The sequence below is a fragment of the Flavobacterium sp. W21_SRS_FM6 genome (assembly GCF_052119645.1).
GTDB lineage: Bacteria > Pseudomonadota > Gammaproteobacteria > Enterobacterales > Alteromonadaceae > Paraglaciecola.
In genome coordinates this window covers 1-51,735 of sequence record NZ_JBGQOM010000017.1, presented here as the reverse complement: position 1 = coordinate 51,735, position 51,735 = coordinate 1, and the positions used below count along the sequence as shown (strand labels likewise).

General features: G+C 42.9%; 40 protein-coding genes, 5 tRNA genes and 2 pseudogenes. 23 read left to right on the top strand and 24 right to left on the bottom strand.

The features are described 5' to 3' along the window. Window positions 1-2: 2 nt before the first annotated feature. The 5 genes from ACEN2L_RS19890 to alaS all read right to left on the bottom strand — a co-directional run bounded on the left by ACEN2L_RS19890 (window position 3) and on the right by alaS (window position 3,673). Window positions 3-76, bottom strand: a tRNA-Arg gene (locus ACEN2L_RS19890). Window positions 77-164: 88 nt separating this feature from the next. Further along, a tRNA-Arg gene (locus tag ACEN2L_RS19885) sits at window positions 165-241 on the bottom strand. 27 nt (window positions 242-268) lie between these two features. Next, window positions 269-359: transfer RNA gene (locus ACEN2L_RS19880), tRNA-Ser, on the bottom strand. Window positions 360-715: 356 nt separating this feature from the next. Then, entirely contained in the window at window positions 716-931 is a 216-nt protein-coding gene (gene csrA, locus ACEN2L_RS19875) for a carbon storage regulator CsrA (RefSeq protein WP_441745841.1), read from the bottom strand. A 144-nt stretch (window positions 932-1,075) separates the two neighbouring features. Beyond that, window positions 1,076-3,673, bottom strand: coding sequence for an alanine--tRNA ligase (alaS, locus tag ACEN2L_RS19870; protein ID WP_441745840.1), 2,598 nt, complete (start codon window positions 3,671-3,673; stop codon window positions 1,076-1,078). Between the two features lie 452 nt (window positions 3,674-4,125). Between alaS and ACEN2L_RS19865 the strand changes: the two genes are divergently transcribed. Continuing rightward, complete coding sequence (locus ACEN2L_RS19865) at window positions 4,126-5,277, top strand: GNAT family N-acetyltransferase (RefSeq protein WP_441745839.1); 1,152 nt, start codon at window positions 4,126-4,128, stop codon at window positions 5,275-5,277. 18 nt (window positions 5,278-5,295) lie between these two features. Here ACEN2L_RS19865 and ACEN2L_RS19860 read toward each other — a convergent pair whose 3' ends face one another. From ACEN2L_RS19860 to metA, 4 genes are read right to left on the bottom strand one after another with little or no spacing between them, the layout of a single operon-like run. Beyond that, on the bottom strand, window positions 5,296-5,880 hold the full coding sequence (locus ACEN2L_RS19860; RefSeq protein ID WP_441745838.1) for a DUF938 domain-containing protein: 585 nt from the start codon (window positions 5,878-5,880) through the stop codon (window positions 5,296-5,298). A gap of 16 nt (window positions 5,881-5,896) precedes the next feature. Beyond that, on the bottom strand, window positions 5,897-8,551 hold the full coding sequence (gene metH, locus ACEN2L_RS19855; protein WP_441745837.1) for a methionine synthase: 2,655 nt from the start codon (window positions 8,549-8,551) through the stop codon (window positions 5,897-5,899). 9 nt (window positions 8,552-8,560) lie between these two features. Beyond that, window positions 8,561-9,619 carry a homocysteine S-methyltransferase family protein gene (locus ACEN2L_RS19850; protein WP_441745836.1) on the bottom strand — a complete coding sequence of 353 codons (1,059 nt, stop codon included), beginning with the start codon at window positions 9,617-9,619 and terminating at the stop codon, window positions 8,561-8,563. 47 nt (window positions 9,620-9,666) lie between these two features. Then, on the bottom strand, window positions 9,667-10,587 hold the full coding sequence (gene metA, locus ACEN2L_RS19845; RefSeq protein WP_306023047.1) for a homoserine O-acetyltransferase MetA: 921 nt from the start codon (window positions 10,585-10,587) through the stop codon (window positions 9,667-9,669). Window positions 10,588-10,929: 342 nt separating this feature from the next. Between metA and ACEN2L_RS19840 the strand changes: the two genes are divergently transcribed. The 3 genes from ACEN2L_RS19840 to ACEN2L_RS19830 all read left to right on the top strand — a co-directional run bounded on the left by ACEN2L_RS19840 (window position 10,930) and on the right by ACEN2L_RS19830 (window position 16,330). Then, entirely contained in the window at window positions 10,930-11,811 is an 882-nt protein-coding gene (locus tag ACEN2L_RS19840; RefSeq protein ID WP_306022478.1) for an ABC transporter ATP-binding protein, read from the top strand. Window positions 11,812-11,821: 10 nt separating this feature from the next. Then, the gene (locus ACEN2L_RS19835; protein WP_441745835.1) at window positions 11,822-15,379 is read left to right on the top strand and encodes an ABC transporter permease/M1 family aminopeptidase; all 3,558 of its coding nucleotides are present in this window, start codon (window positions 11,822-11,824) and stop codon (window positions 15,377-15,379) included. 66 nt (window positions 15,380-15,445) lie between these two features. Next, window positions 15,446-16,330 (top strand): DUF72 domain-containing protein, encoded by an 885-nt coding sequence (locus ACEN2L_RS19830; protein ID WP_441745834.1) that lies wholly within the window; start codon window positions 15,446-15,448, stop codon window positions 16,328-16,330. A gap of 113 nt (window positions 16,331-16,443) precedes the next feature. On the opposite strand, the gene ACEN2L_RS19825 is transcribed toward ACEN2L_RS19830, so the two are convergent. Both ACEN2L_RS19825 and ACEN2L_RS19820 read right to left on the bottom strand, forming a co-directional pair. After that, window positions 16,444-17,637, bottom strand: coding sequence for an ABC transporter permease (locus ACEN2L_RS19825; RefSeq protein WP_441745833.1), 1,194 nt, complete (start codon window positions 17,635-17,637; stop codon window positions 16,444-16,446). A gap of 10 nt (window positions 17,638-17,647) precedes the next feature. After that, window positions 17,648-18,436, bottom strand: a complete 789-nt coding sequence (locus tag ACEN2L_RS19820; protein ID WP_306022474.1) for an ABC transporter ATP-binding protein — start codon at window positions 18,434-18,436, stop codon at window positions 17,648-17,650. Window positions 18,437-18,606: 170 nt separating this feature from the next. On the opposite strand from ACEN2L_RS19820, the gene ACEN2L_RS19815 reads away from it, so the two are divergent. Continuing rightward, complete coding sequence (locus tag ACEN2L_RS19815; protein WP_441745832.1) at window positions 18,607-19,311, top strand: YIP1 family protein; 705 nt, start codon at window positions 18,607-18,609, stop codon at window positions 19,309-19,311. Here ACEN2L_RS19815 and ACEN2L_RS19810 read toward each other — a convergent pair. After that, a complete protein-coding gene (locus tag ACEN2L_RS19810; protein WP_441745831.1) occupies window positions 19,291-20,127 on the bottom strand; it encodes a DUF3025 domain-containing protein in 837 nt (278 codons plus the stop codon). The genes ACEN2L_RS19815 and ACEN2L_RS19810 overlap by 21 nt on opposite strands. A 75-nt stretch (window positions 20,128-20,202) precedes the next feature. On the opposite strand from ACEN2L_RS19810, the gene ACEN2L_RS19805 reads away from it, so the two are divergent. The 3 genes and pseudogenes from ACEN2L_RS19805 to ACEN2L_RS19795 all read left to right on the top strand — a co-directional run. Continuing rightward, complete coding sequence (locus tag ACEN2L_RS19805; RefSeq protein WP_441745830.1) at window positions 20,203-21,849, top strand: M28 family metallopeptidase; 1,647 nt, start codon at window positions 20,203-20,205, stop codon at window positions 21,847-21,849. A gap of 285 nt (window positions 21,850-22,134) precedes the next feature. Continuing rightward, window positions 22,135-23,808: an asparagine synthase B gene (gene asnB, locus ACEN2L_RS19800; RefSeq protein WP_306022470.1), complete on the top strand. Its 1,674-nt coding sequence runs from the start codon at window positions 22,135-22,137 to the stop codon at window positions 23,806-23,808. Between the two features lie 648 nt (window positions 23,809-24,456). Further along, window positions 24,457-24,651, top strand: a pseudogene (locus tag ACEN2L_RS19795) (hypothetical protein); the annotation flags it as partial. Window positions 24,652-25,083: 432 nt separating this feature from the next. Here the strand turns inward: ACEN2L_RS19795 and ACEN2L_RS19790 are convergent. From ACEN2L_RS19790 to queE, 3 genes are all read right to left on the bottom strand, one after another. After that, window positions 25,084-25,977 carry a hypothetical protein gene (locus ACEN2L_RS19790; protein ID WP_441745829.1) on the bottom strand — a complete coding sequence of 298 codons (894 nt, stop codon included), beginning with the start codon at window positions 25,975-25,977 and terminating at the stop codon, window positions 25,084-25,086. Further along, window positions 25,974-26,276 (bottom strand): hypothetical protein, encoded by a 303-nt coding sequence (locus ACEN2L_RS19785; protein ID WP_441745828.1) that lies wholly within the window; start codon window positions 26,274-26,276, stop codon window positions 25,974-25,976. The genes ACEN2L_RS19790 and ACEN2L_RS19785 overlap by 4 nt, the downstream gene beginning before the upstream one ends. 139 nt (window positions 26,277-26,415) lie before the next feature. Further along, the gene (gene queE, locus ACEN2L_RS19780; protein ID WP_306023468.1) at window positions 26,416-27,090 is read right to left on the bottom strand and encodes a 7-carboxy-7-deazaguanine synthase QueE; all 675 of its coding nucleotides are present in this window, start codon (window positions 27,088-27,090) and stop codon (window positions 26,416-26,418) included. A gap of 103 nt (window positions 27,091-27,193) precedes the next feature. Between queE and queC the strand changes: the two genes are divergently transcribed. Then, window positions 27,194-27,856 (top strand): 7-cyano-7-deazaguanine synthase QueC, encoded by a 663-nt coding sequence (gene queC, locus ACEN2L_RS19775; protein WP_441745827.1) that lies wholly within the window; start codon window positions 27,194-27,196, stop codon window positions 27,854-27,856. 139 nt (window positions 27,857-27,995) lie between these two features. On the opposite strand, the gene ACEN2L_RS19770 is transcribed toward queC, so the two are convergent. From ACEN2L_RS19770 to ACEN2L_RS19760, 3 genes are all read right to left on the bottom strand, one after another. Beyond that, window positions 27,996-28,919, bottom strand: coding sequence for a LysR family transcriptional regulator (locus tag ACEN2L_RS19770; RefSeq protein WP_306023466.1), 924 nt, complete (start codon window positions 28,917-28,919; stop codon window positions 27,996-27,998). A gap of 116 nt (window positions 28,920-29,035) precedes the next feature. Beyond that, entirely contained in the window at window positions 29,036-31,042 is a 2,007-nt protein-coding gene (gene uvrB, locus ACEN2L_RS19765) for an excinuclease ABC subunit UvrB (RefSeq protein WP_306023465.1), read from the bottom strand. Window positions 31,043-31,060: 18 nt separating this feature from the next. Further along, window positions 31,061-32,425: an MATE family efflux transporter gene (locus tag ACEN2L_RS19760; protein ID WP_441745826.1), complete on the bottom strand. Its 1,365-nt coding sequence runs from the start codon at window positions 32,423-32,425 to the stop codon at window positions 31,061-31,063. Window positions 32,426-33,463: 1,038 nt separating this feature from the next. Here ACEN2L_RS19760 and ACEN2L_RS19755 point away from each other — a divergent pair. The 9 genes from ACEN2L_RS19755 to nth all read left to right on the top strand — a co-directional run bounded on the left by ACEN2L_RS19755 (window position 33,464) and on the right by nth (window position 40,566). Further along, a tRNA-Asn gene (locus ACEN2L_RS19755) sits at window positions 33,464-33,540 on the top strand. Window positions 33,541-33,605: 65 nt separating this feature from the next. Further along, window positions 33,606-33,682: transfer RNA gene (locus ACEN2L_RS19750), tRNA-Asn, on the top strand. A gap of 184 nt (window positions 33,683-33,866) precedes the next feature. Further along, window positions 33,867-34,448, top strand: a complete 582-nt coding sequence (gene rsxA, locus ACEN2L_RS19745) for an electron transport complex subunit RsxA (protein WP_306020046.1) — start codon at window positions 33,867-33,869, stop codon at window positions 34,446-34,448. Further along, window positions 34,448-35,014 carry an electron transport complex subunit RsxB gene (gene rsxB / locus ACEN2L_RS19740; protein WP_306020045.1) on the top strand — a complete coding sequence of 189 codons (567 nt, stop codon included), beginning with the start codon at window positions 34,448-34,450 and terminating at the stop codon, window positions 35,012-35,014. The genes rsxA and rsxB overlap by 1 nt, the downstream gene beginning before the upstream one ends. 10 nt (window positions 35,015-35,024) lie before the next feature. Further along, on the top strand, window positions 35,025-37,448 hold the full coding sequence (gene rsxC / locus ACEN2L_RS19735) for an electron transport complex subunit RsxC (protein ID WP_441745842.1): 2,424 nt from the start codon (window positions 35,025-35,027) through the stop codon (window positions 37,446-37,448). Continuing rightward, complete coding sequence (gene rsxD, locus ACEN2L_RS19730; protein WP_441745825.1) at window positions 37,435-38,532, top strand: electron transport complex subunit RsxD; 1,098 nt, start codon at window positions 37,435-37,437, stop codon at window positions 38,530-38,532. The genes rsxC and rsxD overlap by 14 nt, the downstream gene beginning before the upstream one ends. Beyond that, window positions 38,529-39,197: an electron transport complex subunit RsxG gene (gene rsxG, locus ACEN2L_RS19725; protein ID WP_441745824.1), complete on the top strand. Its 669-nt coding sequence runs from the start codon at window positions 38,529-38,531 to the stop codon at window positions 39,195-39,197. Before rsxD ends, rsxG begins: the two co-directional genes overlap by 4 nt. Before the next feature lies 1 nt (window position 39,198). Then, window positions 39,199-39,897 (top strand): electron transport complex subunit E, encoded by a 699-nt coding sequence (locus tag ACEN2L_RS19720; protein WP_441745823.1) that lies wholly within the window; start codon window positions 39,199-39,201, stop codon window positions 39,895-39,897. A 30-nt stretch (window positions 39,898-39,927) separates the two neighbouring features. Next, window positions 39,928-40,566 carry an endonuclease III gene (gene nth, locus ACEN2L_RS19715; protein WP_441745822.1) on the top strand — a complete coding sequence of 213 codons (639 nt, stop codon included), beginning with the start codon at window positions 39,928-39,930 and terminating at the stop codon, window positions 40,564-40,566. A 110-nt stretch (window positions 40,567-40,676) separates the two neighbouring features. Here the strand turns inward: nth and ACEN2L_RS19710 are convergent, their stop codons facing one another. After that, window positions 40,677-41,609, bottom strand: coding sequence for a diguanylate cyclase (locus ACEN2L_RS19710; RefSeq protein ID WP_441745821.1), 933 nt, complete (start codon window positions 41,607-41,609; stop codon window positions 40,677-40,679). 314 nt (window positions 41,610-41,923) lie between these two features. Between ACEN2L_RS19710 and ACEN2L_RS19705 the strand changes: the two genes are divergently transcribed. After that, entirely contained in the window at window positions 41,924-42,685 is a 762-nt protein-coding gene (locus ACEN2L_RS19705) for a hypothetical protein (RefSeq protein ID WP_441745820.1), read from the top strand. Between the two features lie 59 nt (window positions 42,686-42,744). Here ACEN2L_RS19705 and ACEN2L_RS19700 read toward each other — a convergent pair whose 3' ends face one another. Next, window positions 42,745-43,083, bottom strand: a complete 339-nt coding sequence (locus ACEN2L_RS19700) for a Grx4 family monothiol glutaredoxin (RefSeq protein ID WP_306023108.1) — start codon at window positions 43,081-43,083, stop codon at window positions 42,745-42,747. 279 nt (window positions 43,084-43,362) lie between these two features. On the opposite strand from ACEN2L_RS19700, the gene sodB reads away from it, so the two are divergent. Both sodB and ACEN2L_RS19690 read left to right on the top strand, forming a co-directional pair. Then, a complete protein-coding gene (gene sodB / locus ACEN2L_RS19695; protein WP_306023107.1) occupies window positions 43,363-43,941 on the top strand; it encodes a superoxide dismutase [Fe] in 579 nt (192 codons plus the stop codon). 112 nt (window positions 43,942-44,053) lie between these two features. After that, a complete protein-coding gene (locus ACEN2L_RS19690) occupies window positions 44,054-44,368 on the top strand; it encodes a VF530 family DNA-binding protein (RefSeq protein ID WP_441745819.1) in 315 nt (104 codons plus the stop codon). Between the two features lie 143 nt (window positions 44,369-44,511). Here ACEN2L_RS19690 and ACEN2L_RS19685 read toward each other — a convergent pair whose 3' ends face one another. From ACEN2L_RS19685 to ACEN2L_RS19675, 3 genes are all read right to left on the bottom strand, one after another. Further along, window positions 44,512-44,760 (bottom strand): DUF3297 family protein, encoded by a 249-nt coding sequence (locus ACEN2L_RS19685; protein WP_441745818.1) that lies wholly within the window; start codon window positions 44,758-44,760, stop codon window positions 44,512-44,514. Between the two features lie 203 nt (window positions 44,761-44,963). After that, window positions 44,964-47,015: an oxidoreductase gene (locus ACEN2L_RS19680; protein ID WP_441745817.1), complete on the bottom strand. Its 2,052-nt coding sequence runs from the start codon at window positions 47,013-47,015 to the stop codon at window positions 44,964-44,966. 53 nt (window positions 47,016-47,068) lie between these two features. Then, window positions 47,069-47,920 carry a crotonase/enoyl-CoA hydratase family protein gene (locus ACEN2L_RS19675; RefSeq protein WP_441745816.1) on the bottom strand — a complete coding sequence of 284 codons (852 nt, stop codon included), beginning with the start codon at window positions 47,918-47,920 and terminating at the stop codon, window positions 47,069-47,071. 159 nt (window positions 47,921-48,079) lie between these two features. On the opposite strand from ACEN2L_RS19675, the gene ACEN2L_RS19670 reads away from it, so the two are divergent. Further along, entirely contained in the window at window positions 48,080-48,712 is a 633-nt protein-coding gene (locus tag ACEN2L_RS19670) for a TetR/AcrR family transcriptional regulator (protein WP_441745815.1), read from the top strand. Here the strand turns inward: ACEN2L_RS19670 and ACEN2L_RS19665 are convergent. Continuing rightward, complete coding sequence (locus tag ACEN2L_RS19665) at window positions 48,709-50,331, bottom strand: GMC family oxidoreductase (RefSeq protein ID WP_441745814.1); 1,623 nt, start codon at window positions 50,329-50,331, stop codon at window positions 48,709-48,711. The two genes, ACEN2L_RS19670 and ACEN2L_RS19665, sit on opposite strands and share 4 nt — an antisense overlap. 314 nt (window positions 50,332-50,645) lie before the next feature. Between ACEN2L_RS19665 and ACEN2L_RS19660 the strand changes: the two are divergent. Continuing rightward, window positions 50,646-51,605, top strand: a pseudogene (locus ACEN2L_RS19660) (IS630 family transposase). Window positions 51,606-51,735: the final 130 nt, after the last annotated feature.

Sequence of the window (51,735 nt, the reverse complement as noted above, 5' to 3'; positions counted from 1 at the left end):
GGCGCGTGTGGAAGGATTCGAACCTCCGACCGCCTGGTTCGTAGCCAGGTACTCTATCCAGCTGAGCTACACACGCACAGCACTATTTCAACTTGTAATACACTTAGTGAGGACACTAAGCTTAAACTGCCACTCAAATAAGCTTTAATAAAGCGATAAAGAAGTGGCGCGTGTGGAAGGATTCGAACCTCCGACCGCCTGGTTCGTAGCCAGGTACTCTATCCAGCTGAGCTACACACGCATTGACAACGTAGCTAAGTATATATAATGGCGGAGAGGGAGGGATTCGAACCCTCGATACCAGTAATAGGTATGGTTCCTTAGCAGGGAACTGGTTTCAGCCACTCACCCACCTCTCCGGAACACGATATACACTTTTCTCATTCAGATTCTAACATAATGTTTTGTAAAAAAAACACTCTGACGATACAACTTAAGAGCTCTTTTATGCTTACTCTTTCTTGTCGAAAGCGTGAGAAGCTGTCTTGCCGTCTCTCCTAAATGAGGACGCGAAGTTTACTGATCCTAAAACGTAAGTCAAACAATTTTTCTCAACTTATTTACTGCTTGCTTGCATTTTGAACGATAAGCCATGCTTTGCTGTTTTTATGGGCAAATAGGCGGGTAATTTTTGTCTAACACATTAAAAATAAGCCCATTTCACCCATAAAAAAAGCCGGTAGACACCAGCTTTTTTTATGTGCTTTAAAAATACTCAATCATCATCATGAGAGGACGATTGTTCGCCGGTCGCTGCTTGACCGTTTTTTTCAGCTTGAATACGCATGTAAATCTCTTCACGATGCACAGACACTTCTTTAGGTGCATTCACACCAATTCTTACCTGATTTCCCTTCACACCCAGCACGGTGACCGTTACATCATCACCGACCATCAAGGTTTCACCTACACGACGAGTTAAAATTAGCATTCTCTTGCTCCTTTTCCGTTAAATAGAATTTATAGTCCTTAGGTAACACTAGCGGAAAAATTCTGAACGACCAGAAAATCCCGCACTCAGTTGCTCCATATTTTTGTTGTCACCTCAAAAATTAACTGATAATTCTCGTACAATTTACAACACCTTTATTAACCAAGGCTTAACTGATTCGATTGCATTAGCAAGATTTTCAGGTTGATTGCCGCCTGCTTGTGCCATATCAGGACGACCACCACCTTTACCACCCACTTGCTGCGCGATGTAATTTACCAACTCACCGGCTTTAACTTTCGACGTTAGATCTTGCGTTACACCAACGATTAAACTGACTTTAGATTGCTCCGCCACACCCAAGACAATAACAGCAGAGCCTAATTGATTCTTGAATTCATCAACCATACCTCGTAAGGCTTTTGACTCTACTTCATGTAAGTGAGCAACGAGTACTTTTACACCATTAATCTCTGCCACATTGGTCAGTAAATCGCTGCCCTTAGAACTTGCTAGTTGCTGTTTTAACTTAGCCAGTTCTTTCTCAAAACTTTTGTTTTGTTCTAATAATTGAGTGATACGTGAGACAAGGCTAGTAGGTTCAGTTTTTAACATCGCAGCCAAACCGGACAACTCATTCGCTTGTTTCTGCATCAGCTCCAGCGCTGCCGACCCCGTCACAGCTTCTATACGTCGAACACCTGCGGCGATGCCACTCTCAGAGAGGATTTTAAACAAACCAATGTCTCCAGTACTCATCACGTGAGTACCACCACACAGTTCCATTGAAAACTCCCCCATGCTGACAACACGAACATCGTCGTCGTATTTTTCACCGAACAAAGCCATCGCGCCGGCGGCCTTTGCTTCGTCCAAGTTCATTAACTTCGTTTGCAAAGCATGATTAGCTCTTATTTGCTCGTTGACTAAGGCTTCAACTTGGCTAATTTGCTCTTTAGTCATCCCCTCAAAATGAGAAAAATCGAAACGTAAACGTTCCTCTGTAACCAATGATCCCTTCTGATTAACGTGGGTACCCAATACCGTTTTAAGAGCCGCATGCATCAAGTGAGTAGCGCTGTGATTAAGTTTAACGGCTTCTCTGCGCTTTACATTATATTGTGCTTCAACGTGCTCACCGACTGCCAAGCCACCTTGCACAGAACCTTTGTGCGCAATTGCCTGACCAATTTTTATAGTATCGCTGACGACAAAAGACCCCTTAGCACTTTGAAGCGTACCGGTGTCGCCTATTTGTCCACCTGATTCAGCATAAAAAGGTGTTTGATCAAGTATCACGTAGGCTGTTTGCCCTTCTTGCAAGGTACTAACAGACTCACCGCCCACCAAAATTTCTAGCACCGTAGAACGGGTACTTGAAAGCTCGTAGCCATCGAATTTAGAGATATTATCGCTTTTAAGTTGCTCATTGTAATCAGTATCAAATTGGCTAGCTTGCTGAGCGCGCTTACGTTGCTCGGCCATTGCCGCATTAAAACCTTCTTCATCAATACGTAAGCCACGCTCTCTGGCCACATCGTTGGTCAAATCAGCTGGAAAGCCATAGGTATCGTATAGCTTAAAGACCAAAGCACCGGGCACAACATCCCCCGTAAGTGCTGATAGTTCATCATTCAGAATGGTCATGCCTCGCTCTAGTGTCCGCGAGAATTGCTCTTCTTCGGTCTTAAGTACTTTTTCGACAAAATGTTGCTGTGCTTTTAATTCAGGATAAGCCGCTCCCATTTGCTCGACTAAAGCCGCAACCAAACGATAAAAGAATACGTCTTTCGCCCCTAATTTGTTACCGTGTCTTACAGCACGACGAATAATACGACGTAGCACGTACCCTCTACCTTCGTTAGAAGGCACCACCCCGTCACAGATTAAAAAGCTACAAGAGCGAATATGGTCTGCAATTACCCGTAAAGACTTATCTTCGAGGTCGGTACAAGCAATAATCTGAGCGGTTTGACTGATAAGATTGGTAAAGATATCAATTTCGTAGTTGCTATGTACATGTTGCAAAATAGCAGAAATACGCTCCAAGCCCATACCAGTGTCAATGGAGGGTTTGGGTAGTGGCTCCATCGTACCGTCGCTTTGACGGTTAAATTGCATAAATACTAAGTTCCAGATCTCAATAAATCTGTCGCCGTCTTCTTCTGGTGAACCTGGAGGTCCTCCCCAAATATGCTCACCATGATCATAAAAAATTTCAGAACATGGGCCGCAAGGACCTGTATCACCCATTGACCAAAAGTTATCTGAGGTAGCAATACGAATAATTTTATCTTCAGGTACACCGATTTCTTTCGCCCAAATATCGAAGGCTTCATCGTCTTCGGCATAAACGGTAACTAATAATTTTTCTTTCGGTAACTTGAGCTCTTCAGTCAGAAAATTCCACGCAAACTTAATCGCGTCAATTTTAAAATAATCACCAAAACTAAAATTACCCAGCATTTCAAAAAAAGTATGATGTCTGGCGGTATAACCCACATTTTCTAAATCATTATGCTTACCACCAGCTCGAACACAGCGCTGCGACGAGACAGCTCTCACATAATTGCGTTTTTCAGCACCAAGAAATACATCTTTGAATTGGTTCATCCCCGCATTAGTAAATAACAACGTCGGGTCATTGTTAGGTACTAATGAAGAACTAGAAACGATTTGATGTCCGTTTTTTGCGAAATAGTCTAGAAAGGCGCCGCGAATTTCGGCGGTTGTCATACTCATTTACAGTCCTGAAAATATAAAATTTAGTTGGGTTAAAAGACAGACTAAGCAGCGAGGTAACTCTGCTTGTATCGCCCTACAGTAACATGTTTGCGAGGGTCTTGTTAAGGGCTTAATTTATGACTTTAAGCCCCCCATTGCATAGTGTATTAGTTCAGCAGAAAAGCCCCGTTGCAGCATAAAAACGGTAGTACTTTTGATAGTCCTGAGGATCACTTAATTGATTCAGCCCTTTTTTCTTCGCTAAGACCATTACGGCATGTTCGAACCAATCAACATCCAAACCTGACAATACGCGATTAACAATGCCCTGTTCAATTTGATGACTAACTCATGACGACTGTGTTCTCTTCTGGCTAAGAGCCGAGTAATGGTATACTTTATTTCCTTATACTCTTCATTCTTGTTCATGAAAGTAAACCAACTTTTGACCGAGATTTGGGATTTCTAATTTGAAAAACAAATTAAGCTATACCTTTGTTAATAGTATCGAACAAATTGGTCCAGTGTTGTGGCAAGAGTTTACCTTAACCACTAACCCCTTTTGCCAGTATGAATTTCTCCACGCCTTAGAAACCTCAGAATCAGTAGGAGCAGATACTGGCTGGTCACCCTTGCATTTAGTTATTTATCAAAACAACCACGTTATTTGTCTGGTGCCACTATACAAAAAATTCCACAGCTATGGAGAGTATGTGTTTGATTTTGCATGGGCGAATACCTACAAGCAATACGGCTTAACGTACTATCCCAAATTAGTCAGCGCCATTCCGTTTACCCCTGTTACTGGCCCCAGAATAATGCATAAACCAGACTGCGAACTAGCTGAAGTGACAAAACTGGTGTGCCGCGTCATCAATGAAAAAATGCAGCTGGATGGCTTATCCTCGATGCATTGGCTGTTTGTGGATCTCATGACCAACAAGGCCTTGCAAACCCAAAAACAGATGGCTAGATATACGGTTCAGTTTCAGTGGTTTAATCGCAGTTATCTAGATTTTGACAGTTTCTTAGCGACAATGAACTCTAGAAAACGCAAGAGCATCCGCGCAGAACGCAATAAAGTAGCGCAAGCTGGGATCACAATTGAGCGCCTGACAGGAGACAAATTAAACGCAGAAAATATGGACTTTTTCTATCATTGTTATCAACAAACCTATTTAAAACGTAGCGGCCACACGGGGTATCTCACCCAAGCTTTTTTTAGCACTTTGTTTACTACAATGCATTCTAACTTAATGCTAGTTGAGGCTAGACGGGGCGATGAGCCTATTGCGAGTACCTTATTTTTTTATGATGACAATCAATTGTATGGTCGCTACTGGGGCGCCATCGAAGAGGTATCGCAACTGCATTTTGAATGTTGTTATTATCAAGGTATTGAATTTTGCATTGAACGAGGTTTAGCTGAATTTAATCCTGGAACACAGGGAGAGCATAAAATTTTACGTGGTTTTGAACCCATCTATTGTTATTCAAACCATCAATTAAAAGAACAGGCTTTTCATGATGCTGTTGGCCGTTTTATCGAAGAAGAGACCACTCGAATCGAACAATACAAACTAAATGCCACAGCACTGCTACCGTTCAAGAAGCGTGAATAAACATTATTTAGGCAAGCTTTAATGTTTTTGCCACACCAAGCATAGGTTATTGGCAGGCATGTCAATTAACTCCACTAAGCGCAATCCTTGCCCCCAGTAGCGTAATTCACTGATATCACGGATCCCGCCATAACCGTTAGACTTTAACTGCAAGTCAAAATCGGCATTGCTTTGCGCGTTAAACTGCCCGTCTTGAGTAAAGGGCCCGTACTGACAAAATATGCCGCCCGAGGGCAAATTCTTCGCAATTAGGCCCATCATTAACTTACATTCATGCTTTTGCATGATATGTGCAGTATTCGCACTAAACACACTTTGAACACCTATCCCAGGCCAAGGGTCTTGACCGACTACAAAGGATATAGGCGCATGAATGTTCGCTTGGGGATAAGCAGCTATCCATTGATTAATCCCCTTGTGATTATTTAAAGCGTCACTCATTTGCCAACTAAGATGAGGGAGATGTGCAGCAAAGTGCACACCGTGCTGGCCTGTTCCAGAACCAATTTCTAAGATCTTAGTCGAGTGTGTAAAATAGCGTTTAAGCACCTCTAGTATGGGGCCTTTGTTATTTTCACACGCTTGACTAAAAGGCTTACTCATTCGTTCTTCCTTGTTATTAAAGTTGCAAATTCGGTGCGAGCCATTTGTGCGCTTCTTCGACAGACCAGCCTTTGCGGCTTGCGTAATCGTGTAACTGATCATTTTGAATTTGCGCGACTGCAAAATAGCGACTTTCAGGATGCGAGAAATAAAACCCAGAAACCGACGCGCCTGGCCACATAGCGTAACTTTCTGTCAGCTTCATGCCGGTGTGTTTTTCGACATCAAGCAAATCCCAAATAAGCTGTTTCTCAGTATGTTCAGGGCAAGCGGCATATCCTGGAGCAGGACGAATACCTTGATATTTTTCTCGAATCAGTTCGTCATTACTCAACTGCTCGTGCGGCGTAAATCCCCATATTTCTTTACGCACCTGCTCATGCAAATATTCAGCAAAAGCCTCTGCTAAACGGTCAGCAAGGGCTTTGACCATGATACCGTTATAGTCATCACCATCATCAATATAATGCTGAGCCAATTCATCTTCGCCCACACCTGCTGTCACCGCAAACGCCCCTAAGTAGTCCGCTTTAGCAGTGCTTTTTGGCGCAATAAAATCACTCAAACAGTAATTTGGACCGTTCGGCTTTTGGGTTTGTTGGCGCAAATGATGGGCGATAAATTGCGGGCTGACGCGCTGCTCATTTTGATACACCTCGATATCGTCACCAACACTATTGGCTGGGAAAATCCCCATCACGCCCTTCGCTTGTAACAGTTTATTGGCACACAGTTCGTTGAGCATGGCCTGGGCATCAGCAAATAATGCCTTTGCTTCTGTGCCCACCACTTCATCTTCTAAAATGCGTGGGTACTTACCGGCTAATGACCACGTTAAGAAAAAGGGCGTCCAATCGATATAATCTCGTAATATATCAAGCCCAACCGATACAGTTTTAACACCAAGCTCATTTGGCTTAGGCGGCTGATAACTAGCCCAGTCAAAAGTGAAGGCATTGGCTCTTGCTTGCTCTAACGTTACCGGCTTAGTGCGTGGCTTTTTCTTGGCGTGCTGTTCTCTGACATTTTCATATTCAGCGCTGAGCTGTGCGGCAAATATGGCACGATTATCTGCCGCAATTAATCGCTGACACACGCCAACTGCACGACTCGCGTTAGGTACGTATACAACGGGATGTTGATAATGCTGTTCGATTTTAACCGCAGTATGGGCTTTAGAGGTGGTTGCCCCGCCAATCAACAAGGGTAAATCAAAATTGAGCCGCTGCATTTCTTTTGCGACATGCACCATTTCATCTAGGGAAGGCGTGATCAAACCAGACAAGCCTATCATGTCGACGTTTTCGTCTTTGGCCACTTGGAGTATTTTGGCGCAAGGCACCATGACGCCTAAATCAATAATTTCAAAGTTATTACACTGCAGGACCACACCAACAATGTTCTTGCCAATATCGTGTACATCGCCTTTCACGGTAGCTAAAAGTATTTTACCGTTACTGCTGCCTTGGTCTTTTTCAAGTTCAATATAGGGGTTAAGGTAAGCAACCGCTTTTTTCATTACCCGAGCAGATTTTACCACCTGCGGTAAAAACATCTTACCTTCACCAAATAAATCGCCGACTACATTCATACCGTCCATTAACGGCCCTTCAATGACATGCAAGGGTTTTTCGGCTTCAAGTCTGGCGGCTTCAGTATCTTCTTCAATAAAGTCCATGATGCCGCGCACTAACGCATATTCGAGACGTTTATTAACCGGCAACTGGCGCCATTCTAGATTTTCTTTTTCTTGGACTTTGCCGCCACCTTGGTATTTGGGCGCTAATTCTAATAGACGATCTGTCGCATCAGGGTGACGATTTAAAATAACGTCTTCGACAGCATCTCTGAGCTCAAGTGGAATTTGGTCATACACCTCCAGTTGCCCAGCATTAACAATGCCCATGTCCATTCCCGCTTTAATCGCATGAAACAGAAAGACCGAATGCATGGCCTCACGCACTGGATTATTGCCACGAAATGAAAACGATACGTTCGACAAACCACCAGAAATATGAGCATGGGGCAAGTGCTGACGAATGCGGCGCGTAGCGTTGATAAAATCTAAGGCATAGTTATTGTGCTCTTCAATGCCCGTGGCCACCGCAAAAATATTGGGGTCAAAAATAATGTCCTGAGGCGGAAAACCGATTTTTTCAGTCAGTAACTTGTAACTACGTTCACAGATCTCAAACTTGCGATCCTCGGTGTCAGCCTGGCCGACTTCATCAAAAGCCATAACAACAGTGGCGGCACCGTAGCGCTTTATCAATTTAGCTTGGTGTAAAAAGTTTTCTTCACCTTCTTTTAAGCTGATGGAGTTAACAATCGACTTGCCTTGCACACATTTTAAACCTGCTTCGATAATCGACCATTTTGACGAGTCAATCATGATCGGCACCCGAGAAATATCAGGCTCAGAAGCGATTAAATTGAGAAAGCGCACCATAGCAGCTTCAGAATCAAGCATGGCTTCATCCATGTTGATATCAATGATTTGAGCCCCATTTTCAACTTGCTGGCGAGCAACATCTAGGGCCTTCTCATAGTCGCCCTCAAGTATGAGGCGTTTAAACATGGCTGAGCCGGTAACGTTAGTACGTTCACCTACATTAATAAATACGCTAGCTGAGCTTTTTTCTAGGTTTATTTCTTTTTCAATATCTTTCATTTATACGGCCTAATGGACAAAGGGTTCGAGGCCAGATAAACGCATTTTAACTGGATGTTTAATCATTTTTCTCGGCGCTTTACCGGCAGTCACTGCCACCATGGCGGCAATATGCTCGGGGGTACTGCCACAGCAGCCACCAACAATATTCAGTAACCCTGCCTCAGCCCACTCTTTGATATGTGTCGCCATTTCGTCACTTTCCATATCGTATTCACCAAACTCATTCGGCAAACCAGCATTGGGGTGAGCAGACACTAAACAGTCAGAAATGGTGGCGATTTCATCCACGTATTGACGCAACAAATCTGGCCCTAATGCACAATTTAAGCCCATAGAAAAAGGATTAACATGGCACATCGAATAATAAAAGGCTTCGGCAGTCTGGCCTGACAAAGTACGGCCTGAGGCATCAGTAATGGTGCCTGAAATCATGATCGGCAAACGTTGCTCACGTTGTTCAAACACGGTTTCAACTGCAAATGCTGCCGCTTTCGCATTCAGCGTATCGAAAATAGTTTCGATCAAAATCAAATCACAGCCCCCATCCATCAAGGCATGAGTCGCTTCAACGTAGGCTTCGACTAATTCATCAAAGGTCACATTACGCTTACCAGGATCGTTCACATCAGGAGAAATAGAGGCAGTTCGACTTGTTGGACCCAGTACCCCAGCCACAAAACGGGGTTTTTCAGGGGTTCGCTGCGTATATTCATCAGCCGCTTTACGGGCTAATTTAGCCGACTCATAGTTAATCTCTTTGGCTAAGGATTCCATGTGATAATCAGCCATCGAGATAGTGGTAGAGTTGAAAGTATTGGTTTCAATAATGTCAGCGCCAGCCGCCAAATAAGCACAATGAATATCATAGATAATATGCGGCTGAGTGATGCTCAACAAATCGTTATTACCTTTTATATCAGACTGCCAATCAGCAAATCGCTCTCCGCGATAATCCGCCTCTTCTAATTTATGTTTTTGGATCATGGTACCCATGGCGCCATCCAAAATCAGAATACGCTGTTTTGCAGCATCCTGTAAAAGTTGTTCTTTGTTAGATTGACTCAACACGTTTCCTCAATAACTCTTTATTAACTAGGTACTTAACGATAATTTTAACGGGACAAACTGTCTAAATCGTAGGGCGTAGTTTGATAGACATAGTAGTTTAACCAATTTGTGAACAATAAGCTGCCATGAGCGCGCCATTTCACCATAGGTGGTTTTGACGGATCATCGTCTGGAAAATAGTTTACTGGTATTTTAGGCGCTAAATTCGCAGCAAGGTCTCGATGATACTCTTGGCTTAAACTCTCAGGATCATATTCGGGATGTCCCGTAACAAACACCAAACGCTTGTCTTGCGATGCCACAATATGGGCTCCGGTTTTAGCAGAACTTGCTAACACACTGAGCTCTGGAATACTTTGATACACCTCAATTGGAATTTCTCCATAACGAGATTGTGGCGCATAAAACACCGGATCGAAACCGCGCAGTAATTCGTCATGTTCATTTTGCACTTCAATAGGATAAACCCCACTGAGCTTTTCATCTTTGAGTACGCGATTTTTGCCAAAATAATGATAAATGGCTGCGTGTGCCGCCCAACAAGAAAATAAGGTTGATTGCACATGTCTGCGTGCCCAGTCCATGACTACGGTCATTTTTTCCCAATATTTTACGTCTTGATAAGCAAGATGGGCCAGCGGCGCACCAGTAACGATTAAACCGTCGTATTTTTTATTAGCTATCTCGTCAAACTCACGATAAAAAGCATCCATGTGGGCCTTAGGCGTATTTTTAGGCGCCTGATTATCGATGCGGATCAAGTCCACATTAACTTGTAAGGGGGTGTTGGATAGCAAACGCAAAAACTGCTCTTCGGTTTCCATTTTATTGGGCATCAGATTTAAAATACCCACTTCCATCGGTCGTATATCTTGGGTCGCTGCACGCTCAGAATCCATCACAAAGATATTTTCACGACTCAACACGTTTTGTGCAGGCAAATTACTCGGGATACGAATAGGCATAAAGACTCCAAGGAAGCAAAAGAGGGTAGCAAATCTCGCTCAATCTAGGCAAAAAGTCAACATCTTTACGTCTAGACGTCTAAACATCTTGAACTAAAAATCACGCTTTGCTTATTTTGGCAACGTTGTTGCTGACTGTGGCATGCGATTAAAATGAATAAACGAGTTCTTAGCTTTGTTATTTGTTTTGGTAAGTAAATATTACCTCACTGAGTTTGGGTGGTTTATTATTAATCATTTCAATAACTTAACCAGAACCACCACGTTTTTAAGGGCTATTTACCCCATCCCGTCCTCCTGTTACTCTGAGCATTAAAACGAAAAGCAAACAGGGATTTTACGATGCTCAATATTGTCAACATTACTAAAACCTATGCCAATGGTGTGAAAGCGCTTAATGGTGTCAACCTCGCTATTCCTAAAGGCATGTTTGGCTTGTTAGGGCCAAATGGCGCAGGCAAGTCTAGCCTGATGCGCACAATAGCAACACTACAACAACCAGATAGCGGAGCGTTGACCTTCGACAATATTGATGTATTAACTCAGCCAAATGAGCTACGGCAACGCCTTGGCTATTTGCCTCAGGACTTCGGTGTTTACCCGCGTATTAGTGCTTATGATTTACTTGACCATTTAGCCATATTAAAAGGCATGAGTAACAGCGCGCTGCGCCGAGAAGCAGTAGATGGTTTGCTTGCTCACGTTAATTTATTTCAACATCGCAAAAAAGCCGTAAGTGGTTTTTCAGGTGGTATGCGTCAGCGCTTTGGAATTGCCCAAGCGTTGTTAGGCGACCCCGATTTGTTAATTGTAGATGAACCCACCGCTGGGCTTGATCCTGAGGAGCGAAACCGTTTTCACAATCTACTGGTGAGTTTGGGTGAACAAAAAGTGGTGATCTTATCCACTCATATTGTTGATGATGTATCAGAGCTTTGCCCAAGGATGGCAGTTTTAGGTAATGGCCAAATATTATTAGAAGGCAATCCATTAGACGTCACTGCGAAGCTCAACGGACAGATTTGGCGTAAGGTGGTATCCCTTGACGAAGCCACTGAACTTGAAAGCCAGTTGCCGGTGATATCAAAACGCTTATTTGCCGGAAAAACCGTACTAAATGTAGTGGCTAATGAGGCTCCCGAGGGTTTTGAAAGTACACCTGCCACCTTAGAAGATGTGTACTTTTCCACCTTACATCGCTCTCGTTCTGCCAACGTCGCATAGGGAGCCACTCATGTTATTTTCAATGCTTAAATTTGAGTGGCGGTACTTTGTACGTCAACCTTCGTTTATCGTCACCTGTTTGGTGTTCTTTTTATTGCCCTTTTTAGCCATGGTGGTTGATCAGGTCCAAATCGGCTCTGGCGGTAATGTGCTGTTTAACAGCCCCTATGCTGTTACCCAAAGTATCTTGATCTTAGGGGTATTTGGGATGTTTATGGTGGTTAATTTTGTTTCCAATACTGCCACTCGCAATGACATCACCTTGATGTCTGAAATTATATCCACTAAACCGATCAAGCCCTTGCCTTATAACTTAGGGCGGTTTTTAGGGGCTTATTTAATCTGTTTAGCAGTGTTTGCCATGGTGCCACTTGGCCTATTTTTTGGCAGTATCATGCCCTGGTTAGATGCTGAACGATTGGGCTCAAATAGCGTTGGCCTTTATTTAGCACCGTTTGCGATATTTTCAGCCACCACACTTTTTGTATTGGCAAGTTTGTTTTATGCCGTTGCCCAACAAACCAAAAGCACCATGTCAGTTTATTTAGCTGCCCTGGGTTTATTTATCGCTTATGTGATTGCCGGTCAAGTGTTTGACGAACCTGACCAGCGCTCTATTCGTGCTCTTATAGACCCCTTTGGTTTAAACACCTTCGGTGAATATTCCCGCTATTGGACGGCTTTCGAGAAGAATAGCTTACTGCCAGCGTTTGACGGCTTTGTCTTGCAAAACCGTTTACTGTGGATAGGTATTGGTGCGACACTATTAATAGTGGGCGGCGGACTATTCAAACCTTTCAAACTCCCACAAACTAAAACCAAAAAAGCCGGCAAAGTCAGCGCAACAGAAATTGCAGTACTTAACCAAAACTTTCGCCACAAAAGCGTGGGGGGCAATAACCTAGGACAGTTTTTAACGCGTACTGTTTTTGAAATAAAACAGGTGTTTTTCAGCCCTGCATTTCTTATCCTGTTGTTGTTTTCAGGCTTTCAACTTATCGCTAACTTTTTCCAAATATCAGGCATGTATGGCACCCCCAACTGGCCTCTGACTCAAACGTTAGTGAGTTTAATTACCGGCTCGTTTTCTTTGATGCTGATTATTGTGATCACCTATTACAGTGCCGAAATTGTATGGCGCGAGCGAACCGTAGGAATGGGTGATATTGTCGACAGCATGCCTGTCAATAACCTCACGTTTTGGTTATCAAAATTAATCGCGGTTATTTTAGTGATTTTGTCGTTGTTTTTGTTTGGCGCGGTCTGCGCGATTGCCAATCAAATTCTGCATGGCTACGGTCATATTGAGCTGGGGCAATATATCGTAAGCTTACTGTATTTTAATGCCCTGCCCTTTTGTTTATTAGCGGTATTGGCTTTTTTCTTTCAAGCTCTAAGTCCCAATAAATACGTAGGCATGTTGCTATTTGTCGGCTATTTCTTTGTCACCTTGGCCTTTAGCCAATTAGGCATAGAACACAACATGTTTAATTTTGGTGAAGCCCCCTTACTGCAGTACTCAGATTTAAATGGCTATGGCTGGTTTTTACAAACTCAGCAGTGGTTCATGCTGTACTGGACTGCTTTGGCAGTTGTGCTTGGTGTACTGAGCTTTGGACTATGGCAACGGGGACCAAGCAATAGTCTGAAACAACGCTTTAGCCAATTAAGCTATCAACTGGGCAAACCAGGCCGAGCCGTTGGGATCAGTGCTTTGTTCATATTCATCGCATGTGGTGGGTGGATACACTACAACACCAAGGTTGTTAATCACTTCGTCACCAGTGATGATAGCTTAGACATACGGGCTGATTATGAAAAAACCTACGGCAAATATGAACTAGCTGCTATTCCAAGCATAACTACCGTAGATGCAAGCGTGGATATCTTTCCAGAGCTGCGCCGCATTGAGGCCAAAGCAGCGATTAAACTTAGCAACCACAGTGACGAAGCAATATCACGCTTTTTGGTTAACTTACCTGAGCATAGCCGAGATGAAAAAGTCATTATCGACGGTGGCACGCTGCAAGAAGTTAACGAAAAATTCAACACCGCGTGGTTTGAATTTACTCAGCCCTTGCAACCAGGTGAAGAACGCGCCGGAGAATTAAGTGTGGTGCGTGAACATCATGGCTTTAAGAATTCATCAGAAGACCCTACTCTGGTAAAAAACGGAACCTTTATTGATAATTTTGCTTTGTTTCCTAGCTTTGGCTTTCGCTCAGACGCCCGGATCAACGATCGACACGAAAGGCGTAAGCGGGATCTCGAGCCCCTAAAACGTGCCTACGACTTAGAAGACAGCAGCCACTACCAAGAAAGCTTTTTTGGTCCTGGCGTCGAGTTTATTGATTTCAGTGCAACCCTATCCACCAGCGCCGATCAATTTGCTATTGCGCCTGGGTATTTGAAAAAAGAGTGGCAAGATAAGGGCCGCAACTATTTTCGCTATGAAATGGATGCGCCAATGGTTAACTTTTTTAGCATTATGTCAGCTAAGCTAGAAAGTAAAAAAGAGCGATACAAAGGCGTTGATATCGAAGTTTACTACCATGCAAGTCATGCTTGGAACATCGATAGAATGATTGAATCCAGTAAAGATTCGCTCGATTATTTCCAGGCGGCGTTTGGCCCTTATCAACACAAGCAATTACGTATTATCGAGTTTCCAGGTTATCGCGGTTTCGCGCAAAGTTTTGCTAACACCGTTCCCTATTCTGAGGACATTGGCTTTACCAGCGACTTGCGGGATCCAAAAGACATTGATCCGGTTTATTATGTGACTGCCCATGAAGTGGCACATCAATGGTGGGGCCATCAACTCAATGCTGCTAATGTGCAAGGTAGTGCGATTTTGTCAGAGACTTTGTCGCAATACAGTGCATTGATGGTGATGAAGCAGAAATACGGTGAAACCCGCTTACGCCAGTTTTTAACCTACGAGCTCGATCGATATTTACGTGGCCGTGCCACTGAACCACTAGAAGAAATGCCTTTAATGCGCTCAGAAAATCAACAGTACATCCACTATCAAAAGGGCTCTATTGTAATGATGGCGCTGGAGCATAAATTGGGCGAAGCATACATCAATTCAGCCCTGAGTCAGTTACTTGCTGAGTTTAAATTCAGAACTGATCTTTATCCCACTACCCTAGATTTACTGCGTTATTTAAATGCCGACGCAAGTGCTGAGCAACAAAGTGTGATTCAGGAACTATTTGCGCAAATCACTATTTATGATCTGCGGGCCAATCAAGTAGCCGTTGAAACCTTGGCTGACGGAAGATTCAAGGTCACACTGACGGTTTCAGCTACGCAGTTTAGCGCTGACGGCAAAGGTCAAGAGACTGAGCAAGACTTTGATCAAGAAGTGGAGATTGCTCTTTTTAGTCATAATCCCAATGATTATAGTGTTGAGAATGAAGTAATTCATGCACACACTCAGCGTATAAAAAGTGGCGAAACCATCATTGAAATGACCGTCGATACCTTACCGACCTACGCGGGGATTGATCCTTTTGTTCGGTTTATTGATCGCGATACAGGCAATAATATTATTAAACTTTAACCACCTAATATTACCCCTCACTTTGTAATAACGTGAGGGGTAATAGCTCAAACAAGTAAAGTACCAATGAATCACTGTTATATTGGCTGCCCTATTTGGACCCACCCATCTTGGTTTGGCCATATTTACCCCACAAAATCAGCACAAGCCAATTCATTAGTCGCGTACAGTCAGTACTTTAACAGTGTAGAAGGGAATAGTAGTTTTTATCATTTACCGGATGTCGTCACCTTAGCAAGATGGGCAAAGTCAGTACCCCAAAATTTTAAGTTTACCTTAAAATTTCCAAGTACTATTAGCCATCAAGGAAACTTAAGCCAGAGTCATAAGTTAGTCGAGCAGGCCTTGATTCACTTTAGCGTGTTAAAAGATAAACTTGGCTCACTGATGTTGCAATTACCTGCAAGTTTTAACCCTGCGTCGCTTGATGCCCTTGCGTCTTTTTTGGCTGTGATCCCAACACAATTTAAGATTGCTGTTGAAGTCAGACATCCGGATTTTTTTGCCAAAGGTGACAGTGAACGCCATCTAAACCAGCTATTACAAGGCTTTAATGCTGACCGGATCATTATGGACACCCGGGCACTTTTTGCCTGTAATACTCACGCTCTCAACGCCAAGCAAGCTAGTTTAATCCGTGAGGTACAAGAAAAAAAACCGCGTCTACCCACCCATGTTGTGGCGACAGGTCAGCGGCCGATTGTGCGCTTTGTTGGCGGGGTAGATATTGAACAGTCTAAACCTTTCTATCAACCTTGGTTACACAAACTCAAACAATGGCTAGACGAAGGCAAATCTCCGAGCTTATTTTTTCATATGCCCGATAACCAAGATGCCCCCTGGTTAGCTGAAGCATTTATCCACGATTTTAATAGGCTCTTTCCTCAGCAGCCCTTAAAGCGTTTTTCTTTGCCTCCGAGGTTTCGACAGCAACAAGGCATGTTTGACTGAATAGCGGTCTAGGCTTAACAAAAAAGCCGATGTGGTAGCACCACAGCGGCTTTATTTTTTCATTAGCATTTTGCGACGTTCAACACACCTCGCTTGATATTTGGTGTCTACTATTATCTAAACAGGACTTTTTCCTGTTTAAACCAGTACACACAAAATGCTATCAAAGCGCCGGCAATAAGTACCGTCGAGCCAAAAATAGCGATTAATTGAAAATAGTCCATGGTGCCTTTTACTAACTCTTTCATCGCAAGTGCAACATTAGTTAAAGGCACCCATGCCCATCCACCCTTGAGTTCTACTCCAGGTAGCAAGGCTAAAATAACCGGAATAATCACAAAGATGACTAACGGCCCCATATAACTTTGTGCTTCTTTAAAACTTTTGGCGTAAATCGAAATACTTAACAGTACCGCCGCAAAAATAGCGACGACAGGTACTAACATTAAAAAGATTAAAATAAAGTCCAGTACACCAATTTGGCCCATAAAATCAGCGACAAACTTAACGGCCATGCCTTGACTCAGGACCAAGCCCCAGCCTGCCATACTCACCACGGTTATCAGCGCTGTCATGGTACCGGCAAAGGCAATAGTGAAAAATTTACCAAAGACTATTTTGTTACGATCAATTGGCGAAATTAACAAGGTTTCTAAGGTGCCGCGTTCTTTTTCACCCGCGCCGATATCGGTAGCAGGAAACATCGCACCTTGCAGACACAAAATAAATAATAAATACGGCAACATACCGCCAATCTTTTCGCCCCAATTTTCTCTGTCATCTGCCGTATTGACTTTTTCTAAAACGATGGGTTCAAGTAAGGCTTGTTGTTGACTCGCTTCAAGACCAAGAGTCGAAAACGCTTCAAGCTGGAAACGATCAGATTGCTCTTTTACAATTTCATTGACTCGCTTATATACCAAATTCAACCCTGCATCATTTAAATACAGTTGAATCGTAGATTGGCCTGCTGACAACACATCAGAATTATAGGAATTGGGAATAATCAGCACAAAATCGATAGTTTCATTGCGAATTAAAGTGGCGTAGTCGGTTTCTGCGCCAATATCAACCAACTCAAATTTATCAGGTTGCTGCAGGTGCTCAACAATAACCGGGGCATATTCAGCGCCTACCATGGCATATTTAAGTACCTTGGTTTCTGCTTTTTCGATGGCTTGTTTGGTTACAAAGGCCACACCACCAAAAATCAGCGGAAAAATTAACAGAGGCAAGGCAATCATAAAAAACAAGGTTTTCTTATCTCGTAACAACTCTTTTAGCTCTTTTAAAAATACTAACCACATAATTCTCTCCTTAAACCTGTGCGGTGCTTTGGCTGATGCTTGCCATAAATGCCTGATGTAATGATCCGTCTGCCAATGCTCTAAACGCTGCGGTTTCACCATCAAACATCGTGCGACCTTTGTCGATAACCACCACTTTGTCACACAGTTCATCAACTTCATCTAAATGATGGGTTGAAAAAATAACAGGGGTACCTTGCGCTTTTAATCGTCTTATAAATTCAAGTACCGTCTGCGTTGCCATAATGTCGAGCCCAGTAGTGGGCTCATCAAGAATTACCACTTCAGGTTCATGCACCACCGCTCTAGCAATCGCCGTTTTTTGTTTCATCCCGGTAGAAAAGTTTTCGCACCGTCTGTCTAAAAAGCTATGTAAATCGAGTAAATCCGCTAATTCTTCAATACGCTGTGCTGTTTTACTGGCTGACAGACCGTGCAACTGCCCAAAATATTCGATGTTTTCACGACCAGTCAATCGACCATATAAGCCCGTTGAACCCGATAAAAAACCAATTTTTTGTCGAGCCAATAAGGGGGTAGTTAAGACATTGATGCCATTAATAGCCAAACTTCCTGAGTCGGGTTTCAATGCAGTCGATAGCATGCGTAAGGTCGTGGTTTTACCGGCACCATTAGGCCCAAGCAAGCCCAGTACTTGGCCTTTTTCACATTTAAACGATACATCAAGTACCGAATGGAAAAAGCGACCAACGAGACGGGGATCTTTCTTTTCTTGTTCACTGAGCTTTTTGGGATTTTCTATTTTGAATTTTTTAGCCAAATTTTTTATTTCTATCATTCCATTTTCCCTGTTGAGGTAATCGACTTTCTATAGTCAGCGACAGATTGAATTTATTACTCACGAAAGTAAAATAATCTATGTAACAATAATCCTATCCTAATGACTAGCTGTGTTTAAGTAGTAAATAAACGTCAATACGATGTTTTTAATAACAATGAGAATAACAAATGGAATCTGTGAATAATCCTTTTCAAGCTTGCTTTAATATTTTGCTGAAACCCAATGGCGTATTTGCCAAGGTACGTATGACCCATAACTGGTCATGGATCCCATTTTTACTGATAATGAGCGTTGCGGTTTTACCCGAGCTTTATTATTTCTCGACCGTTGATATCGATTGGTATCGTGAGTTGATGGTACAAACTACCGCGGCCAATATCAGCCCTAGCGAACAAAATGTCATTAGGCAGAGTTTAAACAAAGAAGTCTTATTGTGGAGCGGGACGTTTGGCGCGGCGTTATCCCTGATTATTGCTAACGTGATATTGGCCTTGTACCTCAATTTTTGTGCGAAAGCGGATGAAGAATGTGTAGAAGGATTTACCGACTGGTATGGCTTTTGTTGGTGGGTAAGTTTGCCCACCATATTTGTGAGCATATTGGGCTTATTGGCAATAGCACTAAGTGAGAGTAATCAGATTTTGCCAACTGCGGTGCACCCCACTTCCATCGCTTATTTTCTATCAATTGAGATGAGCTCTGCGTGGTACGGTTTATGTCAGTCAATTCGCATAGAGCATTTCTGGTATATGTATTTAACCACGGTAGGTTTAGCGCAGTGGACACAACTATCAAAGCAGCGCATCACCGTGATAGCAATCGCCCCTTACGCCATTATTTGGGGGATTTGGTTACTTACCATGATATTTTAAGCGCGGCCTAAAATAGTCGTTGTTGTCATAGTAGCGTGGATCTTCGCTTGCCTCTGTCACGTCAGGAATACCTAAAAGTGGCAGAGGAAACAAACCATTTTTCTGAGCAAATACATTCTCATCTGTGATTTTTTTACACAATAGCTGGTCTGTTAGAGCCAGCTGTTCAAATCCTGACAAATCACCAAAACCAGACGGCACTTCAACACTCAACCATTTTCCGGTAAGACCAATAAAAGGTTGCAATAGCATTTCTAAATTGGCGTGCCCAAACATAAAGCTATGAATAGTAGCGCCCCACTGCCGGCGATTATCAACAAACACCTGCCGCCATTCGTGTTGCCGCAATAGCTCAGGCATGCGTCCTTGTATTGCGTTTTCATGCTGACCGCACTCAATCGCTAAGACAACACCACATTCATCAAAATGCGTTAACTTATTGCGTCTGTGGCTACGCGGATGCAAACCAAATTGGGTGATATCCTCCATGTGCAACTGATTAAGCAAGCATTTAGTCTGAGGAAACTGAAGCCAAATCAGGCCATTAAAAAAGTCATGCCAGTTGTCGGGCCGAGTGGGTATGCGGTGGTGGTTGAAAATGTATTGCTCGTAATAGTCTTCGTTATTACCCAATTGTGACTGGCAGATAAAATCAGGGCTATGATTAACATCAGCCTTTGATTGCCGTTTCAGTCGATTGAGTCCTGCAGCGTTTGGCCATGTAGTAAATTGGGCAAAATCAAACAACTCGCTTAATTTTTTAAAGGGTAAAGATGATTGGTGGGAAGAAAAAGGCGCCAGCCAGTTTGAATTCATAGCGTAAATAAACTGTTTAAGTCATTAGATAGAAGGCTTTATAATGAGATGTCATTATAACTACAAGAGTAAACTATGAAACTTTACGACAAAACGCCTCTTTTGGGCATAGTAGCGGTGCTACTTGCTGCAGGGTGTTCAAAGCAAGCGACGACCGTCACTGAACAAACCGACAACTTCATCGCGGTATACGAAAGCATCAACAGCGACGATATCAAAACCCACATAAAAACCTTAGCTTCTGATGAGTTTGAAGGGCGCTCCCCCACCAGCAAAGGTGAAAAATTAACCTTAGACTATTTAAGCGCTGAACTGAAAGCTATGGGTTTACAACCCGGTAACGGCGACAGCTACTTACAAGCCGTTGAATTAGTCGAAATCACCGCTAAACCTGACATGAACTTACACATTGGCGACAAGCAATTTGCTTATAAACAAGATATGGTGGTGTCCTCTAAACGTGAAAAAAACACGGTTGAGCTGAAAGACTCTGAATTGGTCTTTGTCGGATATGGGGTTAACGCACCAGAATATGGATGGAATGACTACGAAGGTATTGATGTAAGCGGTAAAACCGTTGTGATCCTCGTGAATGACCCCGGCTTTGAAAATCCAGAGAGTGGTAAATTCCAAGGTCTTACCATGACCTATTATGGTCGCTGGACTTATAAATATGAAGAAGCCAGTCGTCAAGGCGCCGCAGCAGCACTTATCGTTCATGAATCAGCACCCGCGTCCTACGGATGGTCGGTGGTCGCAAACAGTTGGAGCGGCGCGCAATACGGACTTGTTACTCAAGATGCCAATGCAAGCCGAGTGGCCGTCGAGGGCTGGCTGAGCGTTGAGGCGGCGCAGAAAGTGTTTGCTGACGCAGGGCTTGATTTTAGCCAACAAAAAGCCTTGGCCATCCAAGGCCCTTACCATAAAGCGCTGGCACTTAACGCCTCGGTGACCATCGAAAACACTTTAAAAAAATCCACCAGTTATAACGTACTGGCCACATTACCTGGCTCAGTCAGCCCAGAAGAACATATTATTTATAGTGCTCACTGGGATCATTTGGGCAAAGACAGCAGTAAAGAAGGTGATCAAATCTATAACGGTGCCCACGATAATGCCACCGGTGTAGCGGCAAACTTAGCACTAGCCAAGGCTTACTCCTCTTTGTCGATTAAACCCAAACGCTCTATTAGCTTTTTGTTTGTCACTGCTGAAGAACAAGGATTATTGGGCTCAAAATATTATGCTGAACACCCCATTATCCCGCTGAATAAGACGGTTGCTAACCTGAACATGGACGCCCTAAGCGTATTAGGTCGTACCAAAGACGTGGCCGTAGTAGGAATGGGAAAATCAGAACTTGAAAATTATTTGTCTAAAGCTGCCCTGCGTCAGAATCGAAGGTTAGTGGAAGAAAGTCGACCTGAAGCGGGCGCGTATTTTCGCTCAGACCATTTCAGTTTTGCTCAGCAAGGTGTGCCTGCTCTTTACGCCAAGGGCGGCAACGAACCTATTGACGAAGCAACCGCTAAGTATCGCAAACGTACTAATGTCATCGTGACTGGCTGTTATCACCAAGTGTGCGATCAATACCGAGAAAATTGGGATCTCAGTGGCATCGTTGAAGACAGCCAACTGCTATTTGAAGTGGGTTACTTGATTGGAAATTCTACTGACTGGCCAAAGTGGAGTCCTAGTAGTGAATTTCAACGCAATAAATAATCAGGCATGGTAAGTCACTAACAAGGTAAGGCTAGTAACCTTGCCTTGTTAGGCGCAAAATCGTTGATAAAAGCAGCAATTCACTGGCGTTATACTTTGCAATAATTAGCTAGTGTAAAAAAATTACAGTTTCCACTTGCTTTTTTCGCTCAGGCTGGCAAATTCAATGACGCGCAAGCAAGAGCAACAGCAAACTACTTCACGCGAACCGAGGGGTTCATTCAGCGTTATCCGCCAATGTAACCAGCTATATCTTCTAACCCGCAACTCAAGAGAAACTTTTTTATGTGTGGTATTTTCGGCATTCTGGGCATCAAAACTGATGTAGCAGATCTTAGAACACAAGCGTTAGAGCTTTCCAAATTGCTGCGTCATCGCGGCCCTGATTGGTCAGGTATCTGGAATAATAATAATGCCATTTTGTGTCACGAACGTTTGGCCATCGTCGACGTCGATACAGGTGCTCAACCTTTAATCAGCCGAAATAATAACCAAGTACTTGCGGTAAATGGTGAAATTTATAATCACAAAACCCTCGAGAAAAACTTAGCGACACCTTATGAGTTCAGAACCAAATCTGACTGTGAGGTTATTTTGCCTTTGTATCAGCAAAAAGGTGTCGATTTTATTGACGAACTTGAAGGTATGTTTGCCTTTGTTTTATATGATGAAGAGCAAGATGCCTACTTAATTGCCCGTGACCATATGGGAATTATTCCGCTGTATACCGGTTATGATGAACACGGTAACTTGTATGTCGCCTCTGAAATGAAAGCCCTTGTACCGGTGTGTAAAACAGTACAAGAGTTTCCACCTGGGCATTATCTGTGGAGCAAAAACGGGCAGTTAACCGAATACTACAAACGTGATTGGATGGATTACGAAAACGTTAAGAATAACCCAACTAATCTGGATGATTTAAAAGTGGCTTTTGAAAAAGCCGTTAAATCACATTTAATGTCTGATGTGCCTTACGGTGTATTATTGTCTGGTGGTTTAGATTCGTCATTGGTATCCGCCGTAGCGGCTAAATACGTCGCTAAACGGGTTGAAGACGAAGACAAGTCTGATGCTTGGTGGCCACGATTGCACTCTTTTGCTGTGGGCCTTGAAGGCGCGCCTGATCTTATCGCGGCACAAAAAGTGGCCAACATGATAGGGACTGTCCACCACGAAGTACACTTCACGGTACAAGAAGGTCTTGATGCAATTCGTGATGTCATCTATCACATTGAAACTTATGACACGACCACCATCCGAGCTTCTACGCCAATGTATTTGATGAGTCGTAAGATCAAAGCCATGGGTATTAAAATGGTACTTTCCGGTGAAGGTGCTGACGAAATCTTTGGTGGATATTTGTATTTCCACAAAGCGCCCAATGCTAAAGAATTCCATGAAGAAACGATTCGTAAACTGAAACGTTTGCATATGTTTGACTGTGCTCGTGCCAACAAATCAACCTCAGCTTGGGGTGTTGAGGGCCGTGTACCGTTTTTAGATAAAGAATTTATGGACGTGGCAATGCGCCTTAACCCGCAAGATAAGATGTGTCTTGATGGCAAAATGGAAAAATGGGTCTTACGTAAAGCCTTCGATAATAACGAATATTTACCTGCAGAAATTTTGTGGCGTCAAAAAGAGCAGTTCAGTGACGGCGTTGGTTATTCTTGGATTGATTCTTTAAAAGAATTTGTTGAAACCCAAGTGAGCGATCAACAAATGGCCTCTGCTGCTTTTCGTTTCCCGGTAAACACACCTGATACTAAAGAAGGGTATTACTATCGCACCATTTTTGAAGGTTTCTTCCCGCAAGAAACTGCAGCAAAATGCGTTCCCAGCGGCAAGTCAATTGCTTGTAGTACAGTTGAAGCCTTAGAGTGGGACGCAAGCTTTAAAGGCAATGCTGACCCTTCAGGACGCGCCATGCGTAATGTTCACTTACAAGCAAATAAATAGCTTAAACTTTAGTAGACAAAAGCCAGCGATTAAGCTGGCTTTTTTGTAGAAGCAAAAGCGGGTTTTATCTCTACGCTTACCATACATGGCCTACGGCCACGGAAATTATGCACTTTGTGCACATGGCATGCGCTGCGCCCACCGCAATCCATTGCGTTTTTCTAATGGCATCCCTGCCATCCGACCATACTTTTTCCAAACAGCCGGAAAAAGTAGGCAAAAATGGCCGCTCTCCAGCATTGCCCCTAATCCTGCGTTCCTCAATTAAAACAGGTCGTGAATACGCGTTCCCGGCGCGGAGTCACTCAAAATATATCCATATATTTTGCCCAGTTTTAATTTCCGGTACTCGGGGTGCAATGAGTCGAGAACAACACCACTTTCTTCGAAATTCTTTTGTAGGAGGTGCTTTAGTTCCGAAGCTTTTTATTCGCGGCTAAAGCCGACACCTACACAGGACTGTTCTATTTTCTTTCGAGAATCATGTGCAAGAGTTTATAAGGCAAACATTATCTGAAAATGAAGGTGTGGATTGATAAACTGCCACAAAAAGTAAAACAACATGCTGAAACTAGGCTACAAACAGCTAATCAAGACTCATAGCCAGAAGGTGAAAAAACTGATCTCCTTGGCTTTTTAGATTTTGGCCATCTTGCTCAGGTAATTTTAAACAAGTTGGAGCATTTTGAGTCCATTATTCCTTCACAACACTGGCTTAAACAGAGAATGGATGAACTTAAAAAATCGCGTAATTTCATTGCTCACAATAGAATGTTATTGTCTAGTGAATTTCAACGAATGTACATATACATTGCAGATTGGAACAGAGTTGTTGGCTTGTAATCACATAATCGGGTAGCCGTTACACTAAACGGGCATCCACCATAACTTTTTGTCGGCGAAGCCGATGCCTTTTATTTACCTCTCGACTCCAACTTACCCAATTTTGTTAGTGCCTTGTCAAATGTCCAAACAGGACGTTTCGACAAGGCGAGGCTTACATGGAAGTTACATCTCGCCGTTTTGACATCAAAGCCGGGACTTGTAGCGGATCAGAAAGTTGGTTGGAGAGCGGCCCTTTTTGCTTACTTTTTACGGCTGTTGGTAAAAAGCGAGTCAAGCCTCGGGACGAGGCTTGAAATAAGGCATGGATGCCAGTTCGCGTAGCGAATGCTTTGTGCACGAAGTGCATGCCTTAGTGGGCGCAGCACATAATCTTAAAGGCGAAGCGGCGTTGTCAGTGAAACCCAAGCCTGTAGCCGTAGTAGTTCAGTTTTATGGTCCAGCGCCGTCAGTATCGATGATCAACGTAGGTTGTTTATTTTCAAACCACAACTCTTTGCGATGTAGAGGTGTTTTAATGGGCAAATAAGTATTTTGCAACTGATGAAATGTACGCTTATTCATATTAGCTTGGTCAAAATCAGCCTGATGTTCTTCATAAAACAATTCATCAAACTTCCCGCTTTTAATCGCTTTTTCTAAACCTGTTTCAATTAATTTTGCCAACGGCACGCTATTTTTATTAACGAAATAATACATTGCCGCCGGGTAACGTAGACCGAGCTTTGGCTCTATTTCAAATTCATTGTCAGGATTATAGGTTTTTATTTCTTCAAAAATTTCAACCACTGAACGCGGGAAAAAATCACCTTGAGCGTTACCTAACATTGTAAACAAGGCGTCGTGTTCATTCGCAGTTAATACATCAAAACCGTTAGCTTGCAGTATTTTAGTATCTGGCCAATCACTGCCTTGTATGGGGTAAAGCTTCAATAAATGTTCAAAGCTCTGTATATATTTGAAACGCGAATCCATGTCTTTGCGGATTAAAAATATCCGCCAGCCAATCAAGCCTTTATAAATAGGAATACGAATGGGTAACAACTGCTCTTCTCGTTGTTCATCCGTCATACTCCACACAACATTCACTTCCCGATTATCCATCAGTCTTTTAAGCGCTTTACTTTGCGGCATGATGCGATCTGAAGCGACCAATTTAAAATTGACGCCCGTTTCCTCTAACGCTAGGGCTAATAATTTAAGGGGATAATCCGCACGCCTATCATTTTCTGACATTGGACGAGGGTAGTTAATACGCCACGATGCGGCTAAGGAGTTCGCACTAAACGCGATCAATACCAAGAAACTCAAGATTACTTTAATCATTCATTTTTCAACTCAGTGGGTAAACATGCTTCCAACTGTTTATTCTCATCATCGACAACCGTAACGATAATCTTCAATTGATCATCATCCATTTTTTGTAGGGTATAGGAGGACGACCAGCTCATAATTAGCTCATTATTGTGATTCAGCAGTTGCCAGCGCATCGTGGTAAAAAATAGGGCGTCCGATAAACGTAAGGTTTGATGAATTATAGGCTCACACTGCTCAATGCTTAAACCACTTAACTTACGCTGAAAGGACATAAAAAACTGAGTTAATTCGTCTTCTGTGTTCAGCACTCTTTTGCTGTTATCCCTTATAATAATATTGGGGATAACACAGTAACTGGCTGCGACCTCATGTTTCCCCCTGATTATAGACTCAGCAAAATTATGAAAAAACTGGGTAAGGTGGTTAAGGTCTAACACGGTTCGCTGACTACTCTATTCCAATGAATTTATGGGTCTGCAGTGATAAACGCCAATTACGTTCGATACAGATTTTTATGGCTAAGTCTGTCGCGCGCTTTTGTTGGCTAATCGGTTGTAAATAAATCAGCGGCTTAGCGTCAGTATCAAGTAAAGTTAATACTTGGTCTAGCTCTTCAACATGTTTTTCCATGGCAATGGGGTGTTTGATTTCATTAGCTCTTTGCATCGCACTGGCAAGCACCGCCCTGCCCCCTGGCATATTCACCTTAGGTGACACGGTAACCCAGGTATCTTCATGTGTTGAAATTTCATAGGTACCGCTAGTTTCAATTTGCACGGAATAACCAGCGGCAATTAAACGACTGGATAAAGGCACAAGATCATACATGCAAGGCTCCCCACCGGTAATGACCACATGTTTAGCACGATAGTGATGCTGGGCAAATAACGCCAATAATTGTTCCACCGTTTGATTAAACCAGTGCTCTGATTCGCCATTCTCGGCCATAACCGCTGAACTACTGCGCTCTAATTGTGAATCTAAGGTCCAAGTATGTTTGGTATCACACCAAGGGCAACCCACTGGACAGCCTTGTAGACGCACAAAAATTGAAGGTACACCTGTAAAGCTACCTTCACCTTGAATTGATTCAAACACTTCATTTATTTTGTACTGACTCAATGCCCTTCCTCATTTGTGCCATGTTTTCGACTTAGGTGTCTGGGAATTACCTATCGGATGACATAAGATCTTAACCAATTGTAGTTAGATAAAGAAGCTAAACATGACAGCAAGTAAAGTAGTAGTTATTTTTTCGGGAGGAATGGATTCTTTCACTGTGCTCAATATGGCCGTGAAAGAGGGAGCTGAAGTCTATGCTTTGTCGTTCGACTATGGGCAACGGCACAAAAAGGAACTCGTTTATGCAGCAAATGCCTGCAAAAGCCTGGGTGTTAAACATAAGATCATCGATATTTCAGCTATCAATGAGCTAATTGGCGGTTCTTCGTTAACCTCTGATATTGCCGTGGCAGAAGGCCACTACGAACAAGAAAGTATGCGTACCACGGTGGTGCCTAATCGAAATATGATCTTGCTCTCGATGGCTGTAGGTTATGCGGTTTCATTGGGCGCAAATAAGGTGTATTACGGCGCGCACTCAGGCGATCACGCTATCTATCCTGATTGCCGACCAGAGTTTGTCGAGCGCATGAACGATGTATGCGCCATCGCCAATTACGAAGCGGTTGAAATCGTTACGCCATTTTTACATCAAAGTAAGATTGCGATCTTAACTGCCGGTCTTGAAATGGGCTTAGATTATGCTCAAACCTGGACCTGCTACAACGGACGTGAACATGCTTGTGGAAAATGTGGTGCCTGCCAAGAACGCTTAGAAGCATTTGCCAAAAATGGGAAGAAGGATCCTTTGGAATATGAAGCGTAAACTTCGAGTCTATGTCGAGTGTTAAGTGTTAAGTGTTAAGTGTTAAAGCATAATACCCTTGATATGACAGTGCACAAAAAGCCTTGATGAGAAGGCTTTTTGTGCACTATTTAAGTACAACACTAAGTTCGTGGTTTTATTATTTCTTTTCTACTTGCTGAATAAAATAACTCACTTCTTTAATAAGATGACGTAATACTGGATTCAAACGAGTATTTTTACCATTCATTAAGAATAATTCATGTTTAAACTCAAACATGCTCCCCCCCACAGGCACAAGGCCCAGTCCAGAGCCTTGGTTTAGCAATACGTAGTCAGGCAACAACCCCACATATTCGCCGGTCATGATGGCCGATAAACACGCGTCAAACGAATCAGAAAATGTCTGTATGGCCATACGGCTATCGTCAGAAATATAGTTGGCCGATGATAGGCCCGAAATCCCAATCGCCGGATAATCTTCAATGCGCACGCCTTTGGGCAGCTCTTCTTTATATTTTGCTAGGGCGTGAGAAGGTGAACAATACAATCGCCCTCGACAGGTTACATTGGTCGAGTGAAAGGTCACCGATTCAGGTTTTAACATGTCATACGTTGATAATACCAAGTGACATTCGCCCGATAAGGCAACATGCTCAACTTCGTTGTACAAACGAGTTTGAATGTTGACATGGATATCAACAAACTTTTTCATGGTGCTTTTAACGGCCTTACTCACGGCTAAATGGTAAGAAAGAGGCAGACCAGCCATCATTACAAGAGTGATATGCCCTGAATAATCATCATGCAGACTTTTAAGGTTGAAAACGAAGTTATCAAAAGCGTTAAAAATGCGCTTAGTTTCTTGAAAAACCACTTCCCCTTCTTTGGTCATTTGAAAACCGCCTCGGCCGCGATGACAGAGAACTAAATCCAGTCGCTCTTCTAACTTCTTAATGGCGGCACTGATGTTTGGCCTTTGCATACGTAGAACGGGCTCCGCAGCAGTAAAACCGTTGCAAGACGCAACGGCATAGAAAACCCGTAAAAGTTTTATATCGGATTCTTGTAGACGGTTTAACATGTAAAGCACCACTTTTAGGTATAATTATTGATACTAAACTACATCTTAGAAAAGTGGCAACGATATTACAATGGAAATTTAACGTTCAGTGAAAGTTATCAACACAAATTTCAGGACTATGAGAGTTTAACCAACTGCTGTCGAGCCAACTCAATTTCATCACGCAAACTGGCGGCCTTTTCAAATTCCAGCTCTTTGGCAAATTTAAACATCTGTTTTTCAAGCTCGCTCACCTTTTGCATTAATTGCGTTGTAGTTAGCGCCTTATAGCTACTGCCAGATTCAGCGACCTTGCGCAATTTAACCTTGCCGTCATCATGGCCATCACCCACGTCCATTATATCGGTGACGGGCTTATACAATTGAGTAGGCGTTATGCCGTGCTCAAGGTTATAGGCGGTTTGCTTTTCTCTACGTCGATTCGTTTCATCAATGGCTCGTTGCATCGAACCTGTCATCCGGTCCGCATACAAAATCGCTCGACCTTTAAGATGTCGTGCTGCTCGTCCAATGGTTTGAATTAAGGAGCGGTCAGAGCGCAAAAAGCCTTCTTTGTCCGCATCTAAAATTGCCACCAACGAGACTTCTGGCATATCTAAACCTTCTCGGAGCAAGTTAATGCCCACCAGCACATCAAACTTACCAATGCGCAAATCACGAATAATTTCAATGCGCTCTACCGTATCAATATCAGAATGCAGGTAACGCACTTTGACGCCGTGCTCGTCTAAATAATCACTGAGATCTTCAGACATGCGTTTGGTTAGTGTGGTCACTAACACTCTTTCGTTAAGCGCCACACATTTATGGATCTCTGAGAGTAAATCATCAACCTGAGTGCCAACCGGCCTTATTTCGATTTCAGGGTCCACTAAGCCTGTGGGGCGCACTACCTGCTCGACAATGTCTGGCACATGTTCTAATTCAAATTTACCAGGTGTAGCAGATACATAAACGGTTTGCGGAGAAATTCGCTCAAACTCTTCGAATTTTAAGGGCCGGTTATCTAGCGCTGAAGGCAAGCGAAAACCGAACTCGACTAAGGTTTCTTTACGCGAACGATCCCCTTTATACATCGCGCCAATCTGCGATACTGTTACGTGACTTTCATCAATAAACATCAGCCCGTCGGCAGGAAAATAATCGATTAAGGTAGGGGGAGGATCGCCTGGCGTTCTACCTGACAAATAACGCGAATAGTTTTCGATCCCTGAGCAATACCCCAGCTCCTGCATCATCTCGATATCAAATTGGCAGCGCTGACTAATACGTTGCTCTTCCACTAATTTGTTTACTGACCTGAGCTGTTCACGGCGTTCATTGAGCTCAACTTTAATGTTTTCAATTGCGGATAGAATTTTTTCTCTGGGCGTCACGTAGTGGGTTTTAGGAAATACCGTTGTACGAGTAACGGTTTTTTCCACCGCCCCAGTTAATGGGTCGAAAATACTGATGCGCTCTATTTCTTGGTCAAACAATTCAACGCGGATACCGTGTCGCTCGGAGTCTGCAGGAAACACATCAATCACATCACCTCTAACCCGAAATGTGCCGCGCTCAAATGCCACATCATTACGTTTGTATTGTATTTCCACTAAGCGTCGTAAGATATCGCGCTGGTCCATAGTGTCGCCTACACGAAAATGCACTAACATTTTCATGTAAGACTCGGGATCACCTAGTCCATAGATGGCAGACACACTTGACACAATAATAACATCGCGCCTCTCCATTAATGACTTGGTCGCCGATAAACGCATTTGCTCAATATGGGCGTTGATTGAGGCATCTTTTTCGATAAATGTATCACTGGAAGGAACATAGGCTTCAGGCTGATAATAATCGTAATAGGAGACAAAATACTCAACAGCATTATTTGGGAAAAACTCTTTCATCTCACCATATAGCTGCGCCGCTAAGGTCTTGTTGTGCGCTAAAATTAAAGTAGGACGCTGCACTTCGGCAATAACGTTGGCCATGGTAAAGGTCTTACCAGAACCTGTTACGCCGAGTAATATTTGGCGTGCCAAACCATCTTCTAAGCCCTCTACCAAGGCTTTAATAGCTTTGGGCTGATCACCAGCTGGGGAATATTTTGAACTTAATTCAAAGGGTCGACTCATGTTTAAAAACTCTTTTTATTACAGTGGTAACTTAGATACTTGGGCTTTCATTACTTGTTTAAACCAAATAAAGGCCACAACTGCCACTATTAAATTTGACAATACAATGCCTACAAAAATGCCAGTTAATCCAAAAAAGTGGCTACCAATAAAGGCAAAAGGAATGTAGGCCACGAATAAACGAACGAGGTTAAGGACTAAAGCAGACATGGGTAAATGCATGGCATTAAAAGATGAATTAGCTAAAATTATCACTCCTTGACAACCATACCCCAAGGGCACAATCCATAAAAATAATGTAATTAACTCGGCGACCTCGTGATCATCTGTAAAGATGTTGGCCATTAAACCAGCACATAGAACGACCACCGCATAAATTACTAACTGCCAAACTACCACAAACTTGACACTGAGAAGAAACGCCTGTTGTACTCGCTCTAATTTATTGGCCCCTAAATTTTGACTAATAAAAGGGGGAAGTGACATCGAAAGCGACAAAATAACGATACATGCGATGGATTCAAGACGCCCCCCTACTCCCCATGCAGCAACCGCGACCTGACCGTAACTTGCTATGAATGATGTCACGACACCTGCCGCGATAGGCGTTAACATGTTTGCCCCCGCTGCGGGTAAACCAATCTTTAAAATGCCACCACTACTGCGCTTTAGCTCTTGTAAGTTAAGCAGTCTTGCTTGCATTAATTGACGTTTAATCGCCAAAAGATACAGAATATAAAATAAGCCTACAGCCCAAGCGATGAGAGTTGCAATAGCAGCCCCTTTTATACCAAGCGCAGGGACAGGCCCCCAACCAAAAATAAGCAGCGGGTCGAGTATGGCATTAATCAAACCTCCAAACGCCATGACATAGCTAGGTGTCTTGGTATCTCCAGAAGCGCGTAATACACTATTACCCACCATCGGCATTGCCAAAAATACCCCGGCGGCGTACCACACATACATATAATCTTTGATGTGAACTAACTCAGCAGCCGTGGCGCCCATTGCGCTGAAAATGGGGTCAACAGTTACCACGCCAATTAAGGCTAAAAAAACCGCAAGAATGAAAGACAACATCAACGCACCGGTGGCCGTTTCTTTAGCCTGCTCGTGCAATTTCGCGCCAAGTAAACGCGCAATCACGGCGGAAGTGCCGATCCCTAAGCCAATGGTTAAACTGATCACGGTGAAGGTCACCGGAAAGGTAAAACTGATCGCCGCTAACTCATCAGTACCAAGTAAACTAATAAAAAAAGTGTCGACCAGACCGAAGGTCATCAACATAATCATGCCAATAATCATCGGTATGGTCATCGATTTTAATGTTGTTGCTACGTCCTGCTGCAACAAGTCAGGACTCGATTTAGATGCTTTTCTCAACTTATCTCTCACTTGACTGCATAGAATATAAAAAAGCGGATGTAGCCATCCCAGTGACCTATGATGACAACAGCGAATGAGTTCTTACACTTTACTCTTTAGCTTTAGCAAAATTTGGCTAAAACCGACACGTAATGTAATTGTAGTGCGAGTAATCGCGGCAGATATGATACGCGATATCCCGTATTCAACTATTACTATTTATAAGAATGTCGACGAGTGTCGACACTTATGCTAAAAAATAAATACCTGTTGCATAAAAGTAACACGTCAATCTTTATTTAAACGTTTACACCGTCTTACTCCTTAAGAAAACACTGATTAAAAGCCATTTTAGATCTTGACTTTAATTAAATTATTCGAGTTTTAACTCTTAAAATAAGTGTTTTTAAATTTTTCCTTATAAAACAACACACAAGCAAATTACGTTTAAAATCTAAGCGAAGCCTGCTGAAAAAAAAATCTATTAAAACCAATAAAAAAACTATCTCATTGTTTTTACTAATAAAAAACATAATTCACCGTTTTAGATAAATAGATATTGACAATCATTTGAAAATCAAAGCCTCCTTTCCCAACATTTAACCCACAGCTTTATCCACAGGTTTCGTGGATAACTAAGCCAGACACAGGTAACACGTGACTTTGCTTAAAGAGGGGCAATATTTTTTGTTAGCAGGCACTAACCTTCGACCTCCGCTAACAAGGTTACACTTTTGTTAAACACTGTATACTAAAACAGTGTTCAATGCATTTTTAATACCTTTTGAATATATGTAAATAACCAAAAGCACATAAAAATACTGCACTAACGCAGTGCACAAATAAAGTACTCAAAATCTCAACGAAAAGCCTAAAAAACAAGCGCCCGCGCAAATAAAAAGCAACTATTGCACAAGGTTTGCGCAGATAGAAAAAAGATTGTCGTTTTTCTTGTTTTGAGTGTTGACAGTAAGCCAGTGTCTCATTAACATTCGCCACCGTTGAAAAACGGGAGGTTGTTACTAATAAATCCAGTTTTCAACCCAGAAATAAGATTCCCCCTTAGCTCAGTTGGTTAGAGCGACGGACTGTTAATCCGCAGGTCCCCCGTTCGAGTCGGGGAGGGGGAGCCAAACTAAAAGCGACATCATTGTTTTTAGGTATGGTTCAATCACAATTTCTGTTATCTATGTAAAATTCCCCCTTAGCTCAGTTGGTTAGAGCGACGGACTGTTAATCCGCAGGTCCCCCGTTCGAGTCGGGGAGGGGGAGCCACTCTAGTTTTTACACATAGAGGGCTTCAAAATACTAATTCCTAGTTCATCATTCATTTTTATAACCCGGTATTTCAATAATAAAGCTGATTTAGCAATAAAGTTTTGAATATCAAGTTGTTAATACACATTGAAAGCCCGATAATACAGGCTGTTTAGCAAAGCGTAGTAATTTCCTTTATACAATGACTGAATTCTTCCTACTACTTATCGGCACCGTGCTGGTAAACAATTTTGTGTTAGTACAATTTCTTGGTTTATGTCCATTCATGGGGGTATCAAGTAAGTTGGAGACCGCTATTGGCATGTCGATGGCCACGACCTTTGTATTAACTCTTGCGTCTTTGTCGAGCTACCTCGTTGAACATTATATTCTATTGCCTTTAGGCATTGGCTACTTGCGTACTTTGAGTTTTATTCTGGTCATCGCTGTAGTTGTGCAATTTACTGAGTTAGTCGTTCATAAAACCAGCCCCACTCTTTACCGATTACTAGGGATATTTTTACCCCTTATTACCACCAACTGTGCCGTATTAGGGGTTGCCTTATTAAACATAAACCAGCAGCATAATTTTATTGAATCGGTGATCTACGGCTTTGGCGCTGCCGTAGGATTCTCTTTAGCATTGATATTATTTTCAGCGATGCGTGAAAGGCTTGCAGTGGCCGATGTGCCCTCGCCCTTCAAAGGCGCATCAATAGCCATGATAACCGCAGGGTTAATGTCATTGGCCTTTATGGGTTTCACTGGTTTGGTGAAGTTTTAATGTCTTTGGGCATGGCAATTTTAACTGCCCTACTCGCGGTAGGCTTAATGGCGCTGCTTTTTGGGGGCGTTCTCGGGTATGCTGCAATTCGTTTTAAAGTAGAAAGCGACCCATTGGTAGAGCAAATTGATGAAATATTGCCGCAGACTCAATGTGGTCAATGTGGGTATCCCGGTTGCAAGCCATACGCTGAAGCGATTGCTAATGGTGACGACATTAATAAGTGCCCGCCGGGTGGCGAAGCCACCATTAAAAAGTTAGCCGATTTAATGGGCGTTGAAGCCACATCGCTCGATAGCGCCCATGGCAGTGAAGATGTTAAAAAGGTCGCGTTTATACGCGAAGACGAATGTATTGGCTGTACCAAGTGTATTCAAGCCTGCCCTGTCGACGCCATACTAGGCGCAGCGAAACAAATGCATACCGTAATTAGCGATGAATGTACCGGGTGTGATCTATGCGTTGATCCTTGTCCGGTAGATTGTATTGATATGGTGCCCGTTGCAGTAAACAGTGCCGCTTGGCGCTGGGAGCTCAATAAAATCCCCGTAAAACAAGTAAGTTAAATCAGTGACTATGCCAAACGACTTTGACGACGTAATGAGTAAGTTAAATGCCAACGAACTGTGGGACTTTCCTGGCGGCGTACATCCACCTCAACAAAAGCAATTGTCTAACCAAACGCCCATCGCCCAATTACCTATTCCAGAACGTTTGTATGTACCGATAAAACAACATATCGGGGTAGAAGGTCATGTTATCGTTGAAGAAGGTCAACATGTGCTCAAAGGCCAAGCACTGACAAAAAGCATGAACCCTTTTGCGGTACCGATTCATGCACCTACATCAGGTCAAATTATCAGTATTGCTCCCCACGTGTCAGCGCATCCGTCAGGCCTTGCTGAATTAACTATCGAAATCGCCCCTGATCACTTAGATACATGGGTTCCATTAAAGCCGTTAGCTGATTATCAAAATCAACCCAAAATGGCGATATTGAGCGCTATCTGCGACTGCGGCATTAGTGGTATGGGCGGTGCAGGTTTTCCTACTCATATAAAATCAGCTCCCAAGAAAAATGTTGAGTTTCTGGTTATTAACGGTATTGAGTGCGAACCTTATATCAGTTCAGATGACAGGTTAATGCGCGAACACGCGTGGCAAATTCGCCAAGGCATCGACATTCTTACCCATTTATTAGGGCCTAAACAAGTTCTGATTGGCATTGAAGATAATAAACCTGAAGCGATAGAGGCCATGCGCTTAGCCTGTCGTGAGAATCCACTATATCGGATTTGTATTGTTCCCACTAAATACCCTGCCGGCGGTGAAAAACAACTGATTCAGGTTCTCACTAATCGAGAAGTACCCAGTGGCGGCTTACCCATCGATGTGGGCGTTATCATGCATAACGTAGGCACGTGCTATGCCATCGCTGATGCGGTATTCAGTGGCAAGCCTTTAGTTCAACGCGTCGTCACTGTAACAGGCCAAGCGGTTAATCAGCGTGGTAACTATTGGACTTTAATTGGCACCCCTGTTGAACATTTACTTGCCCATAGTCAATATCTACCAAAGAAACAAAAAGTCAGTACCGTTATTATGGGCGGCCCTATGATGGGATTTACCATTGCCAGTCCTAAGGTGCCTGTTGTTAAGATAACCAATTGCATATTGGTGCCATCAAAAAATGAGTTAGCGGGCAATAATGAACAAGCTTGTATTCGCTGTGGAGCTTGTGCCGATGCCTGCCCTGCCTCTTTATTGCCGCAACAGTTATTTTGGCATTCCAAAGCAAAAGAATTAGAAAAAGCGCAAGAATACAATTTATTTGATTGTATCGAATGTGGCGCTTGCGCCTATGTGTGTCCAAGCGAAATTCCTCTCGTACATTACTATCGCATAGCTAAAGCTGACGTTAGAATTGAACAACAAGAAAAACAAAAAGCCGATAAAGCCCGAGAACGATTTGAGAGCCGGGCAGCAAGGTTAGTGGCCGAACAAGAAGCCAGAGATGAAAAACACCGTTTGGCTGCCGAAGCGCGCAAACAAGCGATGTCAGGAGCAGGAAATACTGCTAAAGATAAAATAGCAGCGGCTTTAGCACGGGCTAAAGAAAAGAAACAGGCTCAAGCTGACAGAGATGTCAATGCTCCTTCTGTAAACGAAGTTATGCCCGTTAACGAACAAGCGAGTACACCATCAAGCAGTAATGATCGTGTGCAAGCCGCTATTGCTAGAGCTAAAGCCAAAAAGGCAGCAAGTAATACTGATAATGTCAGTGAGCAAGTTTCTGCCGCCGCGCCTGAGCAAGCCAGTAAAAATGAGCGAGTACAGGCCGCTATCGCAAGAGCTAAAGCCAAAAAGGTAGCAAGTAATACTGATAGTGTCAGCGAGCAAGTTTCTGCCGCCCCGCCTGAGCAAGCCAGTAAAAATGAGCGAGTACAGGCCGCTATCGCAAGAGCTAAAGCCAAAAAGGCAGCAAGTAATACTGATAATGTCAGCGAGCAAGTTCCTGCCGCCGCGCCTGAGCAAACCAGTAAAAATGAGCGTGTACGAGCCGCTATCCAAAAAGCGAAAGCTAAAAAGGCCTCAGAGGAAGACCAAAAGCGACAAGATGAAGCGATGGAGCCTCCACAAGAACCGCTTAGTTCATCACAGCCATCACGAGCACAGGTAACTGAGGAGCAAGCCCCAAGCAGTGAAGCGGTGGATGAAAAACAGCAAAGAATAAACGCAGCTGTGGCTAAAGCCAAAGCGAAAAAATTAGCGAATACGCTTGATAGCGATGCACACCCACAAGCACTTACTCGCTTAGACGAGCTTGTTGAAAAGGCTTCTGTCGCTGAGCAAAGCGCGTCATCAGCGCAAAGTGAGCAAACTAAAAGGGACGATGAAAATCACGCTCTAGACGAAAAAAAGCGTAGAATAGCGGCCGCTGTGGCCAAAGCGAAAGCGAAAAAAGCGGCAGAGCAAGCTGCTAACAATGAAAAACGATAAAATGAATTTTAACCTAGCAAGTTCACCTCACCAGCATATCAAACGTAATACAGGTCAAGTTATGCGGCTCGTTATTTATGCGTTAATTCCTGGGGTGTTATTACAAACCTATTTTTTTGGTTTTGGTACCTTAATACAAATAGTCTTAGCGGTCATAACGGCCATCGTAACAGAAGCAAGCATTCTAGAACTACGAAAGCGTGACTTTGAGCGTAGTTTAAAAGATTACAGTGCGGTGCTAACTGCCATACTGTTAGCCATTAGCATACCACCTCTCGCACCTTGGTGGCTTATCGTAATCGGGACTTTTTTTGCGATTGCCATCGTCAAACAGCTCTATGGTGGCTTAGGCTTTAACTTATTTAATCCTGCCATGGCAGCGTATGTCATGCTGTTAATCTCGTTTCCGCTACAAATGACCCAATGGTTACCAGCACAAAGCTTGGCTCAGTATGGTCATTCGTTTACTGATAGCCTTTTCACCATATTCACCGGATTTACCCAAAATGGCTTGAGCCTCAACCAATTGCAATTTGGTATTGACGGTACGACCATGGCAACACCTTTAGATACGGTTAAAACGCAACTGGTTAAAGGCCTAACCTATACAGAAAGTCTCGAGTTCACTATTTTTGACAGCAGTATTTATTCTTTAAATGTCGCGTGGTCTTGGATTAGTCTTGGTTTTTTAGTCGGTGGCTTAGGCTTATTAAAGCTAAAAGTCATCAATTGGCATATTCCTGTGAGTATGATCCTAAGTTTATTCTTCGTCGCTACCGTGATGTCTTTAGTTGATGGTGATAGATTTGCCTCAGCGATTTTCCATATCTTTAACGGCAGTATTATCATTGGGGCCTTTTTTATCGCAACCGACCCTGTCTCAGCCTCGACAACCAATAAAGGCCGATTAATTTTTGGCGCAGCCATAGGCTTTTGGGTCTATGTTATCCGCACTTGGGGGGGCTATCCTGATGCAGTTGCGTTTGCGGTGATCATTATGAACATGGCTGTACCCTTGATTGATTATTACACACAGCCAAGAGTCTATGGTCATAAAGCTGGGGCAAAGGTGCGTAAAAAATGAAGCAATCCGTCAGTAAAAATGGCCTTATTTTAGCGGCCTTTGCTATGGCAACCAGTGGTTTAATTGCTTTAACGTATTTTGCCACTCACGAGCAAATCGCAGTGCAGCAACAAGCTAAATTACAAGGTATTTTAAACGCAATAATCGAACCGAGCAGTTATAACAACGCCATTGCTAACAACTGTGTGAACGTTGTTTCACCTGAATTTTTGGGCAGTGACGAAGCACAGCGTATTTATCGCGCCTACGACAACGAGAAGCCGGTTGGGGTTGCTATTGAGACGACCGCGCCTGATGGTTATAGCGGAAAAATACAGCTGGTTGTCGGTTTGACTAACGACCCACAAGGCAATCCTCTCATCAGTGGAGTACGTGTGCTCGATCATAAAGAAACACCGGGCTTAGGTGACAAAATCGATTTACGTGTAAATGATTGGATTTTGGATTTTGCTCAGAAAGTAGTGAGTACTGATACCCTCGCCCGCTTTGATGTGAAAAAAGATGGTGGTCAATTTGATCAATTCACCGGAGCAACTATTTCGCCCAGAGCAGTCGTTAAGGCCGTTAAGCGCAGTGCTCTGTATTATCAAGAGCAACAAAAGGCAATCTTTGATGCACCTAATACCTGCGCAAAGACACTAAACAGTTCAACAGAGGCGCAATAAAATGAACGAGTTTAAGCAATTGAGCTGGCAGGGGCTATGGAAAAACAACCCAGCTTTAGTGCAATTGTTAGGGCTTTGTCCCTTGCTTGCGACCACGGCAACTCTAATCAATGGTCTTGGTTTGGGCTTAGCCACCACACTGGTATTAATAGGCTCAAATACCACAGTATCGCTTATTCGTAACTATGTACCCAATGAAATTCGCATTCCTATATTTGTCATGATTATTGCGTCTTTTGTCACGATTGTGCAGCTATTAATGAACGCCTACACCTTCACATTGTATCAAGCACTTGGCATCTTTATTCCGCTGATTGTTACTAATTGCGCCATAATCGGTCGTGCGGAAGCCTATGCTGCGAAAAATCCGGTAGGATTAGCTGCGATTGACGGCCTGATGATGGGCTTAGGCTTTACATTTGTCTTGGTGACTCTGGGGGCGATGCGCGAGTTGTTAGGCTATGGCACTTTGTTTGCTGGGGCTAATTTATTATTTGGTGACTGGGCGAGTAATTGGCAGCTCACGCTATTTCATACTGATAGTCCCTTTTTATTGGCCATTCTTCCCCCTGGGGCGTTTTTAGGTATGGGATTATTGATCGCCTTAAAAAATGTGTTGGATAAACGCATGGAACACATGTTTGCTGCTAAAAAAGAAGCAAAAGTGGTACAACGAGCACGGGTGACCGCTGAGCATTAATGCAAATATGCCCTAAAACAAGAGTTATAAATGAATAAACAAAAACGCATAGAGATCCTAACACGTTTAAGGAATAACAATCCAAAGCCAACTACCGAATTAGCATTTTCAACTCCTTTTGAATTATTGATTGCGGTAGTGCTTTCAGCCCAAGCTACCGATGTAGGTGTAAATAAAGCAACGGCTAAACTCTATCCTTTAGCAAATACGCCGGAAACAATATATGCCTTAGGTGTAGAGGGATTGAAGCACTATATCAAAACCATTGGTTTGTTTAACGCCAAAGCTGAAAATGTCATTAAAACCTGCCGTATCTTAATTGAGCAATATGGCTCTGAAGTACCAGAAAACCGTGAAGCATTAGAATCCTTACCCGGCGTAGGTCGAAAAACGGCTAACGTGGTGCTCAATACCGCATTTGGCTGGCCCACTATCGCTGTAGATACGCATATTTTCCGCGTGTCTAATCGAACCAAATTAGCTATGGGCAAAAACGTTGATCTGGTTGAACAGAAACTACTTAAAGTGATACCTGAAGAATTTAAGCTAGACGTGCATCATTGGCTTATATTGCATGGCCGTTACACCTGTATCGCCCGCAAGCCACGCTGCGGTTCTTGTATAATTGAAGATTTGTGTGAATTTAAAGAGAAGACTGAAGAGCCCTAAGCTGTTGTAATAAAAGCGATATTATGAAGTAAGCATCCTCTTAATATGCAGAACTTTTCTGGTACTATCTAAACGCTAATAATTCAAACGAAGATGCAATATCTTCTATGTTAAACTTTGACCTGATTTCGACCCGTTGATTTTGCTTTATACAATTGTTTGTCGGCTTGTTGAATGGTATCAGCTAACATACCGTCATTATCTGATGGCAAGAACGTCGCCACACCAATGCTTAAACTAACATACGAAAACAAAGATTTAGGGTGAGGGATCCCTTTAAGCCTTAACGTCTCAAGAACTTCATTAGCAACATGCAATGCACCTTCTTTATTAGTATCGATAAGCAGAACCATAAATTCTTCTCCACCAAACCGAAACAATAAATCAACTGGCCGCGTCAACACCTCTGCAATGTTATCGGCGACTTCCCGTAAACATTGGTCGCCCTTTAAATGACCATACTCGTCGTTATATAATTTGAACCAATCTATATCCATCATCATCACGCTAATTGGTGTATCTTTGCGTTTTGACTGTTTTTCAATTTTAGGCAAAACATCATCTAAAAAATGTCGATTATAGGCGCCTGTTAATTTATCGACATAAGACAAGCTTAATAATAAATCGGTCTGCATTTTGTGGGTTAAATGCGCTCGAACGCGGTTGCGCAACTCTACTCTTAAAACAGGCTTAGTGACAAAATCCACCGCACCTGCATCCCAACAATCGGCCTCTTGTTGTTCTTCTTGTAGGCTGGTAATAAAAATTATGGGGATATGCTGCGTTTCTTCATTATCTTTAATCAGCCGACAGGTCTCAATTCCGCTTATTCCTCGCATCATAACATCTAGTAAAATCAGATCTGGCTTGTCAGATAAGCATGCTTCGATCGCTTCCTCACCAGAACAGACACTGCTCACCTTGTACAAGTCGCCCAACATATGCTGCATAATCTCACAGTTTATGGGTTCATCATCTACGATTAAAATTTTGCCATCGGAAATGGGACGTTTCAATTTCGATTTTAATTTTAATTTTTCCAACTATAACTACTCACCTGCATTGTACTCCTTGATAATCGTGACTTATTTGCAGCTAAAATCAAGCGACTTATGTGAATAAATATGAGCATACGATGTGCTCCCTTCCTACTGTTAAGCACAATTAAAACGCCGACATTTGCAATCTGAACATAAGTAGCGCAAAGACCGAAAACATAAATTTTTTCACTTTAGATAATTTTTTAATATTGTTAGCGCACTTTCTGCACTTTGTTTGGTATTGTATAGACCGTGTAATGCAGTAGGGTTATATACCTTAAATAAGAAGCCTCAACGATAGGAAAGATTAGAACAACATGGCGATAGAACCAATGGATGATATGCCCAAGATAACTATAGAAAGAGACGATGTTGAATCATTTCAACGCGCAAGGGCGCAAACCAAAAAGACCAATGGACCAAAAGGCAACATCCCCCAAGAGTCTAAAAACACGCATTCCAATTCCCCATCGTGGTTAATGTTTATTTTATTTTTAGTCGTTATGTGTAGCACGGCGGTGTATTGGTCGTTTGAGCAACACAAAGTATTGATCCATGCTCAACAGCGTATCACTGACTTAGAAGGCAGATTGTCAGCGACTGGTGAAGAACTTGACCAATCCGCTGTTGCTATTCAAGTCAAAGTGACTGAACTCAGTAAAAAAACTGAAGAGCTGTGGGAGCAAATGGATAAACTGTGGGCATCTGCGTGGCGTCGTAATCAATCAGAAATCAGTGACTTGACCAACGAGCTCAAAAAGCTAGCGTCAAAATCCGATAACGCCATGAAGAAACTAGGTGACGATGCCAGTCAACAAGAGGGCAAAGTAACAACCTTAAGCAATCAAGTCACACAATTGAACCAGAGCCTGCAAGCAGCATTAGAAACTCAAGCGCAATTAAAACGCACAAGCCTGAATAATGAGCAACAAGTGGCAAGTTTGCGTGAGAAGCTAATCTCCAGTGCCTTGGGTAATAATAATCTGACCAACAAGGTAGATGAGTTAGAAAGCAAATTACTGAATCTAGAAAAGCACGTGAACAAGGCATCTTCATCACAGCCTATTGCAACACCTTAGATAAATACCAGACAAAAAAATAGAGCGTAAACGCTCTATTTTTTTGTACTTTCGTTAAACTACTTTTCTTCCTGACTCGGATATTTTGCCGCCGTCTCTTTTATGATGCTTTGCAATTCGCCCTGCTGAATCATTTCAAGAATAATATCACAACCGCCAATCAACTCACCATCAACCCACAACTGCGGGAAAGTAGGCCAATTAGCATACTTAGGAAGTTCGGCACGAATATCTGGATTTTGTAAGATGTCTACGTAAGCAAATTGTTCACCACAGGTCATTAGCGCTTGAGACGCTTGTGCCGAAAATCCACAGCTTGGAAATTTGGGCGAGCCCTTCATATACAATAAAATCGGATTTTCTTTAATTTGTTGCTGAATTTTTTCAACGGTTTCCATATTTTCGCCTCATATCAAGTATGGCAATAGTAGTGGTTACTAGTTTAGCGTTTTTCAAGGGCAGTTGAAATCAAAGTGCCATATTTTTAACGCACAAGTTAGTTACTTTCTTCTATCACAAGACTTGAAATAAAGCGTATTTGACGCAATATATGATCCTTCTGCAGCTTTTTGTTTATAACAAAGATTAATACTGCACTTTTACTCTAGACAATTAACGTCTAGCATTTGGCATTCAACGAATTAATGCATACATCAACACCTAAATGGAGAAATAACATGGCTTTTGAACTTCCTGCGCTACCTTATGAAAAGAACGCTTTAGAACCACACATCTCTGCAGAAACTTTGGAATACCATTACGGTAAGCATCACGCTACTTATGTAACTAAGTTGAATGGTCTTGTAGAAGGCACTGATTTAGCATCAAAAAGTCTTGAAGAGATTGTTAAGACCTCTGAAGGCGGCGTATTCAACAATGCTGCACAAATCTGGAATCACACCTTCTATTGGAACTGCTTAAGCCCAAATGGTGGTGGTGAGCCAACAGGCGCACTAGCCGACGCAATTAATGCTAAATGGGGTTCATTCGCAGACTTCAAAGCGGCGTTAAACGACAAAGCAGTAAATAACTTTGGCTCAAGCTGGACGTGGTTAGTTAAAACAGCCAATGGTTTAGATATTGTTAACACCAGCAACGCAGGCACGCCTTTAACAGACAGCAGCGTCACTCCTTTGTTAACTGTTGATTTATGGGAGCATGCTTACTACATCGATTACCGCAATGCTCGTCCTAAGTACCTAGAAGGTTTCTGGGCATTAGTTAACTGGGAATTTGCCTCAGCTAACTTTGCTTAACATAAAATAAAATGATTAAAGCCCTATTTATCAGGGCTTTTTTTTGCTGGCGTTTTTAGCCTATCAAAAAACCGTTATACTGCGCAAAAATCAACACCAATTAGGTATTTGTATGACTATATCTCAACATAACAATCCTTTGCATGGGGTGACCTTACAACTCATTCTGGACACTTTAGTTGCACAACTAGGATGGGACAAGATGGCTGAGACCGTAAATATTAACTGCTTTAAAAGCGAACCTTCGATAAAATCTAGTCTGAAATTTTTACGCAAAACCCCTTGGGCTCGAGAGCAGGTAGAACAGTTATATCTAACTAAAATAGCTAAACAACCTCATGCAAAAACAACCACAACACGAGACGATGTATTAGCTAAAACTGAAAACGCAGAATTTGTTTGGCCAGATGTAAATAAACCCGGTTAGGGACTTAATTCGTTTTGTTACCTACGCGGCAGTAATTCGCGCAAAGTAGAATTGGTAAGGAATAATGCTGCTGCATCCCCTAAAGCCAAGCTGAGGTAAAATGCAGCAGTGATAAATCATCGATAAAAACAAAAAAAGCCTGATTACTTATAAAAAGCTTCTACCGTTCCTTTCAACTTAATCAACATTGGCTGACCTTTACGATCTAAGGCCTTAGGTGCAGGGATTTTTACCCAGCCTTCACTAATACAATATTCTTCTACATCGTTACGCTCTTTACCATTCAAACGTATGCCAATCTCATGTTCAAAAACCTCTTCAATATGAAAACGGCTGCGAGGATTACCTGAAAGTTGGTCAGGTAAAGGAGGACGTGATGGTGTATCGGTCATGTTACTGCCCTAGTATAAATAAAAAGTGCGCTAGTGTAGATAATATAAATAAAGTGTTCAAGGGTGAAGCGCACTCTCTAGCATTGTCTGTTTTTCACCAAGATGAGTAAAGTGCGTGTCAGCCAAGCATCCTTGCCTAAAACTTGCTGAGGTTTTCATGGAGCAGGTCGCGCAGCAGGCTCAACCCGCTGCGCTAGAGTGAATTATAACTGGGCAACCAATCTAGTTCCTTGGTCAATGGCTCTTTTAGCATCAAGCTCAGACGCCACATCAGCACCACCAATTAGCCGATAAGGCTTGCTTAAACCCTCAACGAGCTCACGCAGTGGCTCCTGTCCCGCACAGATAATAATATTATCTACTTCTAATATTCTGACTTCATCATTGAGGCGAATGTGTAAGCCTGCGTCATCTATTTTTAAGTACTCAACACCAGCTAGCATGTTTACGCCTTTACTGACTAAGCCAGCACGATGGGCCCAACCTGTAGTCTTTCCCAAACCAGCGCCAACCTTGCTGGTTTTACGTTGTAACAAATAAATTTCGCGAGGTGATGCTTCAGGCTTAGCCACCATGCCCTCAATACCACCACGATGAGTGAATGTCATATCCACGCCCCACTCTTTCATAAAGGCAGGTATATCTAAACTAGGGGTTTCACTTCCATGAGATAAATATTCACTCACATCAAAGCCAATCCCGCCAGCCCCAATCACTGCCACTTTCTGACCAACAGGTTTCTTAGCAACAATGACATCGATATAGCTCAATACCTTGGCATGTTCGATACCTTCGATAGGAGGGGTACGAGGCTTAATCCCTGTTGCAACGAGGATCTCATCAAAATCACTGTTATTTAACATCTCATTGGTGACGCGAGTATTCAGTTTAAGCTCAACATTCAGCAGACTTATCTGACGCTGAAAATACCGTAAGGTTTCTGAAAATTCTTCTTTACCTGGAATTTGTTTGGCTATATTAAATTGACCGCCTATCTCTGTCGCAGAATCAAACAAGGTAACGCTGTGGCCACGTTTTGCTGCGGTGGTCGCAGCAGCCAAACCAGCAGGCCCGGCGCCAATAACAGCAATTTTTTTAGGGGCTGTACTCAATTCAATATTAAGTTCTGTTTCATGGCAAGCACGAGGATTGACCAAACAACTTGTCATTTTCCCATCAAATACATGGTCCAAACAGGCTTGGTTACAACCAATACATGTATTGATTTGGTCTGAGCGATTTTCCATGGCTTTTAATACGAACTCAGGATCAGCCAAAAAGGGACGAGCCATAGACACCATGTCGGCATCGCCACGGGCTAACACTGCTTCAGCCACTTCTGGTGTATTGATGCGGTTTGAAGTAATCACCGGAATCGACAAGGCTTGACGAAATTTAGCCGTCACCCAAGTAAAAGCAGCACGAGGGACTTTTGTGGCGATAGTGGGAATGCGCGCTTCATGCCAACCAATTCCAGTATTGATAATGGTTGCCCCCGCTTTTTCAATGGCCTTACCTAGCTCAACTACCTCGTCATAGCTTGAACCACCTTCCACTAAGTCCAGCATCGACAAGCGATAAATAATAATGAATTTTTCACCTACCGCTGCACGGACTCGACGTACCACTTCAATCGGTAAACGGATACGGTTTTGGTAATCCCCTCCCCAGCTGTCTTCGCGGTGGTTTGTCCGTGCTGCTATAAACTGGTTTAGAAAGTAGCCCTCAGAGCCCATGATCTCAACGCCATCGTATCCGGCTTTTTGCGCTTGGCTTGCAGTAAAAATAAAGTCTTCGATTTGTTTCTCAATCCCTGCTTCGTCCAAAGCCTTAGGCTTAAAAGGATTAATTGGAGCTTGCACTGCAGAAGGTGCAACCAAAGCAGGGTTATATGCATAGCGGCCGGTATGCAATATTTGCATACAGATTTTTCCACCCGCTTCATGAACCGCATCCGTTATCATTTTATGATGAGCGACAGATTCGTCATTGTCTAAACGTTTGGTATTTTTATGCGTAGCACCTTCATCATTTGGGCCAATACCACCGGTAACAATAAGACCAACACCGCCTCTTGCTCGCTCAGCAAAAAAGGCCGCCATGCGAATGTGACCATTGGGCGCTTCTTCTAAACCTGTATGCATAGACCCCATTAATACTCGATTTTTTAAGGTCGTAAATCCTAGATCTAAAGGTCTTAGAAGATGAGGGTATTGACGTAAGCCCTGTTCAATTTTACTGACTGTGTTGCTCATGATGGTTTCCTAATAAATTTTCTAATCTGACAAAACGTTTCAAAAAACGTGCTTTACATGCTAGGCGTTTTTTTATGTAGCGGTGCATATTCGGGAAGGCGTTTTTGTTTGCCAGCAGCCATGGCTTCTTGAACATCAGGCATTTGAAACATGCCAGATTGCCACGTTGCCATATAGCGTAGACTGTCACTTACTGCATGATCGCGTGTATAATTGATCATCTCTTTACAACCGGCGACGGCCATTGGCGAATGCATGGCGATATTGCCCGCTATTTTCATCACCGCAGCTAACATACTGGCTTGGTCTTCAAATACTTGATTGACCAGACCGCATGATTTCGCTTCAGCAGCATCCATATTGCGACCAGTGAAAGCTAACTCCCTGACTAAACCTTGTGGGATAAGATGGGGTAAGCGCTGTAAGGTACCGACATCTGCTGTCATACCTAATTCTGTTTCCTTGATTGTAAAGTAAGTATTGGCAGTGCAATAACGACAATCTGCGGCACTTATCATGTCTACCGCCCCACCAATAACGCCACCTTGCATTGCGACTAATACCGGTAAACGTACCTCTTCTAATGCGTTAAAACTATCTTGTAATTCAAGAACCATTCTGCGCATACGTTCAGCTCTTCGCGCTGGCTCACCACTAAAGTTCTTACCCATTTCGGTAAATACTGACAGATCCATTCCTGCACTGAAATGCTTTCCTTGCGATGAAATTACAACAACGCGAGCCTCCGCTTCTGCGTCAATTTGGCGAACAACAGCAGGTAACTCAGACCAAAACTCGGGGATCATACTGTTTAATGCTTCAGGACGACTCAGTTGAATATGAGCAATATGGTTTTCGGTTGACACAGTTAAGGTTTTTAAGCGGGTAAAATCTATCGTTTGCACAATTTTTCTCCATTGAAAGATAAGTAAATATAGAAAATTAAAAATTAACATATATTTAATCTAGACAGCGTCAAGTTAAGGGTTTATGTTGACGCTGTCAAGATCAATAAACATTGATAGAATTTATGCGTACTAGCAATAAAGAGTGATACAACATTGGTGACAAAATCAGACAAAAAATTAGCGAAAAACCATTATCATCATGGTGATCTGCACAGCTCCTTAGTTGGTGCTGCCAGTGTTATGCTTAAAGAAAGTGGCATTGATGGTTTATCACTTCGTAAACTTGCGGATAAAGTTGGGGTGTCACGCACTGCCCCCTACCATCACTTTAAAGATAAGAACGAATTATTGTGCGCCATCGCAGAACAAGGCTTCAAACATTGGCAAGAAAATGCAACACGCATTTTTCATCAAAAGGATTTGAGTCCTAGAGAAAAATATCGTCAGTTTATTCGAGGGTACATTGCCTATGCTGCTGATAATCCAGAGCTGTATGATTTAATGTTTGGTCGTACTATTTGGAAACAAAATACTGCAACGGCAGATTTACGAAATGTAGCCTACCCTAGCTTTAATCAGCAAGTTGAAATGACACGTGAATGGCAAAATCTTGGTGTTATGCCTAAAACTGAAGACACACTACGCCTTGCCCAAGTCACCTGGGGCACTTTGCATGGTATTGCCCGTTTATTGATAGATGGCATTTATGCTGACCGTAGTCATATTGATGAAATGTGTGAGTGTGCAGTGAATCTGTTTACCGCAGATAGCCAGTCAGCGAAAACCTAGTTATTTTTATAATCCTGCTTAATAAACTCAGCGGCCCGCTCGGCAATCATTACGGTGGGCGCATTGGTATTTCCACCAATAAGGCTTGGCATAACAGAAGCATCAACCACACGTAAAGATGTAACACCTTTTACCTTTAAATACTCATCCACTACCGAATCAGGATCGTTCAATGCTCCCATCCTACACGTGCCAACCGGATGATAAATAGTTTCAGCATTCCTACGGATAAACTCTAAAATTTCTTCATCTGACTGTACATTTTTACCAGGCGCAATTTCCCAGCCCTGATACTGTTTGAAGACTGGTGCTGAAAGGATTTCCCGTGCTTTACGTACAGCCGCGATCATCACTTTTTGGTCATCTGTATGTGTTAGGTATTTAGGGTCGATAATCGCAGCGACAACAGGATTTTTAGATTGTAAACGAATTTCACCGCGGCTTTTGGGGTACAAAGCACACACGTGCACTCCAAAGCCATAACCGAAAGCCGTTGTTCGACCATGGTTCTGCAAAACAGCGGGTAGAAAATGATACTGAATATCAGGACAATCGGTCGCATAGTCAGTGCGTGCAAATCCGCCTGCTTCAGCCACATTACTTGAAAAAATCCCTTTGCGCTTATAGATGTAATCAAAGCTCGCTTTTATATAGCGATGAGCAGCTGTAATACTGACCGCATAGCTGTCACGGGTGCGAGTACGCATTTGTACTATCGTATCCAGATGATCTTGTAAATTTTGACCTACGCCTGGTAAGTCAAATTTTGTCTCAATGCCAAGTTCACTTAAATGTTTGGCTGGCCCGATACCAGACAACATAAGTAGCTGAGGAGAATTAATCGCACCTGCACTTAGCAGCACTTCTTTTTTTGCACTCAACGCAATCCTGTTATTATTGACCTTAACCTGAACGCCTGTGGCTCGTGCATTTTCGATTACAATTTTCTCGACAAGCGCATTGGTAATGATACAAAGGTTGGATCTACCTTTTGCAGCCCTCAGATAACCTTTGGCTGTAGAACAACGTTCTCCGTCAACTTGAGTTACTTGATACAAACCTAGACCTTCTCGCTGCTTACTATTAAAATCCTTAACCTCCGCTAAGCCCACCTCGTTAGCTGCTTTGACAAACGTCCTCGATAAGGGATTAACATGACGTAAGTCACTTACGCTGAGGTAGCCAGAATCACCGTGATGAATATCAGCGCCATGTTGCTGCTTCTCAGATTTAATAAAGTAAGGCAATACCGAATTCCAATCCCAGCCCTTTGCACCTAATTCGCACCAGCGGTCATAATCTTGTTGTACTCCGCGAATATAACACATTGCGTTTAATGAGCTTGAGCCACCAAGCACCTTGCCTCTGGGCCAAAATAACGCGCGGTTAAACAACTCTTTTTGTGGTGCCGTATTGTAATTCCAATTTAACTTTTTAATTCTGGATAACAGTGCTAAACCGAAAGGAACATGAATAAAAAGACTTTTATCTTTGCCTCCTGCCTCAATAAGACAAACTGAAAAATTTTGATTCTCACTTAAACGAGAAGCTAATACGGCCCCAGCAGACCCTCCGCCTATAATGATAAAATCAAATTCTGTTTGCGTAATTGCTTGCATAAATTTCAACTTGCCTAACTTGAAAGGATTGTAAGAACATAGCCTATTAAAAGTATGATTTATGAACAACTCACACCTCATGCACACTACCAGCGAGTGTAACAAAAATATCAGAGAATGTTACTAGGTGTTAATTAACCCGTCTCCTATTGCGGTGGAGCAGCGCAAGGTGGGCCGAACTGTCTGTATGTCGTGTCGCCCATCTAGCTTATCTTTTGCTCTTGCTCGCAGCTTGTCGCTCAAAACCATCTCATACCAATTAGCAATGATTTGTGATCTAATTGTACTACATCTTACCCGACCCTATTTTTCACTTGAAACTTGATACACCACAACATCTATTAGCATTGTCCAGAGCAGAAGCAAACGCACCTAAGCGGCTTCGCTTGTTAGCGTTATCCCATTTTCTTGAGGGTAAAAACCGGACCCAAATTGCCCTTAGCCTTAAAGTCGGTCGGCGCAGTGTGAATAAGTGGGTAGCCGATTATTTATCAGATGGATTAGCGGGCTTGGAAGCGAAAAAGGCCCCTGGCCGCGCTTGCCCTATATCTATAAAACAGCGACAGCAATTATTTGACTATAACGACAAGCAAAGTCGCAGTACAAAGGGAGGACGCTTAACAGGTGAAGCGCTCAGACTCTATGTGGCTGAGCAATTTCAGGAAGCGCAAGACGAATTTAAAAAAACTACAAATTGAGACGATCCAATTGATCCCGGGCATATCACGTTTGGTAAGGTTGATTTTTGGTTTCAATATGAAGCCAGAGTCGGCCAGCAAAATACGACAACCCGCTTATGGGCACAAAAAGGCAGTCGTCCTCGCGCGGTCAAACAGCAACAATTTGAGTACGCTTATCTGTTTGGTGCTGTCTGTCCTACTAACGGGCGGACGGAAGCCATTTTAGCCCCTTGGGTTAATAAAGATGTGATGAAACAGCACCTTGACCTGATCTCTGCGGCGACCGAGCCAGGGCGTCACGCCGTGGTGATAATGGATGGTTCGGGCTGGCGCTCCAGCGGGATGGCATACGGATGATATTGCCAAAGACATGGCTATCCTGAGTATCATCAAATTACCGCCATATTCACCCGAGTTGGATCCTATAGAGCAAGTATGGAGTTGGCTACGCCAACATCATTTAGCCAATCGCTGTTTTGAGTCATATGAGGACATACTCGACGCTTGCACTACCGCTTGAATGACTTTGTTGGTGACTTGAAACGCGTCACCCAAATGTGCAATAGAGACGGGTTAGAGGTGAGCAACACTTAATATGAAATGGTATAACGTGCTGGTACAGCCGCGTCTTTTTTGCGGTGAAGCAGCGCAAGGAGGACGCACAGTACGCTCAGGTGATGAGCCCGTAGCTCGCATCTCTCCACTATCTTTCTTATTCCCTGAA

What these genes read in the sequence shown, in the direction of transcription:
- csrA (WP_441745841.1), bottom strand. Translation starts at nt 931, where the DNA reads ATGCTAATTTTAACTCGTCGTGTAGGTGAAACCTTGATGGTCGGTGAT.
- alaS (WP_441745840.1), bottom strand. Translation starts at nt 3,673, where the DNA reads ATGAGTATGACAACCGCCGAAATTCGCGGCGCCTTTCTAGACTATTTC.
- ACEN2L_RS19860 (WP_441745838.1), bottom strand. Translation starts at nt 5,880, where the DNA reads ATGAGTAAGCCTTTTAGTCAAGCGTGTGAAAATAACAAAGGCCCCATA.
- metH (WP_441745837.1), bottom strand. Translation starts at nt 8,551, where the DNA reads ATGAAAGATATTGAAAAAGAAATAAACCTAGAAAAAAGCTCAGCTAGC.
- metA (WP_306023047.1), bottom strand. Translation starts at nt 10,587, where the DNA reads ATGCCTATTCGTATCCCGAGTAATTTGCCTGCACAAAACGTGTTGAGT.
- ACEN2L_RS19840 (WP_306022478.1), top strand. Translation starts at nt 10,930, where the DNA reads ATGCTCAATATTGTCAACATTACTAAAACCTATGCCAATGGTGTGAAA.
- ACEN2L_RS19835 (WP_441745835.1), top strand. Translation starts at nt 11,822, where the DNA reads ATGTTATTTTCAATGCTTAAATTTGAGTGGCGGTACTTTGTACGTCAA.
- ACEN2L_RS19830 (WP_441745834.1), top strand. Translation starts at nt 15,446, where the DNA reads ATGAATCACTGTTATATTGGCTGCCCTATTTGGACCCACCCATCTTGG.
- ACEN2L_RS19825 (WP_441745833.1), bottom strand. Translation starts at nt 17,637, where the DNA reads ATGTGGTTAGTATTTTTAAAAGAGCTAAAAGAGTTGTTACGAGATAAG.
- ACEN2L_RS19820 (WP_306022474.1), bottom strand. Translation starts at nt 18,436, where the DNA reads ATGATAGAAATAAAAAATTTGGCTAAAAAATTCAAAATAGAAAATCCC.
- ACEN2L_RS19815 (WP_441745832.1), top strand. Translation starts at nt 18,607, where the DNA reads ATGGAATCTGTGAATAATCCTTTTCAAGCTTGCTTTAATATTTTGCTG.
- ACEN2L_RS19810 (WP_441745831.1), bottom strand. Translation starts at nt 20,127, where the DNA reads ATGAATTCAAACTGGCTGGCGCCTTTTTCTTCCCACCAATCATCTTTA.
- ACEN2L_RS19805 (WP_441745830.1), top strand. Translation starts at nt 20,203, where the DNA reads ATGAAACTTTACGACAAAACGCCTCTTTTGGGCATAGTAGCGGTGCTA.
- asnB (WP_306022470.1), top strand. Translation starts at nt 22,135, where the DNA reads ATGTGTGGTATTTTCGGCATTCTGGGCATCAAAACTGATGTAGCAGAT.
- ACEN2L_RS19790 (WP_441745829.1), bottom strand. Translation starts at nt 25,977, where the DNA reads ATGATTAAAGTAATCTTGAGTTTCTTGGTATTGATCGCGTTTAGTGCG.
- queC (WP_441745827.1), top strand. Translation starts at nt 27,194, where the DNA reads ATGACAGCAAGTAAAGTAGTAGTTATTTTTTCGGGAGGAATGGATTCT.
- ACEN2L_RS19770 (WP_306023466.1), bottom strand. Translation starts at nt 28,919, where the DNA reads ATGTTAAACCGTCTACAAGAATCCGATATAAAACTTTTACGGGTTTTC.
- uvrB (WP_306023465.1), bottom strand. Translation starts at nt 31,042, where the DNA reads ATGAGTCGACCCTTTGAATTAAGTTCAAAATATTCCCCAGCTGGTGAT.
- rsxA (WP_306020046.1), top strand. Translation starts at nt 33,867, where the DNA reads ATGACTGAATTCTTCCTACTACTTATCGGCACCGTGCTGGTAAACAAT.
- rsxB (WP_306020045.1), top strand. Translation starts at nt 34,448, where the DNA reads ATGTCTTTGGGCATGGCAATTTTAACTGCCCTACTCGCGGTAGGCTTA.
- rsxC (WP_441745842.1), top strand. Translation starts at nt 35,025, where the DNA reads ATGCCAAACGACTTTGACGACGTAATGAGTAAGTTAAATGCCAACGAA.
- rsxD (WP_441745825.1), top strand. Translation starts at nt 37,435, where the DNA reads ATGAAAAACGATAAAATGAATTTTAACCTAGCAAGTTCACCTCACCAG.
- rsxG (WP_441745824.1), top strand. Translation starts at nt 38,529, where the DNA reads ATGAAGCAATCCGTCAGTAAAAATGGCCTTATTTTAGCGGCCTTTGCT.
- ACEN2L_RS19720 (WP_441745823.1), top strand. Translation starts at nt 39,199, where the DNA reads ATGAACGAGTTTAAGCAATTGAGCTGGCAGGGGCTATGGAAAAACAAC.
- nth (WP_441745822.1), top strand. Translation starts at nt 39,928, where the DNA reads ATGAATAAACAAAAACGCATAGAGATCCTAACACGTTTAAGGAATAAC.
- ACEN2L_RS19705 (WP_441745820.1), top strand. Translation starts at nt 41,924, where the DNA reads ATGGCGATAGAACCAATGGATGATATGCCCAAGATAACTATAGAAAGA.
- ACEN2L_RS19700 (WP_306023108.1), bottom strand. Translation starts at nt 43,083, where the DNA reads ATGGAAACCGTTGAAAAAATTCAGCAACAAATTAAAGAAAATCCGATT.
- sodB (WP_306023107.1), top strand. Translation starts at nt 43,363, where the DNA reads ATGGCTTTTGAACTTCCTGCGCTACCTTATGAAAAGAACGCTTTAGAA.
- ACEN2L_RS19690 (WP_441745819.1), top strand. Translation starts at nt 44,054, where the DNA reads ATGACTATATCTCAACATAACAATCCTTTGCATGGGGTGACCTTACAA.
- ACEN2L_RS19685 (WP_441745818.1), bottom strand. Translation starts at nt 44,760, where the DNA reads ATGACCGATACACCATCACGTCCTCCTTTACCTGACCAACTTTCAGGT.
- ACEN2L_RS19680 (WP_441745817.1), bottom strand. Translation starts at nt 47,015, where the DNA reads ATGAGCAACACAGTCAGTAAAATTGAACAGGGCTTACGTCAATACCCT.
- ACEN2L_RS19665 (WP_441745814.1), bottom strand. Translation starts at nt 50,331, where the DNA reads ATGCAAGCAATTACGCAAACAGAATTTGATTTTATCATTATAGGCGGA.